Raw genomic sequence first — 57,671 nt, forward strand, 5'->3', positions numbered from 1 at the left:
GCTCTCGATCGAGAGCCGGGCGCCGCCGCCGTCGTCGTTCCCGTGTCCTGTGCCGTCGGCGTCGGCGTCGCCGTCGCCGTCGCGCGGACGGGTCAGCCCGCGCCGTTCGGGTCGAAGGCGATGCCCGAGGGCTTGGCGCGGCTCAGCTCGGTGGTGAAGCGGCCGTCCTTGAGCGGGAAGTTGGCGTCGCCCCAGGTGGCGTTCTGCAGACGGGTCTGGAGGGCCGCCGTCCACGTGTTGCTCGTGCCCGGGTAGCTGTTCCAGCTGACCAGTCCCGGGAAGTCCCAGCCGCCGTTGCCCCAGGCCTCCGCCGTCTCACCGGACTTGGCGAAGCGGAAGGCGTGGGTGAGCGCGCCGTCCTTGTGGTAGACGACCTTCAGCCGGACCCCGTCCCTCGGGACCGAGGCGAACGTGGTGGTGGAGTAGCCGCCGTGCGCGGAGACGGACACGTACTCCGGCGTGCTCGCCCCCTGCCGCACCCAGACCACCGCGGCCTCCCAGTCGTGCCGGTGCGAGGTGGCGGTGCAGTCGGCGCAGCTCATGTCCTTCTCGAAGTACAGGGAGTAGACGATGGCGCACCACCCGTTGTTGCACTTCACCCGCGAGTACGTGTTGGCCTTGCCGAGGTGGCCCGAGCGGCACTCACCGGTGACCGGCCCGCTGTCGTCGAGGCCGCCGTTGAGAGTGCCGCTCGCATTGATCGCCGCCGCCGGGAAGCAGCTGTCGGAGTCGTAGTCGAAGACCGGCTGGAACGTCTTCTGGAACGAGGTCGTGCTCTCGTTCAGCGGGGTCAGCACGCCCGCCTGCGCGCTGCCCGTGAACCCGATGGTCAGGGCGAGTGCGCTGCCCGCGACCGCCGCGGCCCTGCCGAGGCGGCTGAGGCGGCGGAGGCGCGATCGCACGGACGCCGTGGACCTCTTCGTAGCGTGGGACATCAGTGGTTTCACTCCACTCGGCTCAGCGTGGGGGGCGCCGGTGATCCGGCTCTGCGGGACCGAGGCTGACAAGCGGAGAATTGATCGGCACCTACTTCGACGCGGCCAATCAACTTGGCGACGTCGCTTCCGAGTTGTTCGGCCGGACGTACGGCCTCTGTCATCAACACCACACTTCGCGTGCTCAGGGTTACGCGTGTTTGCCTGCGTACGTATGGTGATCGCCGCCTGAACGGAAGTGGGTGATCCTGTGGGGCGTCCCGAACGACCGTTGGACCCGGGGGCCGGGCCCGTGCAGCGCCTCGCCCACGAACTGCGGGAGTTGCGCCGCACCGCGGGCAGCCCCTCCTACCGGGCGATGGCCGAGGACGCGGGCTTCTCCGCGACGACCCTCTCCCAGGCGGCGGCCGGCGAACGGCTGCCCTCCCTCGCCGTCGTCCAGGGCTACGTCCGGGCCTGCGGCGGCGACCCGGCCGAGTGGGAGCCGCGCTGGAAGGAGGCCGAGGACGAGGCCGGCGCCGCCGTCGTCGAGGACGGCGGGGACCACCCGGCGCCGTACCGGGGCCTCGCCCGCTTCGAACCCGACGACCACGAGCTGTTCTTCGGCCGCGACCGGCTGGTGAGGGAGTTGGGCGAGCTGGTCGACGCCCACCGCGTCGCGGCCGTCATCGGCGCCTCCGGCAGCGGCAAGTCGTCCCTGCTGCGTGCCGGGTTCCTGCCCCGGCTGCGCGAACGGATCGCCGGACACGAGTGCGTCTCCGTGCTGCGGGTGTTCACCCCGGGCGCCCGCCCGGCGGAGACGTACGGGCATCTGCTGACCGTGGCCGACGGCGAGCCGGACAGCTGGGTCGTGGTCGACCAGTTCGAGGAGGTGTTCACGCTCTGCCGGGACGAGACGGAGCGCGCCCGCTTCCTCGACCTGCTGCTGACCGCCCGCGACCCGGACTCCCGGCTCCGCGTCCTGATCGCCGTGCGCGCCGACTTCCACGCCCGCTGCGCCGAACACCCCGGCCTCGCGGAGGTGCTGCGTCACGCCGGGCTGGCCGTCGGCCCGATGACCGCCGACGAACTGCGCGAGGTGGTGGTACGGCCCGCACAGGCGGCCGGACTGCTGGTGGAACGTTCCCTCGCCGCGACCGTCGTCGAGGAGGTCCAGGGCCGGCCCGGCGCGCTGCCCATGCTGTCGCACGCCCTGCTGGAGACCTGGCGCCGCCGCCGGGGCCGCATGCTGACGACCGCCGCGTACGAGGCGGCCGGCGGCCTCAACGCCGCGATCGCGGCCAGCGCGGAGGCCGTGTACGGGGAACTGTCCCCGCCCCAGGCCACGGCCGCCCGGCAGTTGCTGCTGCGGCTGGTCGAACCGGGCCGGGGCACCGTCGACACCGGGCGCCCGCTGACCCGGGACGAACTCTCGGAGTGCCCCCACCCCGACATCCCCGTGGTCGCCGAACGCCTCGCCAGCGCCCGGCTGTTGACCGTCGACGAGGAGGGCGTCCGCCTCGCCCACGAGTCGCTGATCGGCTGCTGGCCCCGGCTGCACGGCTGGATCGACCAGGACCGCGAACGGCTGCGCCACCACCGACAGCTCACCGAGGCCGCCCGCGCGTGGCTGGAGCACGACCGCGACCCCGGCACCCTCTACCGGGGGACCCGGCTGGCCCGGGCGGAGGAGGTGTTCCCCGGCCATGTCGTCGACCTCGCGCTCACCGAGGTCGAACGCGCCTTCCTCACGGCCGCGTTCGACGCCCGGGAGGCCGAGCGACGGGCCGCCGCCCGCGCCACGCGCCGCGCCCGCACCCTGGTGGGCGCGCTCTCCGCGGTCCTCGCGGTGGCGCTCGTCGCGGGGCTCGCGGCCTGGCGGCAGCGCGACGACAACCTGCTCCAGCGCACCCAGAACACCGCACGCCGGGTCGCCGCCGTCGCGGACGGCCTGCGCACCACCGACCCGCGCGCCGCCCTCCTCCTCGGCGTCGCCGCCTGGCGCATCGCCCCGCTCCCCGAGACCCGCCGCGCCCTCCTCGGCTCCCTCGCCCAGCAGGAGGTGGACGCCTTCAGCGACCCCGCCTCCGGCTACCGCTCCCAGCGGTTCCTCGCCGACTCCGGCCGCACCCTCCTCAGCGTCGACGACCGCACCTGGCAGACCTGGAACCTCGGCACCCGACGCTCCACCGCCTCCGGCCGCCTCCCGTCCGGCGAGGTCCTGGCCGCGGGCCCGGACGCCCGCGTCCTCGCCATCTCGACGACGACCGGGGCTGGGGACGGGAGTGGGGACGGGAGGGGGGAGGGGACTGCGGATGGGAGCGGGGCTGGGTACGGGCGCGGAGGCGTCCGGCTGTGGGACGTGCGCGCCGACCGGTGGACCGGGGGTGCGCCCCTGCCGTCCGGCGGGGAGGCGATCGCGTTCGGGGCGAGCGGGCGGAGTTATGTGGTGGGGGTGGGTGTCGCTGCGGGGTCTGCCGGATCTGCCGGGTCTGTGGGTTCTGTGGGATCTGTGGGTGGGCGGGTGCAGGTGCGGTCCGTTGGGGACGGGGCCGTGTTGTTCGAGGCGCGGGGGGCCACTCCGCAGAACGTGGCGCCCAGTGGGGACGACCGGCGAGTGGCCGTGTGTCCGGCCGGGAAGGCGCCGCGCGTTCTGGAGGTGGACGGGCGGCGGGTGGTACGCGGCTCGTGGGAACGGGCGCTCGGGGTCTGCGGCGTCGACTCGTCGGTGGTCTTCGGCGCGGACGGCCGCTTCGCGGTCGTGGGCGACGGCGAGGTACGGGTGTGGGACGCCGCCACCGGTGACCGGGTGGCCGAACTCCATGACCCCGGCGTGCGCTACGCCGCGTTCAGCCGGGACGGCGGCTTCCTGGCGACCGCCGGTTCCGCCGACGAGATCCGGGTGTGGCGGCTGTCGTCACCGGTCGCCCCCGTCCTCCGGCACCCCCTCAACAACCAGCATCTGCGCGGCGGCCTCGCCTGGGACCCGGGAGCTCCCGTCCTGCGCTACCTGGAGGGCGGCACCGCCCACACCCTCGACCTGACGACCACCGTCACCACGGCCTGGCGCGACCGCCCCGTGGAGGGGGTGCTGCTCAGCCCGGACGGCCGCCTGTTCGCCACGGCCACACGGACGGCCCCTGGCACGCCGACCGACTCCGGCACGCCGACCGGCACCGGAAGCGGGGAAAGCCGTAGGAGTGGCAGCGCGAGCGCCGAGGGCAGTGGCGTCGGATTCCGTTTCGAACTCCGCGCCACCCGTGACGGCCGCCTGATCCGCACCCTGCCGTCGGCGCCGCCTCCCTCGCCACCGCCCTCCGGCGAGTCTCCGGTGGGCTCCTCCGACGGGCACGCCCTCGCCGACGTGGGCCCCCGGATGGCGTTCAGTCCCGACGGCGGCAGGTTCGTCTACGGGGTGACCGGACCCGCTGTGCGGGCCGCGCCGCAGTGGTTCACCGTCTGGAACGTCACCCGGGACCGCGAACAGAGCGTGCTGGACCTGGGCCGTACCCGGTCCGGCACGGAGGTGACGGCGCTGGCCCTGACCTCCGACGGCCGCACCCTCTTCACCACCCGCGCCTCGGCCGACGGCGAGCCGAGCGACGAGCAGTGGGACACGGGGACCGGCAGCCGCACCGACACCCCCGCCGGGCCGGGCCTGGCCGGCGCCCGCCTCGCGCTCAGCCCCCGCGACGAACTGGTCGTCGGGGACAACCGGGTGGCCCGCGGCGGCACCGGACGCAGTGTCGCGCTGGACCTCGTCCAGGGGGACCACATCAGCGCGCTGGCGTTCAGCCCCGACGGGAGCCGCGTGGCGGCCGGCGACCGCACCGGCCGGGTCGCCCTGTGGGACGGAGACCTGCGCCGTCGGGCCGGTGTGCTGCGCAACGTCTTCCCGGCCCCGCTCGGCGGCACCCCGGAGGCGGTCAGCGCCCTCGCCCTCAGTCCAGACGGCCACACCCTCGCCGTCGGGGGCGACGCCGGCACCGTCCAGCTCTGGGACACCACCACCCAGCAGCCCCTGGGCGGCCCGCTCCCCTCCCCCGGCGAGCGCATCGCCTCACTCGCCTTCAGCCCCGACAGCGCGACCCTCTTCGCGGGCGGCGGTCACGTCCCCCTCCACCGCCACACCGTCGCCCCGGCCCGCACCGTCGTCCAGGTCTGCGCCCGTGCCGGTGGGGAGGACCTGACGAGGGGCGAGTGGGACACGTACGTACCGGACGCGCCGTACCGACGGGTGTGCGGCTGAGGGGCGTACCGAACAGCCCTCCAGCCGCACAGACCGACGCCGGTCCCGTCCCCGTGTCAGCGACTGCTCAGCGGTCGAGGACGATCTTCGTCGTGGTGACCGGCGCGTTGTTCGGCGTCGCTGTCGCGGACTTCTTCTTGTCGGGGTTGATGGCGTACTTGAAGGTGAAGCCGACCGTGGCCTTGCCGGGCTTGCCACCGACCTGGACGTTGAAGACGCAGGTGCCGGAGAGGTTGTAGGTCTTCTTCTTCGTGTGCGGGTGGGCCTTGCTGCCCACCTTGGAGTGCCAGATGTAGCCGACCGGGATGGCGGCGTGGGTGTCGTGGTACTTGCCGTTCAGGCCGGTCGCCTTGCAGTTCATCTTGCTCGTGGCGATGGCCTTCAGCTTCTTGTTGGTGATCTGGAAGGACCAGGGCATCGGGTAGTACTTGGGGTACTTGCCCGTCAGCTTGACCTGCGCGTGCAGGATGCCGGCCTTCTGCTTCGCCTTGGGCGTGCTGTAGCTCTGCTTCTTCGGCGTGAAGACGGTCGTCTCCTGCGCCGCCGCGGCCGTCGGCGCGGCCTCCGCGGCACCGAGCGCGCCGAAGGCGAGGGCCAGGGCGGTACCGGACACGACGGCCACACGGCCGATCCTGTTCATTTCGTTCTGCAAGGTGTCCCCGTTTCAGAAATGCATGGCACCAGGTGTGTTGCCTGGTCAGCACCAGACCATCAGAGGAAGTACGGTCGGCGGTAGGTCCTTTGGGACAATGCGAGTGCGAAATTCCGGAGTTAGCCTGTGAAGCCACCGTGCGGCTTCGGCCCGTCCTTAGGGGGAGCGATCAGCAGTCATCCGGTCCATGGCACCGTCAGGTCGTGGGACGACGAGTCCGGCTGGGGAGTCCTGACCTCACCCGAAGTGCCGGGAGAGGTCTGGGCACACTTCTCGGCCGTGTCCACCCCGGAGCCGGGGGCGTTCGCGTCGCTGGAACCGGGAGAGTCCGTCCTGTTCACCTGGGAGCAGGCCGACCAGGACGACTACGCGTACCGGGCGACGAAGGTACGCCGCCCGGCGGACGCGGCAGCCGACTGGGACGGCGAGAACGACGACGACGATGATGAAGAGGATGAAGAAGAGGACGACGTGTTCGCGTTGACCGACGTGCACATCGAGTTCGACGACGAGTGACCCGGCCGGTCGAGGACGGCGGCCGGGGCGAGGGGGGACGTCCATGCGTGAGGCCGTGGTCACGGACGCCGGGGACCGGATCCGGTGGGTGGAGCTGCCGGGGGAGGAGCCCTGCCGCGCGTATGTGCACGGGCTCGGGGCGACGTCGTCCGCGTACTTCACCGAGGCCGCGGCCCACCCCCTCCTGGCGGGGCGCCGCTCGCTGCTGGTCGACATGCTGGGGCACGGCATCAGTGATCGCCCGACGGACTTCGACTACGGCCTGGAAGCCCACGCGGACGCGCTCGCCCGGGCCCTGACGGCGGCGGACGTCACCGGCGCCGAGCTGATCGCGCACAGCATGGGCGGCTCGGTGGGGATCGTGCTGGCGTCCCGGCACCCGGGGCTGGTGCGGAAGCTGGTGCTGGTCGACTCCAACCTCGATCCGCTGGTCCCCACACACGGCGTGGTCGGGAGCAACGGCATCGCGGCGTACTCCGAGGAGGAGTTCCTCGCGGGCGGACGTGAGGAGTTCGCCGTACTGGCCGGGGCCCAGTGGTGGGCGACCATGCGGCTCACCGGCCCCGAGGCCCTGTACCGCAGCGCCCGGCTGGCCCACGGCACGCGCCCGACCATGCGCGAGCTGCTGCTCGACCTGAAGATCCCCCGCACCTACCTGCACCCCGAAGCCGACGGCCCCGTGCCGGGCGCCGACACCCTCACGGAGGCCGGCGTGACCGTGGTCCCGATCCCGGACTGCGGCCACAACGTCGGGTCCCCGACCTCGCCGTCGCCCCCAAAGGCGCCTTCGATGACGAGCAGGAGTGGCACGATCCCTCCGCTGTCCTTCTCGTGGCCGAGGTCACCTCGACCAGCACCGGGGATCGTGATCGCGAGACGAAGATCCTTGGCTACGCCCGCGCCGGTATCCCTGTCTACCTCTTCATCGACCGCGAGGAAGCCGAGGTCACGGTGTTCTCGGAGCCGTCTGCGGACAGGTACGCGAAGGCGCTGAAGTGCAAGCTGGGCATGGTCGTACCTCTGCCCAGCCCCCTTGGCTTCGACGTGGACACCGCCGAGTTCTGAGCCGACGGAGGACGACCGCCCCTGTCAGTGCGGGAACGCGTTGGCCGCCGTCATCAGGGCGGTGATCGCGAGGAGCGCGGCGGCGACGGAGCGGGCGTGGCGGGTGAGCAGGTCTCGGATCACGGGGACCTCCCAGCGGCGGCGACGGCGATGACGACGACGATGACGATGACGACGGTGATGCGGCGGGGGCTACGGGGGCGACGGAGTGGCTGAGTTGCTGAGGGGCTGACTGGGTGAGTTAAGCGTGCTTAACGTGTCGCTTAACGTAAGGCTTTGGCCTGTCAACGGCAAGAGGATGTAGGGGAGTTGGGTAAAGGGGCCGGTGTAAGCGGGGTTACTGGCATGCTTACGTCATGGCAGGCATGGCCGAGCGTGACGACCCCGAGGTCATCGGGCGCAGAGTGCAGCAACTGCGGACGGAACGGGGCCTCACACAGCGGCAGTTGGCGGAACCGGCGTACACCCCGGCGTACATCTCGACCCTGGAGGCCGGCCGGGTACGGGCCTCGGAACCCGCGCTGCGGCATATCGCCGAGCGGCTCGGCATCGGCTACGACGAACTCGCCACCGGACGCCCCGCAGGCTTCGCCACCGAGCTGCGGCTCCGGCTGACCGGCGCCCAGCGCACGCTCGCCAGCGGTGCCGGGGAGGCCGCCGCCGAGGGGTTCACGGTCGTGCTCGCCGAGGCGGAGGAGTACGGCCTGGTCACCGAGCAGGCCGACGCGCTGCTCGGTCTCGGTGAATGCGCCCTGGAGACCGGTGACCTGGAGACCGCCCAGCTGCGGTTCGAGCAGGCAGAGCAGCGGCTCGGCGACGCCCCGCTGCCGGCCCGTGTCCCGGCCCTGCGCGGCCGCGCGACCGCCCACTACCTCGCCGGTGAACTCCGCTACTCCTGCTACCTGTACGAGTCCACGCTCGACGAGCTCAACCGCAACGGCATGCACGACCCCGACGCCCTGCTCCTCCTCTACACCGGCGTCATCGCCCCCTACATGGACATGGGCGCCCACGCCCGCGCCGCCCAGGCCGCCGAGCTGGCCCTCGCGCTCGCCCCGCAGTCCGGTGACCCGGCTCTCGTCGCCCGTATGCACCGCTCGGTCGCCCGGGCGATGATCACCGAGGGGCGGATCGCCGAGGCCGACGCGTCCCTCGCCAAGGCCTCCGAGCTCTACCGGCAGCTCCAGATCCGCACCGAGCTGGCCAACTGCCACTGGATGCGCGGCTACCTCCACGCCCAGAACGGCGACTACGCCCGCGCCGAGGAGGAACTGCGCGAGGCCCGCCGGATGCTCTCCGCCAAACGGGCCGCCCTCTACACCAGCCAGGTCGCCGTCGAACTCGCCGACGTGCTGCACCGCCGGGGCAAGTCCGAGGAGGCCGCCGAACTGCTCCACGAGGTCCTCAGCGACCTCAGCTCCGAACGCGGCGCCCTGCACTCCGCCGCCGCGCACCGACTGCTCGGCATCATCGCCGAGGACCGTCGGGACGCGGACGCCGCCGAGGAGCACTACGTACGGGCGCTGAGCCTGCTGGAGCGGGCCGGTGCCGCCGGTGACCTGGCCGACCTGTGCCGGTTGCTCGGGGACCTGTACCGCCGCACCGGCCGCGTCGAGGCCGCCCTCGACGCCTACCGCACGGGCCTCGGCCACCGCACGGCCCCCGGCACCACGACGCTCGGCCCGGCGCCCGCACAGCCCCCTCTGTGACGGTTCCGGTCCACCGCACGTGGGTGCGCGTACGAGAAGCGGTGACCCCGTGGGCTCAGCCGAGGTCCTGCGAGGCGACGACGCCGCCGTCCTTGTCGTACACCGTGACCTTGCGGGTGATGCCCCGCATGTGCTCGGGGTTCGAGACCCCCTCGCCGACGGTCGCGAGCAGGTACCAGCCGCCCCACTCCTTGGTGCGGGCCAACCGGACGACCGTGCCGTCGAAGATCCTGCCGTCGTACAGCTCGATCCGTACGCCGGCCGCCACGTTCGGGCCGCCGTGGTACACGCCGGTGAGGAAGACCTTCTCGGCGCCCCGCGGGGTCTCCTGCACCGAGACACCGGGTCGGCTCATGTCGATGTTGCCGTCGACCACGCTGCGGAACTCGGGCACCTCGGAGACGCCGGGCGTGTCCCCGTACTTGCCCTCCTCCGTCAGCCAGATCCGTGTGCCGTCGCCGATGCGCACCTTCTCGCCCGGCTCGACGACCCGGACCAGCCCGGCAACGGGGGTGGAGAGACGCGTGGGCGGCGGCGAGGCGGAGGTGCTCGGCTTCGGGTTCGGCGGGGCCATGGGCCGCACCGTGGCCGAGGGGTCGTCGGGGCGAAGGGCCAGCACCGCGACCAGCGGGAGCAGCAGCAGCCCGCAGCCCGTGCTCAGCGCGGCGGCCCGGCGCCGCCGCCGACGGCTGCGGCCCTCCCGCTCGATGGCCTCCAGCGGTACGGGCGGAGGCGTGAGCTGGTACGCGGCCTCGGCGAACGCCGCACGCAGCCGCCGCCCGGTGTCACCGGTGTCGCCGATTCCTGCTTCTGCCCCTACCCCTATCCCTGCCTCCGTTTCTGTTCCTGTGCCTGTCTTCGCTGCGGTGTCCGGGCCGGTCCCGGAGGTCGGGTGGTTCATGGGCGGGCTCCGGGGACGGGTGAGGGTGGCGCCGGGACGAACGGGAGGGAGGGGACGGAGCCGTGGCCGCGGCGGTCCGCGTGGGCCGCGCCGGCGAACTCGGGGTGGGCGCGCAGCGCTTGCAGCCCCCGGCGCACATGGGTCTTGACCGTGCCGAGCGAGCAGCCCAGCAGCTGGGCGATCTCGCTCTCGCTGAGGTCCTCCCAGTAGCGCAGCACCAGCACGGACCGCTGCCGAGCCGACAGCGCGGACAACGCCTGGGTGACGGCGGCCCGTTGGGCGATCGACTCGGCGTGCCCGGCGTGCCGCTCGTGCACCCGCTCGGGCAGGAACGGGGTCAGCAGATGCGCCACGCGTCTCTTCCGTACGCGACTGATGTTGTTGTTCACCAGCGAGCGCCGTACGTAGAAGTCGACGTCGTCGCGGGGTATGCGCCGCCAGCGGGCGTACACCTTCGCCAGGGTGGTCTGCACGAGGTCCTCGGCCTCGTGGAAGTCGCCGGTCAGCATGTGCGCGGTGCGCACCAGACGGGGCCAGGCGGCGGTGGCGTACGCGGCGAAGTCGCCGGCCTCCGGTGCTCCGGGTTTCTCCTGCGGCACGGGCGACGGTCCTCGGGATCGGGAACAGGAACAGGAACGACAACGGGACAGGAACGGGGAAGCGTGCGGTGCGGGAGCGGGACGGTCACGCCCGCTCCCGCACCGCACGGCGGGTCAGCGCAGGCGCAGCTGGGAGTAGACGCCGCCCTTGGTGTCGAGGACGGTCACACGGCGCAGGAACTCCTGCCCGTCGTCCACCACGGGCAGGTCGGCGACGGCGTACCAGACGCCCCAGCCCGGCTTGCCCGGCAGCTCGATCAGCTTGCCGTGGACCGTACCCGTGCTCGTCCGCACCGCCACGCGGGAGGCGGTGCCCTTGCCCCCGTAGTAGACGCCGGACAGGTAGTAGCGCCCTTCGAAGGCGGACGCCTGGAGCGACACTCCCGGCCGGCTCCGGTCGATGTTGCCGTCGACGACGCTCCGGAACTGCGGGAAGTCGGGCAGGTCGGGCTCCAGCCAGTGCTTGCCCTCCTCCGTCATCCAGAACTCGAATCCCGGCGCGGCGACGACGTGTTCACCGGGCTGGACGATGCGCGGAGTCGGCGCCTTCCTGGCCTCCGCCGCAGCGGCCTCCGCCACCGCCACCGTCGTGCCGGCGCCGTGCGCCGCCTCCCCCCGCGAGGCGGCGTACGACGTCGACGACGCCCCCACCAGCAGCGTGGTCAGCGCTGCGGCGGCGACGAGTGTGTGCATCCGTGCCATGGTCATGAACGGACGACCCCCAAAGGTGTGTTGGTCCACAAGGTGTGTTGGTCAAGGTGCTTGGTCTGACACTCCTGAAACCCGGGAGGCATAGGGGGCGGATGACACCGGCGGGACACTTTTTCCGGCTGCCTCTCAGCGGCCCTCTCTCGGTGGCTTCGCTCAGGCACCTCGGCCCAGTGCGCTGCCCTCCTGCCACCGCTCCCAGCTCAGGTTCCAGTCGCCGTAGCCGTTCCCGACGGCCACGGTCTCCTTCGAGCCGGTCACCCTCACCACGTCCCCCGGGATGACCTGGTCGTAGAACCGTTTCGCCGTGCCGTCGTCCGCGAGGCCCACGCAGCCGTGGGTGACGTTCTGCCGGCCCGCGTACGTCGTGGCCTTCGGGTTCTCGTGGAGGTAGGTGCCGGAGGCGGTGAGGTGGACGGCGTAGGAGTACCAGTCGGCGTACTCCTCGCCGTAGCCGACCGTGCGGGAGTCCATGAAGACCCGGCGCTGCTTGTCGGAGACGACCATCGTGCCGTTCCAGGTCTCCATGCCGGGCGCGCCCGCGGTGATCGGGACGCGCTGGGTGCGGCCGTCCTTCTCGACGGTCATGGTGTGGCGGCGGACGTCGACCGTGGCGATCAGCGAGCGGCCGATGGTGAAGTGCCGGGTGAGGCCGGCCCCGACCTTGACGGTGACCTTCGTGCCGGGCCGCCAGTAGGTGCGCGGGCGGAAGTCGACGCGCTGCCCGTCCGCGAGGGCCCGGTCCTTGACCCAGCCCCACGAGCCTTCGGCGTCGACGTCCATGGTGACCTTCAACTGCCTTTCCACCGCAGCGCGTTCGGCTGGGGGGACCGGTCGGGCGAAGGTGACGGATATCGGCATGCCGACGCCCACGGTCTGTCCCTCGGCGATGTTCACCCGCACGCCGTCGAAGGCCGGCAGCGGCGCGGGACGGGACCGCGCGTTCAGGTTCTTCCCCTTCGCGTCCCCCCTCGCGTCTCCCTGCGCGCCCCCAGCCGTGTCCCCTTGCGCGTCCGCCTGGGCCTGCGATCTCGGTATCTCGCTCGGACCCTCGACCCGCACTCCCTCCCCGCTCCCCGCGCAGCCCGTGAGCGCGAACGCGACCGCGCACGCGGCCGTCGTGGCGATCACGTGCAGGAGACGCCGACGCGGCCTCGCCCCGGCGCCCCGGCTCGCTCCGGCCCCGCTCCCGCCGGGCCGACTCCCCCCGGCCTCGCTCCTCCTGCCGCTGTTCCCCGTGGTCCTGCTCCCCTTGGCCATGGTCTCCCCCCACTTGCTGACGACGATGTGTTTCGATGGGCTGCGGCGTACGTTCGGGACCTGTACGCACGACGGGGGCGACCGGGTTGCATGGCGATGCACGGGACTTCGGACAACGGCGGGGGCATGACCGAGGAAGAGTTCGACGCGTTCTACGCCACCGCGTTCCCTCGTCTGACCGGCCAGCTCTACGCCTTCACCGGAGACCACGGCGAGGCGCAGGACGTGGTGCAGGAGGCCTTCGTACGGGCCTGGGACCGGCGGCGGGACTTCCTCGCGGAAGGGGCGCCCGAGGCGTGGATCAGGACCGTGGCGATGCGGCTCGCGGTGAGCCGGTGGCGCCGGGCGCGCCGCTGGCTGGAGCTGGTGCGCCGCGATCCGCCCCCGGAGCACGCGCCGGGACCCGATCCCGAGCGAGCGGTGCTGGTCGAGGCGTTGCGCAGGATTCCGGAGGCCCAGCGGATGGCAGTGGTTCTGCACCATCTGTGCGACTTGAGTGTCGAGGAGGTAGCCTCCGAGACCGGTGCCCCCGTGGGCACGGTCAAGGCCCGGCTGTCCCGAGGCCGGGCGGCGCTGGCGCGCGAACTCGGCCCCGGCAAGGGTGCGAAGGAGGACGGGCGTGTCCGATGAACTCACCGTCCGGCTGCACGAGTTGGCCGAAACGGCCGAGTCCCCGCCGCCCGGGTCCGGCGCCGAGGTCCGCGCCACCGCCGGACGCCGGCGTCGTCGGCGGCGTACGACCGCCGCGGTCGCGGGCGGCTGCGCGGCGGCGGGCCTGGCCGCGGTCCTCACCCTGAACGCCGTCTCGCACGGCACCGAGCAGGGCCCGGCCACGGCCGCGAGCGTCCAGCCCAGTGCGACGGCCGACGCTCCCGACGCCACGGTGGACCTCTCGCGCCGCGTCCTCGCCGTCGCCGGCCGCGAACTGCCCATCTCGGCGGGCACGTTGGAGACGCCGACCCCGACGGGCCGGATGACCGTCACCGCGAAGGCCGACGCCAAGGTCGTCCGTGACGCGACGGTCGGCTTCGACGACGAGTACGACGTGAAGCTGACGTGGGTCCTGGAACTGGCCCCGGTCACGACGGGCGCCACGGCCACGACGGCCCCCGCGGGTGCGGCGGGTGCCGCGGGCGAGCCGGACCGGACCGAGGCGACCGACGGGACCGACCCGACCGGCACGCCCGACCCGACCGATCCGGCCGGCCCGGCCGACGGGACCGGCGAGGACGGGCGGACGAGCGAAGCTCCGACCCGGATCCCGGGCTCCACCGCGGTCTGGATCGCCGCCCTCTCCTACAACGAGAAGGCCCCCGGCAACTACGACACCACCTCCGGCTGGATCGGCCTGCGCACCACGGACGCCCGCTGGCTGTACGACCGCCTCGCCAAGGGCGCGACCGTGGAGATCCGGGGCACGACCCCCACCCCGCCCTCGATGGCCCCCACTCCCTCCCCCGCCCCCACGCCCCCGGGCTGACCGCGGACACGTACCCGAGAAGCCCTGCCGCCGTCCGGGGGACCACCTCACCCGTACGCCCCTGTCCCGCTGGTGGGCGGGGCCCAGCGGTGTTGGCGTGGGAGCGGCAACGTCGTGCTCTCGGGAGGCTCCGCCATGCGTCGTCCGTACCGTGTTCTCGCCCGGGTCGTGGCCCTAGGGATGCTCGCGGGGGCGGCGGCCTGCGTCGTGGACGACCCCGGACACCCCCGCGGCTTCCCCGAGGCCGCCTCCGTCGACGAGACCACGGCCTCCGCCTCCCCCACCGCCCCGGCGACCCCCGCGCTCACCGACGCCCGGGCCCGGAGCGCCCTGCTCCGCCAGGACGACCTCGGCGACGCCTGGTCCGGCACCCAGGGTGCGGCGACCTGGCGGGACGGCCTCCTCAAGGGCCGCACCGACCGCCCCGAGTGCCAGGCACTCCTCGACGCGGTCTACGCCGAGGACGTCCTCGGCGAGCCCAAGGGCGGCACGGCCGTCACCGGCTTCGACGACTACGAGTACGGCGCCCAGTTGCGCTACCAGGTCGGCGCGTACGACAAGGCCGACGTCGACGCCCGTCTCCGACGCCTCGGCCAACTCATCGGCACCTGTGAGGAGTTCACCATCACCGGGGTCCAGGGGCGGGAGTACGGCGCCGAGGTCACCCCCGTCGAACTGCCCGGCGACCTCGGTGACGCCCGCCAGGGCCTGCGGCTGATCGTCAGCGGTGACGTGGAGGGCGAGGACAGCGCCCTCACCCTCGACCTGGCCACCGTACGCGTCGGCGACACCGCGGCCCTCCTCACCCACGGCGGCCTCTACGGCATCGACGACACGGCCACCACCGAGGCCGCCCAGGCCGGCATCAAACGCCTCCAGGCCCTCCTGAAGGAACAGGCGGAGAAGAAGAAGTCGAATCAGAAGAAGGAGCCGAAGCAGAGGCAGCAGAAGCAGCAGCAGGAGAAGAAGGACACGAAGGGTACGAAGGCACCGTCCGACGGGAGCTCCGCAGAGGAGGGCTCCTCGGACGAGGCCCGGGGGCGCCCCACCACCCGCACCGAAGCCCTCGCCGCCGCCTCCTCTACTCCTCCAGCATCGGCGTGACCACGCTCCGCACGTCCTCCTCCGACACCGTGCTCTGCACGGCCCCGGCGATCCGGCCCGCGCGGTCGACGAAGAGGGTGAAGGGGAGGATCGCCGGGTTCACGAGCCCGTTCGGCAGCTTCAGGAACTGCTTGCCGCCGGGATCGTGCAGGCTCGGGTAGGACAGGTCGAGGTCCCGCTCGAAGGCGAGGGCGTTCGGCCGGGACGCGTCGGTGCTGACGCCCAGGACCCGCACGTCACGCGCTTTCAACTTGCGCTGCGTACGGTCGAGATCGGGCGACTCGACGCGACAGGGACCGCATGTGGAGGCCCAGGCGTTCACGACGACGACCTGACCCCGGTAGTCGGAGAGCCGGACGGATCCCCCGTCGACGGTGCTGCCGGCGAAGTCGGGCGCCGGGGGCCGTTCGCCGACGGGGATGCTCTTGAACAGCCCGCCCCCATCGGCCAGTCGAGCTTCCCCTGACGGCCCTGACCTGCCGGCCCGTTCGGCTTGTTCGGCCTGTTCGACGTCGGTCGGCAGCGGCTTCGGTGTGGCGCAGCCCGTCATCGCGAGCCCGGCCAGCACCACGCACAGGGCCGCACGGGGGTTCGTCTTCATCGCCGTACAGCTTAGGCAACTGCCCCGGGCAGCCTGCCGATCGGCCCCGTGGAGGCGGCTGGGACACTGCTGTGGTCACCGGTTGACCGCCGGTGACGTACGGGGATGCGAGGAGCGCAGATGATCACGCCTTGGCGCAGAGCGGTCGAGTACGCGGCAGTGGTGACCCTTCCCTCATGGCTGTGGGGGGTGGCCGTGCTGAACGTGGGGGCCGGAGGGGAATCGCCGGCGGGACTGCTCTTCCCGCTGGTGGCGGTGGCCGTGCTGACAGTGGTCCGCAAGGCGCTTCCGGCGCTGTCGCGCTGGCGCACCGCGACCATCGACACGTCGGTGTACGCGGTCGTGTATCTGCTGTCCCTGGTGGCGAGCGGGTTGTGGGCGGGCGACGGGCCGGCCGACGCGGTGGACTGGGCCTTCGTGATGATGACCGTCGCCCTGCTCGACCTGCAGTTCCTGATGGCCCTGGGGCTGTGCGCCTGGCGCTACGACCGCCTCGTCCCGACGGCCCCCTCGGGTCGCCTGAGCGGTGGTCCCCGCGTGGTCTGACGCGGGTTCGACACCGTGCCGGCCGCGCCGAAGTCCGTCAGCGCCGAGGCGCCGAAGTCCCGTCAGCGCCGAAGGCCGTCAGCGCGGGGTGGCGTCGGAAGAGGCCACGCACACGTCGCCCGGCGTCCGCTCGATCGGTCTCACCACGTCGCTGAGGTCCACCAGGACGCCGTCGATCGCCGTGATCCGGTCGTCGACGAAGGCCTGCACGGCGGGGTTGCGGCCGTAGGTGATGAGGATGCGGTAACCGGAGCCGGCGGAGCGGTCCTCCCGGAACACCCAGTCGACGCCGTCGACCTCGACGCACGGGTCGGCGGTCTCGGCGGGCGGTTCCAGGCCGCAGCGCAGCACCACGCCACCGTTGCCCCAGGAGGTCACGCCGGTGACGGCGACCGGGTCGCGGGACTCGCCCGCGATCCGGTCCGGGTAGCGGTCGGCGATCCGGGCGCAGGCCGGGTCCTCGGCGCGGGCAGCCGGCGTCAGGTCCAGGGCGGGTGAGGAGACCTCCCGGGCCACCAGCGGTACGGCGACCACCGCCGCGCCCATGGCCGCCCCGATCGCGATCCGGGCCCGCCTCGAAGGGCGTCTCATCCGTCAACTCCTGCGTATGTGGTGGGGGGACGGCGAAGGAGGGGCCCGCGGGCGGGCCCCTCCGCTCAGACCGACATGGTCGCATTCACCCCGTAGGTCGTCCGAGTCGTCCGGGTTGTCCGTGTGATCGAAGTGGCGCGGAAGTGGTGCGTGGAAGTGGTGCGCGGGTGATGTCGAGGGATCGGCGGGCGGATGGATGGGCCGCGCTTCAGCGAATGGTCAAAGTTTCCACAAGTGAACGCCAAAACGCGGCCGCGGATCAGACTGCGGACGCCCCGACGAGCCGGGACAGGGGAGTGGCGGAACCGCACGCGCACCGTGGATCGGCGCACAGCAGCTCGTGGGCGAGGACGGAGAGCACCGCGGCCTGCAGCCGTGTCTGCTGCTCCAGTTTCTCCACTATGCGCGCGACATGCGCCTTCACCGTCCGCTCGGCGATGCCCAGTTCCCTGGCCAACTGCCGGTTGCCCAGGCCCGTTCCCAGCAGAAGAAGGACTTCCTTCTCCCGTTGCGTCAGGGTCTTGAGCCTGCTGATGTCCCGAACGGGATCGGCCCCCGTGCGCCGGTAGGCGCAGGCCGTGTCGTCTCCTACGTCAGACCTCTTGGTCATTGGTCGGCCCTTCCCGATGCCGCTTTCCCGACAGAGCCCCGTGCCCCGGGTGCGGCGGCGATCTCCCCCCAACTTAGCGTCTGCTACTGACAAGAAGCACCCCCGAAATGACACGGCCACGTCACAGCAGGCCATCCCCGGAGTTCACTGCACCAAGAGACAATGTCCGCCGAGCAGGCCGCTCCCTAGGCTCGTTGACGCGCACCGCCGGACACCTCGACCGCAGGGAGATCACTGTGCACAGCGTCACCACACGCCGCCTCACCACCGTCGCCGTAGCGGGGGCGACAGCCCTGGCGGTACTGGCCCCGGCCGCGTCCGCGTCGACGTCCGCGGACGCCGCCGCCGCGAAGCTTCCGGCGAAGCTGACGGTCAAGAGCTACACGGCCTACCTCAAGGCGCAGAAGACGCCCGAGGCGAAGCGGACCCTCAAGAGCTTCTCGGCGCTGCCGGCGGCCAAGCAGTCGAGGTTCGTCGGGCATCTGCAGAACGGCAAGATCTACGCGTCCCTGTTCCGCCAGCTCAAGGGCAACCTCAACCATCCGCTGAAGACGGTGACCCCGTACAACGAGGACGTGAAGTTCGTCCACGAGGTCTCACCCAGGAAGAGCAAGGGTGCCGTCTCCGTCGCCTACACGGCGACCGAGACCATCTTCGGCATCCCGGTCACCAGCGAGAAGCTGACCCTGCACTACAAGATCGCGGGCGGCAAGGTGCAGCGCGGCGCCCGTGCCGTCGCCGCGGTGACCAACCTCAACGCCGCCGTCGCCATCAAGGGCGGCGGAGTCAAGGTCGCCGTCAAGGGCATCGCCCGCGCCGACGTCACCTGGAAGGCCACTCCGAGGGTCCGGTCCGTGGGCAAGCCTGTCCTCAAGGACCAGGCGACCGTGGGCCACGTCAACGCCTGGACCGCCTCGATCATCCACGGCTGACCGCCTCGATCATCCACGGCTGACCGGCGGGCTCATCGAGCGCCAGGTGCCCGGCTTGGCGCCCCAGATGTACACCGCGTCGCCCTCGTGCATGACGCGCCACAGGCGTTCGGCATCGGCGTAGCGGAGGTTCACACAGCCGTGGGAGCCGCCGCGGAAGAGGTCGTCGAGGACACCGTGGAAGGCCTGGCCGTCGTTGAAGAACTGGGCGAAGGGCATCGGCGCGTTGTCGTACAGGTCGGAGAAGTGGTCGCGGTTCTTCCAGTAGACCGTGTGCCAGCCGGTACGGGTCTCCTCACCGTCCCTGCCGGTGCGCGCGGGAACCGGCGCGTAGATCACCTGCTTCCCGCGCTGCACCCACACCAGCTGCCGGTCGAGGTCCACGCACGTCACCTGGTACGTCCGCACCGGACACTTCCCGGCCGCGTTCGGGTTGGCGCGGGCCTGCACCACCAGCAGCGTGCGGTAGGTGGCGAGGCCCGCGTAGCCGTCGGCCGGCTTCACCCCCGCACGCTGCTGGAAGGCGCGGATCGCCACGCAGTCGGCGGTGGACTGCCGGCCGTCCGCAGGGAGCTTGAGGTGGCGCTCCAGGTCCCACTGGTAGGGGCCGGTCCGCGCCGTGCACTCCGCGGCGGGCGCCGACGCGGCGGGCGTCGACGTGGCAGGCGCCGATGCGGCGGCGGGTGCCGCCGTCCAGCCCAGCAGGGCGGACGACAGCACCGCGACCACACGTATCCGGCTCTTCTGTGTCCTGCCGGCCTTCCGTGTCCTTCGTCGTGTCAACGCGGCCTCCGGTACTCGCTCACTCGCCGAACCCCCTCCCAGAGATACGGCATCCGGCCCGCCCCGGAGACGTCCTGCTGGGCCGAACGGGCACCGGCGTCAGCACTTCTTGCCCTTGCAGGTCTCGCCCCGCGCGTTGAGGAGCTTCACCAACAGCCCGTTGCCCCGGGAGGCGTTCCTCGGGGTGAGGACGTACGGCCCGGTGACCGGACGCCTCGGCTTGAGGTAGCCCTCGGGGACGTCCGTCTCCACCAGGTGGTAGGTGCCGGGCAGGAGCGAGCCGAAGGAGCAGCGGCCGGTGCGGGAGGTGGCGCAGTCGTTGACGAACCGGTCCTTCCTCAGGCCGTGGCGCTGCAGGCCGCGGACCCCGTTGGTGTCCTGCCACAGCTCGAACACCGCGCCGGCCAGGGGCTTGGCGCTCTTCTTGTCGAGCTTCAGCAGTGTCAGCCGCACCGGCTGGGTGAGACCGGCGTCGACCGTGTGGTTCACATGGCCGGGGTCGCCGACCCGGACCGTGGTCCGGCCGTGGGCGTCGACGTCGGAGTCGATCGCACGGTTGGAACCGGCGCCCTTGACCGTCCACTTGAGTGAGGCGCGGCTCGGACGGCCCGGCAGCGCGTTCGTGTCGACGCCGCTGTGGTCGAAGGAGACCCGGTAGGTGGTGTTCGGCCGCAGCCTGCCCCGGTTCTGGCTGCCGACGTAGTACTCGCCGTTCGCGTCGGTGTACGTCACCAGGTCGGGGCCGGACGACGACGTCGGGTCGAGCGTCACCTTCACGCCCTCGACCGGCGGCTCGGACGGGTCCTGGATGCCGTCGCCGTCGGTGTCGAACCAGACGCGGTTGCCGACCTGGACGGGTGCCCGGTCGCAGATCAGCTCCAGGTCGGCGAGGCCGTTGCCCTCTCCGAACAGCATGGCGCGCTGCGCGGCGTCGGCACTCCAGGTCCGCTGGACCAGGAGGTTGCCCTCGGTCTTGCCCTTGGTGGCGTTCCAGCGGCGGACGCCCTGCTCCCAGGGGTGCTCGTCGAACGGGGCGTGGACCGTGCTCCACAGCTTGTTCCGGTACGGCTGGAGGGCCGTGCCGCCCTGGGTGACCTGGTCCTCGTGGGTGTCCGCGAGCCTGGTCGAGTCGGCGTAGAACTCGCCGTGGCCCGGCCCCTCGTCGTTGTGGGGGAGCGCGCCGTAGAGCCCGTCGCACCGGGCGTTGTTCTCCAGCGTGTACGTCGTACCGGACGCGCACACCCGCAGCACGTCACCGGCGGCGACGGCCCTGACCTTGGGGGTGGTCCGGTGGGCGTTGAAGGGGTAGGTCGCCGTGCCCTGCATGTCGGCGAACCGGTCACGGAAGCCGAGGATCAGGTCGCCGTTGTCGGCGATCTCGATGTTGGACAGGATCGGCTGCGGCGCGGAGACGAAGGAGAGGCGGCCGGGTGTGGGGACGCGCTGGTTCCACGCCTCCCACATGGCGCTCAGCGGGCTGCCGACGGTGGAGGGCTTGCCGCAGCGGGGGGCGGTCGCGGGAGGTCCGGTGAACCGGTACGCGCAGCCGCGCGGGTAGTTCATCGCCGTCTGGAACAGCGGGCGGAACGAACCCCGGGTGAACTCGTAGACGTGCGAGGTGACCTGGGAGGGGTCGCCCCACGGGGCGCTCCTGGTGACGGTGTTCTCCGCACCGCACACCCCGCCGACGAGCACTCGGCCGCCGCGCACGCCGATGCCGTACGGGTGCCAGTGGCCGGCGCACTCCTCCGGCCGGGGGATGACGTGCGAGCGGTAGGTGCCCGGGTAGACCCCGTCGCCGGTGCCGCGGATCGGCACGGCGTAGAGCCGGGAGTCGTTCAGGCTGACCGCGTAGAGGGTGTGGCCGTCACCGGAGACGTCGACGTCGCCGATGCCCTCCCGGCCGACCCTGCTGTAGACCGGGTTGTCGCGCAGCCAGTTCTCGGCCTCGTCGTGCTCGGTCAGCAGGCCCGGCAGGGTGACGAAGGTGCTCACCCCGGAGGCGCTGTTGCGGCGGTAGATGGTGTTGGTCGCGCCCGCCGGGCCGTACGCGGCGTGCCGCTTGACCAGCGTGCCCATGTACGTGTTGCCGGTCCGGTCGTTGCCGATGCCGAACACGGACCCCTGCTGCTGGTTGTTGGTCAGCCGGGTGACCGTGCCGCCGGGGTGGGTGTCGGAGAAGTTCCCCGCGAACCGCACCAGGCCCTTGTGGGTGTCGGGCGCGTCACCCTTCGTCAGGTTGCAGGTCACCAGGTCCGGGTTCTCCTGGCAGTAGACCCCCGGCTCCCAGAAGCCGGTCGTGTACGTCGTGCTGCGGCCCCCGGAGACATCCACGAAGCCGACGCTGCTGCGCATGACGCCCGATCCCGTGCCGAGGCCCGCGACGGCAGGCTGAAGGGTGCGGGGGTCGGGGTTGTACGCCTGGACGCGGTACTTGCCGCCGCGCAGCGCGGAGGCCGCCGGTTGGAACCAGGCGACGCCGTACGCGTTGGTGGTCCGGGTCTCCACGGTGCCGTGGTCGTCGGTGAGCGTGACCCGCACACCGGGCCGGCCCTTCTCCAGACCGTGGTCGTACGCCCCGTCGGCGTCCACCTCGTTGACGACCCGGACGGTCACGTTGCCGTCGCCGGGTGCCCTGCCGTCCGCGGTGCCACTCGTGCCGGGTGCGGCGCCTGCCGCCTCACCGGCCAGTCCGACCACCAGCGTCGCCGTGACGGCCAGGGCCAGACCCACACCCCCCGGTGTTCTTCGCTTCACCACGTCCTCTTCTCCCTGATGTCCTGCCGTGGCGACGGAGCCCGGTGCCCGAAGCCGACCCCTGCATTCATATGAAGTGCCAACCGCCACTAATCAGGCTGAACGGGGCACGGGAGGGGGCGAGCGCGCCAGGCGCGATGTCGGAAATGTGGAGATTCGGGGGAGGGGAGGGGTGAGGGAGGGGTTGGTGGAGTCGTGGGGCGCCCGGAGCCCGCCCGGCGGGTTCACCCGGACGGCTCACCGGAGGGCGCCTCGGTTGGCGTACCCGCCGGATTGCGGCTAGACCGGACCGGCTGGGGCACCGCCGCCCGACCGGGTCGCCGCGACCCGCACAGTGCGCCGCCGCCGCGCCGCCCGGCCCTGCGCCGACCGACGGGTCCGGCCCGCTGGCGGCCGCGCTGGCGGCTCCCTGCGTCGCCGATCCGTCGGCCTATCGCTTCGCCGAAGCTTCTGGCCTTGTCGTTCCGCTGTTCCGCTGCCCCGTCGCGTGTCGCCTGGCTCGTGCTGGCGATCCGTCGATCCGCTGGTCTGCCGCTCGTGCCGCTGGTCTGTCGCTTCGTCGGGCCGCCGATCGGGCACGCTGTCGCCTTGCCGAGCCGCTGCCCCGCCAGTCTGCGGCCTCGCTGGCGCCGCTGGCCTGCCGATCCGCCGATCTATCGCTTCGCCGCGCTTCTTGCCTGTTCTTCCGCCATCCACTGTCCCGTCAGCCTGCTGATCGGCGGACCTGCTGCGCCTGGCTCGCGCTGCCGACCCGCCGGCCCGGCGAGCCGCCCATCTGCCGACCTGCCGCACGCAGCCGACCAGTTGGCCTCCCGATCGGCTGACCGACCGCCCCCTCGTCCCCCTCGCCCCGCCGTCCCACCCCCGCGGCCTCTTCTCCCACCGATCGTTCCGCGGCCGACTCTCCGGGCGCGGACGGATCGACTACGGATGGACGGCCTCCCGAGGGGTGGGCGAGACAGGGACGGGCCGTCGATCGTGCTGCGGCCGCCTGTTATCCGGCTGGTTCCCCAGCTGCCGACCGTTCCGCGGGCGACTCTCCGGGCGCCGACGGACCCGCCGCCGACGGACCGACCGCCGCTGGCGCCCCCGGCGAGGGCTCCCCCGCCCGGCGGATGGGCGGCCGACGGATCAGCCGTCGGTCGTTCGTTGCTCCGTCGTCGTCAGCTGTTGCCCGGTCGGGCCGGCTGTCGTCGGATCCGGGGTCGACTGGTCCGCCAGGGACTGTTCCGCCCAGATGACCTTGCCCTCGGGCAGGAAGCGGGTGCCCCAGCGCTGGGTGAACTGGGAGATCAGGAACAGGCCGCGGCCGCCCTCGTCGGTCGTGCGCGGGTGGCGAAGGTGGGGCGCGGTGGCGCCGCCGTCGAAGACCTCGCAGATCAGGGTGCGTTCGAGGACGAGCCGGAGCCTGATGGGTCCGGCCGCGTGCCGGATCGCGTTGGTGACCAGTTCGCTGACGATCAGTTCGGTGGTGAACGCCAGCTCGTCCAGCCCCCAGGTCCCGAGCTGCCGCGAGGTGGTCTTGCGGGCCTCCGCGACCAGCGCCGGATCGGCCGGCAGCTCCCACGACGCGACCCGGTGCGCGGGCAGCCGCCGGGTGCGGGCCAGCAGGAGGGCGACGTCGTCGGTGGGGCGGGCCGGGGCGAGGGAGTCCAGGACGCGCTGGGCGTGCCGTTCGAGGGAGGGCTCGGGTCGGGCCAGGGCGCGGCACAGCGCCTCCCGGGAGGCCTGGGCGAGCAGCCCGTCGGTGTGCAGGGCGATGACGGTGCCCTCGGGGAGGTCCAGTTCCAGCGCCTCGAAGGGCTGCTGGTCCACGCCCAGCGCAGGCCCCTCGGGAAGCTCGGGGAAGGTGACCGTGCCGTCCGGGGCGACCAGGGCCGGGGCGAACGGCCCGGCGGTGGCCATGGCGCACCTGCCGGACACCGGGTCGTGGACGACGTACAGACAGCGCGCCCCGACCGTCTGGCCGCTGCCCCCGCCCGGCTCGGCGCCCTCCTGCCGCGCCGACTTCGCCACCATGTCGTCGAGGTGGGCGAGCACCTCGTCCGGCGGCAGGTCGAGGTCGGCGAGGGTGCGTACGGCCGTACGGAGGCGGCCCATGGCGGCGGCGCCGTCGATGCCGTGGCCGGCCACCTCGCCGACGACGAGGGCGACACGGGCGCCCGAGAGCGGGATGACGTCGTACCAGTCGCCGCCGAGGCCGGTCAGTTCGTCGGCGGGCCGGTAGCGGACAGCGACCTCGGCCGCGTCCTGCTCGGGCAGCCGGCGCGGCAGCAGGCTGCGCTGGAGCACCAGGGCGGCGTCGCGCTCGCGCGTGTACCGGCGGGCGTTGTCGACGCAGACCGCGGCCCGGCCGACGAGTTCCTCGGCGAGGCCCAGGTCGACCGCGTCGAACGGGTCCAGCCGGTCGCGCCGGAAGAACGTGGTGATGCCGAGCGTGATGCCGCGCGCCCGCACCGGCACGATCATCACACTGTGCAGTCCGAGCGCCTCCGCGGGCACCGCCCGGCCCGGGTCCGTCCTCGCCCACTCCGCCGACAGGGGGTCCAGCCGCGGCTCGGACCACGAACGGCCGTCGACCAGCGCCCGCACCGGGGGCGATCCGGCCGCGTAGGAGGCGACCGCGCCGACCTCCAGGTCGGCCTCCGGCACCCCGTCGTGCACGGACTGCTGGGCGACCCGCCGCAGGGGGACGGAACCGTCGCCGAGCGCGCCCGGCTCGGCGCCGCGCAGCACCGAGTCCAGCAGGTCCACGGTCACGAAGTCGGCGAGCGCCGGCACCACCACGTCCGCCAGCTCCTGCGCGGTCCGCCGTACGTCGAGGGTGCGGCCGATGTGCTCACCGGCGCGGTCCAGCAGGGCGAGCCGGGTACGGGCGCGGTGCCGCTCCGACACGTCGACCACCGTGTAGTACACGCCGATGGGCCGCCCGTGGTCGTCCTCCAGACGGGTGAACGACATCGCGTGCGCGGTCTCGCGGTACGGCGCGGACCGCACCCGGCCCACGTGCTCGTAGTCCAGCACCGGGACGCCCGACTCCAGCACCCGCCGCATCTGCGCCTCGATGCGCTCGGCGTCCAGCCCCGGCTGCACCTCCGCGAGCCGCAGCCCCACCCTCTCGTGCGCCCGGCCGCCGCCGAACCGCTCCAACGCCGCGTTCGACCACACGAACCGCAGTTCCGTGTCCACGATCGCTATTCCGACCGGCGACCACGCTGTCATCCGCTCCAGCACGGACCGGCTCATGTCCCAGCCGGGGGCTCGCGTGGCATCGGACACCAGAGCGACCCAGTGGGCGGGCTTGAGGGGATCGGGGGCGAGGGAGGGGGAGGCCGGGGCGGACGGCGAAGGAGAGGGGCGTACGGGGGCGGACGGGGACGGGGAGGGGGAGAAGGGCAGGCGGGCGGACGGGGAGGCGGTCGGGGGCGGGGAGTCGGGCACGGGGGTGGTCTGCCGGGCCGTGGGGCCACTGGAGTGCCGGGCGGCAGGCCAGGCGCGGCCGGTGGGGGATGCGGGCGGCTGGGGGGCGCCCTGCGTCGCCGGTGGTGCGGTTCGGGGGGATGTGGGCCGGGCGGGTGCGGTCCGGGGCGGGGCGGGCTTGGGCGGGCTCCCCGTGTGTCCGGGGGCCGTCCCCGTCCGGGTACCGGCACTGGCCTCCCGAACGGCGGCGCGCTCGGCCGCGGACGAGGTCGCGGACCGGCTCGGGGGCTCGGACGGCGCGTCGTTCCGGGGCGCGTCGGGATATCCGGGACGCGGTGCGGGCCAGACGCCGGGGACCACCGCCGAGGCCGGGGCACCGACGTCACGACCGATGACCCGCGAACCGGCCGAACCGGAACCGGCCGAACCGGCTGAACCAGAACCGGTTGAACCGGAACCGGCCGAACCGGAACCGCCTGCCGAAGGCGCCGCACTCGCCGAAGACGCCCCTGCCTCCGTAAGCGCCCCACCCTCCGCAGGCGCCCCCTCCCCCGCCTGACCCGGCGCGAGTGTCGACGCCTCGTGCGTGGGGACGACGCGGACCATCACCTTGATGGGGTGGCCGTCGCGGTGGCGGGCGGTGAGGATGCCGGACCAGCCGCCGAGGGCGCGATGGGTTTCGGCCAGCGAACCGATGCGTTCGCCATCCTCGTCGAACAGGAGCGCCCGGACGCTGCGGCCCAGGATCTCGGCCGCGGGATACCCGAAGAGCCGCTCGGCGTCCCGGGTCCAGCTCGTCACGAACCCGTCCGCGTCGATCAGCAACGGCGCGGCGTCGGCCACGTCGAAGCGCTGACGGGAAACGGCACTGTCCCTGTCGGTCCCCACGGCGACCCTCTCTGTCGCTGAGACGCCCTCAGGCCCCATTATTCACCTTGTGTGATCGCAGGCAGGCCATCTTGTGACGGCGCATATCGCATGGCCGCACGCCAGGGCGTACGAACCGGCACGCGCCGGGCCCGGCAAGGTCCCGCCGAGCCCCCATCAGGCACCCGACCGCCCTCACCGAGCCCGCCCGGACCGGTCACGCTCGGGCGGGCTCGGGGAGAGATCGGGCGCAATGGGGAGGAAGTCACGCCCGTGCCCAGCCCGAAGCCGCCCCCGCGGCCGCCCCCGTTCCCGCCCCCGATGCAGCTGTACGCCGCTAATGCGCCCCTGTGCGCCCCCTGAGCTCCCCCATGCGGAATCGACCGCCCCCTCCGCGAGAGGGATGCGGAGGGGGCGGTCGATGGCTGATTCGTGCCTGTCACCCGGCGGCAGGCCGACCGCCCGGCAGTCCGAGCCCGGCCGGCCGTCCCGGAGGTCAGCAGTCGCGGAACTCCGGCGACTGGTTGAGAATCTGCGACCGCAGCGAGGTGAAGCGGGCGTACGTCTCGCCGCCGCGCGCCTCGGTCGGGAAGACCGCCACCCGGTGGCAGTTCTGGAAGGCGAGCGCCACCCCGAAGTGCCGCTCCAGGCTCCCCCGGATCGCGTCGCTGGACAGCGCCCGCAGCAGCTGGCCCCGCTCCTTCTCCGACGGCGGCGGAGTCTGGTTGTCGGCGAACGGCGCGGTACCCGCCCGCAGTTCACCGACGAGCGAGGCGATGAGCTCGTAGGCGTACGGCAGCGACGTACGCACCGTTTCCACGAACTCCTCCTCCCGCACCTCGCCCTTCTCGGCATCGGCGAGCAGCTGCGGAGAGACGTCGAGCGACATGGATGTTCCTGTTCTGATCAGAAGGAGACTGCGGAGGGGGTGGTGGCCCCGGTGGCGGCCAGCGCCTCCGGTCCGTGGCGGAACTCGGGGTCCACCTGGGCGGCCAGGTCGTGCCCGGTGGCGTCGTTGGCCCAGGCGGCGGCGTTGCGGAGGTGGAACTCGACGGCGTGGCGCTGGAACGTGGCCCAGTCCTTCGTGCGGGCGTCGACGGCGTCCTTCAACCGGGTCAGGGCGTGCAGGTTGTGGGCCTCCAACTCGCCCTGCTCCCGGCCCTGTTCCTGCGCGCGGACGTACGACGACTGCACGCAGTGCGCCACCAGGTCGTCGCCCACGTGCTCCTTGAGGAAGAGCAGGTCGTCCTCGCCGGTGACCTTGTTGCCGACGACCGCGATCGGGATGCCGAACTCGGCGGCGTGCTCCCGGTACTGCCGGTACACGGAGACGCTCTTCCGTGTCGGCTCCACGACCAGGAAGGTCATGTCGAACCGGGTGAAGAGCCCGGAGGCGAAGGCGTCGGCGCCGGCGGTCATGTCGACGACGACGTACTCACCGGGCCCGTCGACGAGATGGTTGAGGTACAGCTCCACCGCGCCGAGCTTGGAGTGGTAGCAGGCCACCCCGAGGTCGCTCTCGTCGAAGGCGCCGGTGACCATGAGCGGCACGTCGCCCACGCGCTCGACGTGCCGGGCGTGCAGGTCGTCGTCGCCGAGGAGCCGCAGCAGGCGTGACCCCCGGCCGGGCGGGGTCGTCTTGACCATCGCCTCCCGGGAGACGATGCGCGGGTTGGTGCCGCGCAGCAGGTCCTTGATCTCGCCGGTGCGGGAACTCAGCGGCGGGGCGCCGAAGTTCGCCTCCTCGTCCAGCCCGAGCGCGTGCGCGAGGTGCTGGTTGATGTCACCGTCGATCGCCACGAGCGGCGCGCCCGACCGGGCGAGGTGCCGGGCGAAGAGTGCGGAGAGCGTCGTCTTGCCGCTGCCGCCCTTGCCTACGAAGGCCACACGCACGGACCGTCACCCCGCTCGCTCTCGGCGGCACCCTCGACGCCGATAATGAAAATGGATGTCATGAACGTAGAGTCGGGAGCGGCGGGCGGCTTGTCAAATCCGTCCCCTGTCAACTCCCTTGGGCGAAGACGTGAGTTGGTGAGCCCTTTGCGGAGGGGCGACCTGGCCTTGGGGCGCGCGTGAGGCCCTGATGGTTTCCCGGAGGAACTGATTCCCCTTGTGCCCCATATGTGCACCATATGTGCACCGTGCGTGCCCCACGCGTGGTGCGGAGGTGCCTGACGGGCCGTCGAGGACCCGAGCCCGACCGGCCTTTCCCGAGGTTGACAGCCCTTACCCCTTGGTAAACGATGTCCACACCCTGCGGCTCAAGTGACCACTGAGCCCGGTGTTTTCTACGACCACTCACCCCCGGCGCGGCCTCCGGCAGCCTCGTGCTGCCGTGCTGCCGCCGCGCCCAGGGGCCTCGTACGTACCGACGTTCCGAGTTCGAGAATGGGATCTGCATGTCCATAGCGAGACGTGTCATCGTGAGCCGCCTGGTGGGGACGGGCATCGCCGCTCTTGCGCTGACCGCGGCGGTCTCCGGTCCGGCCTTCGCCACCGGCACCCCCGGCGGCGACGGCTGGGGCAAGAAGAGCTACGCCCCCGGCGAGGGCGCGGGCACGGCCACCGAGACCGACCGCTGCGAGTTCTCGCTGGACGGCGTGACGTTCGCCGACTGGGTCAAGCTCGACGACCAGAACCTCAAGCCCAGCGACGACGGCAAGGTCCACATCAAGGTCCGCGCCGCCTCCGACGCCACGACCTGCACGGTCTCCCTCGCGTCCTACCTCGCCCACGGCCCGACCTTCGCCACCTCCGGCGAGCAGGTCTTCGTCGACTTCGACACGGTCACGGTCAAGCGGGGTGCGACGGACTCCCTCGACATCGCCGTCCCCGACGCGGGCTGCTACGCCCAGATCGACCTGTACCGGGGCGCCGTGAAGTTCGACGGCAAGCTCGACGCGAAGGACGGCTTCGAGCACGGCGACGTCCCCAAGGGCCCCGATCGCCCGGTCATCAAGGACAAGCTGATCGCGGCCTGGAACGGCGGCACGAAGGACTGCACGACGGAGCAGCCCCCGGCCGAGGAGAACCCGCCGGCGGAGGAGAAGCCGCCGACGGAGGAGAAGCCGCCGACGGAGGAGAAGCCGCCCGCCGAGGAGAACCCGCCCGCCGACGAGCAGCCGCCGGCCGACGAGAACCCCCCGGCGGACGAGAACCCGCCCGCCGACGACACCCCGAAGACCGAGTCGTCCCCCTCCCCGTCCCCCTCGGACTCCACCCCGGTCGCCCCCTCCCCCAACGGCGGCGACCCCGGCGACCTCGCCGAGACGGGCGGCGGCAACGCCATCCCGATCGCCATCGGCGCGGCCGGCCTGGTGGCAGCGGGCGGCGCGATCTTCATGGTGACCCGCCGCAGGGGCGCGGGCGGCACGGGCGCGTGACCGCCCCGTAGCCCTTGTCCCACCTGCCCACTGACGCGGCGCCCGGCCTCCTACGAGGCCCGGGCGCCGCTTCGCGCACGTGGACACGGGTCGGCGGACGCCGGCGTAGCGCCGGGTGGACTTGGCGGTGGAGGTGTCCACGCAAGGGTTTCTCTCCTGCTGACGTGGTCAGGAGACGGGGTCGCGCGCGGCACGGTACCCAGCTGCTGTGGTCGCCGTACTGTGGCAGTAGGCGTGCCGGCTTGAGAGGGCCGACGCCTCAGGCCGCCATCAGCGCCGCCAAGGCGCGGCCCATTGCGGCGTTGAACTCTTCCGGCGCCAGCGGCAGACGGGACTTGACGTCCCGGCTCCACTGGTCGGCGAGGACCTCGGCGGAGCCCGCCTCGACACCGTCGAGCGCCGCGTCCGCCAGATCCGACGGAGCGATCTTGTCCACGGGCCAGCCCGCCGCCATGTCGGTGTCGGCCAGGCCGAGGTGTACCGCTGTGACGAGCGTGCCCTGCTCGGCGAGTTCCAGGCGGACGCCGTTGGTCATGGCCCAGGCGGCGGCCTTGGTCAGGTGGTAGGCATTGGCCCCCTTCCCCCCGAACCACGACATGGCGGAGAGGACGTTGACGATCGCGCCCCCGCCGTTCCTGGCGAGCGTCGGCGCGAACTCCCGGATCATTCCCAGGTGGCCGAACATGTTGGTCTCCAGCTCGTGCCGCACCGCGTCCAGCGAACCGGTCACCAGGTCGGTCCCCGTACTGATTCCCGCGTTGTTGACGAGGAGCGAGACGTCCGGGGCGGCCTCGGCGGCGGCCCTCACGGATGCGGGATCGGTGATGTCGAGGGGCAGCACCTCGACCCCGGGCAGGTCCACGGTCTCCGGACGGCGGGCCGTCGCGTAGACCTTGCGGGCGCCCCGTTCGAGGAGGCGCTGGGCGAAGGCGCGGCCCAGGCCGCGGTTGGCTCCGGTGACAAGGGCGACGGAGTTGTTGATGTCCATGACCGGTACGCTAAAACCTGACGCTGGCGTCAGAGGCAACTGCTGGCGCGAGGGCCAGGGGTGAGGGGAATCACCATGACTGTCACAGGGGCCGCGGCCGAGCGGTTGATCCGCATCGGCGAGGTGGCACGAGGTGCCGGCGTCTCAGTGCGAGCCGTGCGCTACTACGAGCAGCAAGGGCTGCTCATCGCGGAGCGCAGCCCGTCCGGCCAGCGCCTGTACCGACAGGACGCCATCCCCCTGGTCCACTTCTTCCAGCAGATGTTCGCCGCCGGCCTCACCAGCCGAAGGATCAGCGAACTCCTGCCGTGCTGGGACTCCGGGCACACCGACGCCGAGCAACGAGCCATGCTGCGAGCCGAGCGCGAGCGCATCCAGGCCAAGATGGACGACCTGCAGGCCACCCTGGACCACCTCGACAAGGTCATCGCGATCACGGACACACACCCGTAGGCGCGCTCGGCCAGACGCCTCATCGGCGATCTGACCTCGCTGGCTTGGGTTCAGAGCCAGCCCTTCGGTGTCCGCAAGACTGTAGGCACCGTATTGCAGGACCTTTATCCGGCGGACCTGTTGGTGGGTGGGGGGAGCGCGAACCACCAAGGCTCCCCGACCAGGGAAGACGCCGCGCTTGTTCGATCCGGGACCATTCTTTCCCAAGGTGTTGGCGGTCATGGAAGAGGTAGGTGCATGGCCGTCAACGCTGCCGCATTCAAGGGTGGTTGACGATGAGGTCACTTCGCCGTGCCCCGCGAATGAGCAGTCGGCTGCGTTTCTGCGTATCCCTTGTCGAGGGCTCTCGGTGCGGAGAAGGCGAACGGAGATCAGGACGTGGTGAGGAAGCTGTCGCGGGGGGTCGCGTTGGCTGTCGGCCTGGGTGTCCTGCCCCTGGTGGCGGCGTGCGGTGGGGGCGGTGGTGACAAGGGCTCGGGCAAGGCGAGCACGGAGTCCAGCCCGGTCGCCGCGGTCGTCGCGCCGGCCAAGGTCGAGGTGATCGCCGAGCTCACGGGGTGCGAGGTGAAGATCCGAACCGAGGCGGAGGAGCTGCGGGAGGGTGTGTGCCAGACCTCTGCGGGCGACTACCTGATCACCACCTTCCCCAAGGACGAGCTGAAGGAGGTCTGGCTGGAGTCGGCCGCCATCTACGGCGGAAAGTACCTCGTCGGGCCGCGCTGGGCCGTCTCCGCCAAGCCCGATGTGCTCAAGCAGCTCAAGGCCAAGGTGGGCGGCACGATCCGGGACCTGAGTCAGCCGAGTTCCTCGTAGTCGCTGAGGGCGTACGCCGCCTCGTCGTCGATCGCGTCCTCGTCCCAGTCCATGGCGAGGGTGAGGGGACGGCCGTCCGCCGCGTACGAGACGTCCACCTTGTCGGCGCCGTCCTCGCGTGCCGCCTCCGCCTCCTTCAGCAGGTCCGCGATGGTGGGTATGTGGCTCGGCGTCCGGTCCACCACGCGTCGCCCGCTGTCGTCGAGCCCGACGGCCTTCACGACCTTTCCGTCCCGGACCGTCACCCTGAACGTCCCGATCAGCGGCCGCTCGCCCTCGGTCGACCTCAGCGTGTAGGTGTAGGCCGCCGGTTCCTTCCAGGCGAGTGCCGATGGCTTCGTCGTCGCCGGCGACTCCTCCGCGCACCCGGAGATCGCTGAGATGGCGGAGATCGCGCACATCAGTGCCCCCGCCGTCGCGACGGTGGACAGAGCGCGGGGACGGAGTCGTACGGCAGTGGTCGTCGGCATGGTGGTGGCCCCCTTCGAGGACGGTCACCACTGGGACGCCGGACGGGGCGGCAACGTTCGGGGGATGGGTCGGGTCTCCTGCGCCGAGCTCGGGCGGACCGACACGTTTCCGGCCGTCCTCCGCGGAAGGCTCTGTCCGGGAGTCGGCCACGGGCAGGATGGCCTTATGACGAAGTCGTCCGTGCTGTCCGTCCGCCGTTTCTCCTCCCAGCCCACCTCCAACTCCACCTCCTCGTCCACCCCGTCCACCTCCGCCTCTTCGTCGTCCTCCGGGTCGCTGCTGTCTCTGTGGTCGCAGGACTCCGTGCTGTCGATCGGGTCGGTCGGGTCGGTGCTCTCCGTGGGGTCCGTCGGGTCGGCCCTGTCGATCGGTTCGATCGGGAGCGCCTTGTCCGTCGGCTCGATCGGGTCCTCGCTGTCACTGATCTCGACAGGGTCGTGGCTGAGTACGGGGTCCCTGTTCTCCGCGCAGTCCCGGTGGTCGGTGCTCTCGTGGCGCTCCAACGGGGGCTTCATGGCTGCCGGAGCGGTGGGGGCAGCGGTGGTGGGGGTCGGGGGAGTCCTCCTGCTGGGCCGGCAGCGGCAGAAGGCGTGATCCCCGGTGCAACGCGATGAGCCCCGCTTCACGTGTCGTGAAGCGGGGCTCATTCTGTGGAGCGCCGGGCAGGCCTTGCACCTGCATTTCCCCGCAGGAAGCGGGGCGTCTTTCCTTGGACCACCAACGCATTGAGTACTACCGGGAGTTCGTTTTCCGGTGAGCGGCTCGAGATCAACTATAGCGGATCTTCGGGGTCGTTGCATCTCCCGCTCGGGCGGGTCACTGCAAGTACGCCTGGGCGGCGTACTCGACGCGCAGGTACTTGGCGTTTCGTTCGCCGTACGCCTTGCGGAGGATGGGCTCGGCGGTGTCGGGGTCGTCCACGCCGATCACGACGTTGCCGGTGCCGTCCAGGCCGGCCTCGCGCAGGGCGAAGGTGCCGTCCCAGCGGCTCATGTCCTCGGTGACACGGTCGAGGAGGGCGGTGAGGTCCTGCTCGTTGATGTCGCGGTCGTGGAGGCGTACGGTCACGCCCTTCTCGGCGGCTTCGCAGACGGCCTCGTCGAAGGGCGGCGAGGGGATGCGGTAGACGTCCAGGGAGGTCGAGTCCTCGTCCAGGACCATGCCCGTGAAGATCGAGGCGTGGCGGCCGGTGGCCAGGTCGTCCACGTGGCCCACGGTGCGGTCGAGCGGGGTGTCCGCGGGGACGCCGTCCTCCGCGCGGCCCACGAGGCTGCCCTTCGGCTGGGTGCCGTGGCAGATCCTCGTCGGATCCGACACGGCCTCCACGGTCTGGACGTCGGCCGCGGACCCCTGGACGCCGCCGAGTACGACGACGGCTCCCAGGACGGCCGCGACGGCTCCGGTACGGGTGCGGGCACCTGAGCCTGCCCTGCTCCCCGCCCGCGATCGGGGCCCGGTCTCCGTCCCCGTCCGGGTCCAGGTCCATCGCCAGGTCCATCGCCAGGTCCACCCGCGTTTGTCCGGCTCGCCCATGAGACCCCTCCGCGTTTGTCCTCGTCCGACCGCACGATCGGTACTGAGACGCGGGGGACGGCTCAATCGTTCGACCTGTCCTGTTGAGCCGCCCCGTTGGGTCCGCCCCGCGCCGCGCCGGTCCGGAGCCGCTGGGGCTCCGGACCGGCGCGAGGCGGGTTCAGGCGGCGGAGTCGGATCCCGGCTCCGCCCCGGGTGTCAGTAGCCCACCCGGAACGTCGCGTCCGCCCGCTCCGTCGCCGTCGAGATGGGGTCGATGCGGAGCAGGTAGCCGCTGTGGCGGATGTAGCGGGTCGGGTTGTTGTACGAGCGGAACGAGGACCACGTGGAGTCGGCGAGGCCGGCGACGCGGGTGAACGTGGCGTCCGCGGCGAACGTCGACGTGCCGTCGTTCTCGTCCAGACGGAGGGCGTAGCTGGAGTGCCGGAGGTAGCGGGTCGGGTAGTTCACCGACTGGAAGGAGACCGCCGAGGAGTCCGCCAGGCCCGGGACCAGCTTCCACTGGGAGTCCGGGAACGGGTCGAAGGGGTACTCGTCGATACGGCCCACGAAGCCGCTGTGGCGGACGTAGCGGGACGGGTAGTTGTACGACTTGAGGCGGTTCCACGTGGGGGCGCCCCACTTGGCCAGCAGGTTGGTGTACTCCGTCGACGTGATCGGGTGGATGCCGCAGTGCTTGGAGTTGAGCGGCTGGGTGTAGAGCTTCTGGTCGAGGGCCGTCCAGGTGCCGGAGGCGAGGTCGTTGGACTGCCAGACGTAGAAGACGCCGTTCGGGGTGTACGTGTCCCCCCAGAGGTACCAGGTGGAGGACGTCAGGGACTTCACCACCGTGGGGGCCTCGGTGCCGCCGTGCGCGACGCCCGTGCTGAACGGGGTGAAGCTGCCGGGGTTGAGGGTGGTGGAGCGGGCGCCCACCAGGGTCTGGTTCCTCTTGTAGTAGAGGTAGTTGACGCCGTTGACGCCGATCGTGAGGTTGCCGTCGATGATGTCGTAGCCGGGGTCGAAGAAGACCTGGGGGTTCGTCGAGGTGACGAAGTCGGTGGTGTAGCTGACCATGATCACGTTGTGGCCGCTGCTGTTCACCGAGGAGTAGAGGATGCCGTACCGGCCGCGTGAGGCGTCCCAGTAGGCCTCCGGCGCCCAGCTGTGGGTGTTGGTCATGTCGTGGAGCTTCAGCCGCCGGTAGCCGGTGAAGGTCCGCAGGTCGGCGGAGTCCCAGACGTGGATGTACGTGCTGTTGTAGTTCCAGTCGGTGCCCTTGAGGTCCGTCGCCAGGACGACGAAGGTGCCGTCCTGCTTGCGCATCAGGAACGGGTCGCGCAGGCCGCCGGCGCCCTGGGTCGGGGTGACCAGGGGGGCGTTCTGGTTCAGCGGGGTCCAGTTCAGGCCGTCCTGGCTGACGGCGAGGTGGAGGCCGTAGTCGGCCTCCAGCATGGTGTTGGACTCGGTGAAGTAGACCATCGCGTAAGCGGAGTCGGCGGCGTGGGCGGTGCCGGCGCCGAGGGTGAGCACGCCGGTCGCGGCCAGCGGCACGGTCGCCGCCGTGCCGAGGAACATGCGGCGGGAGAGGCCAGGTCCGCTGCTCATGTCGCTCGTCTCGCTCATGTCAGGCTCCACTTCTGGTTGTTCTGGCCGTTGCAGGACCACAGGACGAGCTTCGTGCCGTTGGCGGTCGCGGCGTTGTAGGCGTCCAGGCAGAGACCGGAGTTGACGTTGACGATCGTGCCGTCGGCGTTCACGTTCCACTGCTGGTTGGTGCCGCCGTGGCAGTCCCAGAGGACGACGCGGGTGCCGTTGGAGGTGCCGCGGTCCCACGCGTCCAGGCACTTGTTGCCGTACACGACGAGTTCCTTGCGGGAGGTGTACTGCCAGACCTGGTTCTGGCCGCCGGAGCAGTCCCACAGCTGGGCGTCGGTGCCGTTGGTGATCGTGTTGTCGTTGATGTCGGCGCAGCGGCCGGAGCCCGTGCCGGTGATCAGCGTGCCGTTGGTGCCCGGCAGCGGCCGTACGACGATGCCTTCGAGGGTCGGGGCGCCGGAGAAGGTGATCGTGTTGGTGCTGCCCTTGGTGAGCGACATGGCCACGGAGATGTTGCCGGGGGAGGAGCCGGTCGGCGGGAAGGACACCTTCGTCGAGGTCTGGCCGTTGACGGTCAGGGTGCCGACGCGGGCCGTGGAGGTGTTGTTGGTGTAGGAGACGTCGACCGTCTTCAGGCCGGTGTTCCCGGCGACCACGCCGGAGAAGCTCGACGTGCCGTTGTAGGTGCTCGCCGACTGCTCGGTGCCGCCCTTGACGGTGAGCATGACCGAGGTGCCCGCCGGGACGCTGGTGGTGTAACTCGTGCCGGGCGTACCGACGTTCGTACGCGTCCACAGGTTACGGACCGTCGCCGCCGCGTTCGTCAGGCCGAGGTCGGACCAGCGGACGGTCATGTTCTGGGTGGTGGAGGTGCGGTTGAGCAGGACGACCGCGCGGTTGCCGGTGCCGGAGAGGACCTTGCCGTACACCTGGAGGCCGGTGGTGTCCTCGGCGACCTTGACGCCCTGGAGGCCGCGGGGGTCCTGGTCGACGGCGATGACCTCGGAGTTCTTGAGGATGTTCGCGGTCTCGGTGGTCATGGTGGAGAGGTCGTTGCCGGCGAGCAGCGGGGCGCCGGAGATCGCCCACAGGTTCATGTGGGTGCGGTCCTGGGCGGCGGTGAGACCCATGCCGACCATCAGCATGTCGGGGTCGTTGTAGTAACCCGTGTGCTGGGCCGTGGGGTGCACGTTCCGGTCGTAGTTCGTCAGCATGTTGCCGTACGTGAAGGTCTGGCCGTGGTAGAAGATGTCCGTGTTCGTCCGCCACATCGGGCCCATGCCCGGGGCCCAGTTCCAGGTGTTGGAGTAGCCCCAGTTGCACAGGGAGAGGGCGAGGGGGCGGCCGGTGGTGGCGGTCGCGGTGGCGACGGCGTCGCTGATCGCCTGGTAGGTCGTCTTCGGGTCGAGGCCCTCGGCGTCGCCGCCGCACCAGTCGACCTTCACGAAGTCGAAGCCCCACCGGGAGAACTGCGTCATGTCCTGGACGTAGTGGCCCTCGCTGCCGCTGCCGGGCGCGGCCGGGCGGCCGGTGGGGAAGTAGTAGCCGCAGCCGTCCTTGCCGGCGTCGGTGTAGATGCCCGCCTTCAGGCCCTTGCTGTGGATGTAGTCGGCGATGGCCTTCATGCCGCCGGGCCACTCGGCCTCGTCGATGGTGATGTTGCCCGCGCTGTCACGGGTGCCCTGCCACCAGCCCTCGTCGATGTTGATGTACTCGTAGCCGGCCTCGGGCAGCCCGGCCGCGACGAACGCGTCGACCTGCTGCTTGATCACGTTGTAGTCGACCTTCGCGGCGAAGGCGTTCCAGGAGGCCCAGCCCATCGGGGCTTCGGGGACAGGTATTTGACGGTCCGTCACCGCGACGGGGGCGGCGTCGAGTCGGGTGACGGGTGCGGCGGCCGAGGTGTCGGCCGACGGCTGGGCGAGGAGCAGCGCGGCCGTCGCGGCCGTCGCCAGGGTGAGGGCGCGTACGGCGGCGTTTCTGCAACGGCGTCTGAAACCGGGGGAGTCGGTGCGGGGAGGGGGGTACATGCGGCTCCTTCGATGGATATCCGGGGGTCGATATCTCGAACAAGGATCGGCTCGCCGAACATTTTCGGCTGGCCGAAAGTAGAGCCGGAGGGGGCGGAAGTCAACGGGTGTGACACGGGTGGTTTTTGAACCGGTCACAAAGCGGTGGTAGGAGCCGGGAACACGTCGACGCCCGGCCCGGGAACACGTCGACGCCGAGCCCGGGAAGGGCTCGGCGTCACGCTTCGGCGGTCGGGTTTCCTGACGGGTTCATCGGCCTCAGCGTCTCGGACAGGTCGCCGTCGAGCCGTGCGCTCGCGCTGCCCTCGTGGCGGAGGCTGTAGAGCGTGAAGTGGCGGGCCTGGTGGCGCCCTTGCCGAAGAGGTTGTTCTCGCCCGGCGACAGGTCGAACGCGTCGAAGGCCAGGGTGTCCGAGGCGGTGGCACCGGAGGACCCCGAGGACCCCGATGAACCTGAGGACCCCGAGGAACCTGAGGGTCCCGAGGACTTCGCGGAGCCGCCGTCCGACGCCTGCGCGCTGATGGGGAAACCGCCGGCGTCCGCCACGCCCGCCGCCGCGCCGACCCCCGCGATCACGCTCCTGCGCCCGACCGCCCTGTGCCGCACGACGTCACTCCTTCGCTCGCGTCCTCACCGCGTCGACCGCTCCCGGCCCCAGGCGGCCAGCGGTTCGAGCGCGTCGTTGAGGCGCGTCCCGTCCTCGGTCAGTGAGTACTCGACGCGGGGCGGCACCTCGTCGTAGGAGACACGGCGTACGACCCCGTCCGCCTCCATCTCGCGCAGATGGGAGGCCAACACCTTCTCGCTGACGCCCGGCAGCAGCCGGCGCAGCTCACCGAAGCGGCGACAAGGCTGCTCGTGGAGCGCCCACAGGATCAGGACCTTCCATCTGCCGCCGATCACCTCCATCGCGGTGTCGATCCCGCAGATGTGTCCCTCCGGTGCCGCCGGCCGGTTCAGCGTCGTCATGCCCCACCCCTTTGACGTGCTCGCTCACTTCAGAGTAACCACCCACTCCGAAGTACGTACTTGATCACCTTCTCGCCCGGGACCAGCCTGTTCGGCATGACTCAGAACCCTTCCGAGAAGACCTCCGTCACCCTGCTGGGGCTCGGCGCGATGGGCACCGCACTGGCCCGTACCTGGCTGGCCGCCGGCCATCCGCTCACCGTCTGGAACCGCACCCCGGCCCGAGCCGCGGTGCTCGCCGCCGAGGGCGCGAAGGTCGCGGACAGCGCCGCCGAGGCGGTCGCGGCGAACACCCTGGTCGTCGTCTGCCTGCTGGACGACGCCTCCGTGGACGAGGCACTGGCCGACGCCGACCTCACCGGCCGCGACCTGGTGAACCTGACCACCGGCACCCCCGCCCAGGCACGCGACCGCGCCGAGTGGGCCCATGGCCGGGGCGCCCGCTACCTCGACGGCGGCATCATGGCCGTCCCTCCGATGGTCGGCGTCCCCGAGGCCGGTGGTTACGTCTTCTACAGCGGCTCGCGGCAGCTGTTCGAGCAGCACCGGGAGACCCTGGGCGCCCCGCTCGGCACCACCTATGTCGGCGAGGACGCGGGGTTCGCGGCCCTGCACGACGTGGCCCTGCTCAGCGCCATGTACGGCATGTTCGCCGGGGCCGCGCACGCCTTCGCCCTGATCCGCGAGGAGGACATCGACCCCACGTCGTTCGCGCCGCTGCTCGCGGACTGGCTCGTCGCGATGGCCCCGGCAGTGCACCAGACCGCCGAGCGACTGCGCGGCGGTGACCACAGTCAGGCCGTCGACTCCAGCCTGGCCATGCAGGTGGCCGGCATCCCGACCTTCCTGACCACCGCCGAACAGCAGGGCGTCAGCCCCGAGTTGCTCAGCCCCTACTTCGCGCTGATGCGCCGCGGCCTGGCCGAGGGCGACGGCGAGGAGGACCCGACGGGGATGATCGACCTGCTGGTGCGCTGACCGGTGCCCGGTGACAGGCACCGAACGACAGGCCGCCCTGCCGGGTGGGCCCGGTCGAGCGTCCTGTCGTCGGTGTCGGCTCCGGCGGGGGACTATTCGGTCGCCGTCGGCCTCCTCGACAGCCTGGTGGCGAGGTCCACGTCCGTCAGGGGTCGCAGCCGGTACGTGTACGCGTAGTCGCGGTCGGCGAAGAGTTTGTACTCGTCGTGGGTGTGGGCGCCCCAGCTGTTGTCGCCGCCGACGCCCATCTGCCGGTGGTTGACGCGCAGGACGACGGTGTCGCGGGGGGTGAGGTGGTAGTCGTGCCGGAGGCCGGTCGAGAGGTCCTCCGGGGTGAAGAAGGAGGCGTTGACCTCGATCAGGGAGTCGCCCGAGACCAGGAGGCCCTCGCCGTCGCGGTCGGTCAGGGCGGCCCAGCGGATGTCGGTCTTGTTGCCGTTCTCCTGGGGGCGGATGTACCCGGACCACTGCTCGGCGACGCTGCCCGAGTAGAGGCCCACGTCGGTGCCGTTGTTGCGGTCCCAGTGGTTCTCCTCGGGGCCGCGGCCGTAGTAGTGCAGGCGGTCGAGGCGGCGGGGGAGGTGCAGGAGGGTGCCCACCTCCGGGATGTACGGGAGGGAGGCCGCGCCCGGGCGCAGGGTGTTGTCGACCTTGATCTCGCCGTTGCCGAAGACCGTGTAGGTGGTGGTGTACGACGACTCGGTGGTCGTCGGCAGGGTGCCGGTGACCTTGATCTCCACCGCCCGGCCGTCGCCCAGGGCCCGCACGGTCACGTCCGTCACCTTGCGGTTCGCGCCCGCGTCCCGCCAGGTCTGGTTGCGGGTGTGCTGCCCGTTGCCGTGGTCGTTGTCGGTGGGGGCCCGCCAGAAGTTGGGCGCCGGGCCCGAGGTGATCAGGCGCGTGCCGGCCGCCTTGTAGGAGGTGAGGACGCCGCTCTTCCTGTCGACGGTGACGGAGAAGCCGCGTCCCTTCACGCCCTTGCCGGTGACCGTGATCTCGTTCGACCCGTCCGTGTACGTCAGCTTCGGGACGGTCGCCAGCGGCGCGGGTGTCACCGCCGGGCTGCCCGCTTCCACCGGCAGCTGCTGCCGGGCCACCTCGAAGCCGGCCTTGGCCCAAGGGGTGCGCTCCTTGGTGGTGAAGGAGAGTTCGAGGAAGTACTCGGTGCCGGGCGCGGGGGAGGAGGGGAGGCGGAAGGGGACGGTGATGTCCTTGGTGGAGAGGGGGGCGACGTCCAGCTGGGCGCGGGTGAGGCGGCCGTGCTGGATCTTCCTGCCGTCGGCCACGAGGGTCCAACTGCCGTCGAACTCACGGAGGTCGGTGAAGAGGTACTCGTTGGTGAGGGTGATCTTCTTCGAGGTCAGGGCGTCGGTCGCGGCGCCGGTGGCCGGGGTGGCGTGGATCGCCTGGTAGATGCGTTTGACCTCGGCCGCCTTGCCGGTGTGGCCCCGGTCGGCCTTGACGATGCCGTCCGCGACGAAGGCCCCGTCGTTGGGGTTGTCGCCCCAGTCACCGCCGTACGCGAAAAACGAACGTTCCTTCGCGAAGCCCTCGCGCTTCCGCTCCCCCACCTCAACCGTCGCCGCGTCGAACCAGAACCGCACCCCGTCGTCCCCGGGCCCACGCCCCCCGGACGCCAGCTCGGCCCCGCTCAGGGCGCGCGCGTACACGCCGGCCCGTCGGATCGTGCCGCTGAACTCGCGCGTCGGGTTGTCCGTGTCGGTGCCGAGGGCGAGCGGCGCGGTGTTGACGCTCGGCCGGCGGGTGGTGGTGCGGGTGGCCTTCACCTCGCCGTCGACGTAGAGGGTGAGGGAGCCGGCCTCGGCGTCGAACACCCCGGCGACATGGTGTTCGCGGCCGGTCCAGCCGTCGGCCGGGACGCCCCAGCTGACGCTGACCCACTGGCCGCCGCCGTGGATGAAGAACTCGACGCTCCGGTTGGTCTGCTTCAGCGCGTACTGGGTGTCGCCCTTGGCGACGATCGGCTGGTGGCCGCCGGTGACGTGCGGGGTGATCCACGCCTCCAGGGTCAGCGAGCCGGTGAGGTCGAGGGCCGGGTCGCGGGTGAAGCCGGTGGCGCCGGAGAGCCCCTTGTCGCGGCTGAACGTTCCCGCCGCGGTGAGGAGTTGGCCCTTCAGCCCGCTCGGTCCCGCGTCGGTGAACACCTTCAGCCCCGGGACCGGCCAGGTCAGCGACTGGTCGGCGAAGTCCCAGATCCAGCCGCCCTGGAGGACCGGGTAGCGCCGGATGAGGTCCCAGTACTTCTTGAAGTTGCCGGTCGAGTTCCCCATGGAGTGCGAGTACTCGATCATCACGTACGGCCGGGTGTCCGAGGTGTCCTTGGCCCGCTGCTCGACCCGCTGCGGGCTGTCGTACATCTCCGAGCGGATCTGGCTGATCGTCGGCCGGTCGTCGCCCTCGTACTGGATGACGCGGGTCTTGTCGTACGACTCGATCCAGTCGCGCATGGCGACGAAGGTGGAGCCGCCGCCCGCCTCGTTGCCGAGGGACCAGATGACGACGGAGGCGTGGTTCTTGTCGCGGTGGACCATGGCGCGGGCGCGGGCCACGCAGGCCGTCGTCCACTCGGCGTCGTTCCCGGGGTAGCGGTCCCGGATGCCGTGGGTCTCCAGGTTCGTCTCGTCGACGAGGTAGAGGCCGTACTCGTCCGCCAGCTCGTACCAGAGCGGGTTGTTGGGGTAGTGCGAGGTGCGGACGGTGTTCATGTTGAGCCGCTTGATGACACGCATGTCCTCGACCAGGTCGGCGCGGGTCAGCGCCATGCCCCGGTCGGGGTGGATCTCGTGGCGGTTGGTGCCCCGGAAGGAGACCGGCTGCCCGTTGATCCGCATCAGCCCGTCCTTGAGCGCGAACTCGCGCAGGCCGACGCGGTGGGAGAGGGTCTCGACGACCCTGCCGCGCGGGTCGCGGAGCCGGAGCACGGCCGTGTAGAGGGTGGGGTGTTCGGCGGACCACAGCTCGGGTGAGGGGACGGACTTCTTCGCCTGGACGGTCACGTCCTCCCCGACGGCCGAGGCGCCCCCGCCCACGGCGACGGACTGCACGAGGGGCCGCGACCAGACGGCGTGCCCGCGGGCGTCGTAGAGCTGCGTCTCGACGGAGTACGACCCCTCGTGCCCGGCGGCGTACGCGCGCACGCTCGCGGTGACCGACAGGTCGGCGGCCGTGTAGCCGTCGCTGAGCGGGGTGTCCAGCTTGAAGTCGCGCAGGTGCACGGCGGGCGTGGAGTACAGGTAGACCGAGCGGAAGATACCGCTCAGCCGGATCATGTCCTGGTCCTCCAGCCAGTCGCCGTCCGAGTAGCGGTAGACCTCGACGGCTATCCGGTTGGTGCCCGGCTTGAGGTGCTCGGTGATGTCGTACTCGGCCGGGTCGTACGAGTCCTCGTGGTAGCCGACGAGTTCGCCGTTGATCCACACGTAGTGGGCCGACTTCACGCCCTCGAAGTGCAGGAAGGTGCGGCGGTCGCCGGCCGTCCAGTCCTTGGGGAGGTGGAAGGTGCGCCGGTACTGGCCGACGGGGTTGTAGCGGGTCGGCGCGGTCGGCGGCTGGGCCTCCTCACCGAGGCCGTTGGGCCCCCACCACGGGTACGTGATGTTGATGTAGATGGGGAAGTCGTAGCCGTGCAGCTGCCAGTTGGAGGGGACCGGGATGGTGTCCCAGTCGCTGTCGTCGAGGTCGGTCCGGTAGAAGTCCTCGTCCCGGTCGCCCGGCCGGTCCACGTACGCGAACTTCCACTTCCCGTCGAGGCTCAGCCGGTACGGGGAGCGGGTGCGGTCGCCGGCGAGGGCCTGTCTGACGTCCGCGTACGGCATGAGGGTGGTGTGCGGCGGTTCCGCGCCGACCTGGAAGAGCGCCATGTTGCCGGACCACTCGGGGGTGCCGGCGGCCGCCGTCCCGGCGCGGGGCGCGGCGTACGCGTCGCCGCGGGGGAGGGCGAGGGCGCCGAGGAGGGCGGCACCGCCCTCCAGCAGTCGACGGCGGCTCACGACGGGACGGACGGCGGGGGATCCGGGGTGCGGCTGCGGAGGCGGTTGCGGGTGCGGGTGCTGCATTGCCGGGGCCTTCCTCGCGATGACAGGGGGGTGCACGTACGGAGAGACGTGTGGGACGAGGAGCGTCGGTTGCTGTCCGATGTTGTTGAAAAACCGCGCCCACCCTAGGACTTCGCACAGAAGGGGATCAATGACTCTGTCGGACTTTGTGCGGTCGTGGGGGTGAGTGGGGGCGGTTGCGGCCGCCTGGTGACCGCCACGCGGGTGTGTGGCGCGGGTGCCCTCCCTGGTGTCGCCCGGACCCCGCCCGTGCCGCCGCCTACGGTGCCCCCATGGTGGCGGGTGTGGTGTGGGCGTTGTGCGCGGCGGTGTGCATGGGAACGGCGACCGTGTTCCAGGCGCTGGGCGCGCGGCGGGTGGCGGTGGCGCGGGGCGACGGGGGTGCGCGGGGCTCCACGGGGGCGCGCGACCGGGGGCGGACCGTGGTGGAGGTGCTGCGCGGCTGGCCCTTCCTCGCCGGTGCGGGACTGGACACGCTCGGCTTCGCGGCGCAGGTGGTGGCGTTGCGGCTGGCGCCGGTGTTCCTGGTGGAGGCGGCGGTGGCCGCGTCGTTGGCGGTCACGGCGGTGGCCGGCACGCTCGTCCTGGGGCTGCGGCCGCGGCGGGCCGAGTGGGCTGCCGTGGCCGTCGTCTGTCTGGGGCTGGCGACGCTGGCGATGTCCGCCGGGCGCGCGGGCGAGGGGGACGGTGACACCTCGCTGCGGGTGGCGGTGCTGGTCGCGTCGGTGCTGGTGGTGGCGGGCGGTTGGGTCGTGGGCGGCCGGCTGCGGCGGGGCCGGACCGTCGTCCTCGGCGCGGCGGCGGGCCTGAGCTTCGGCCTCACCGCGATCGCCGTACGCCTGCTGCCGGACACCACCGTCCTCGGGGTACCGGCCCAGCCGTCCGCGTACGCCGTCGTCGTCTCCGGCCTCGGCGGCTACCTCCTGCTCGTGCAGGCCCTGCAGTCCGGCTCGGTGACGGCGGCCACGGCGGCGATGGTCATCTGCGAGACGGTCTGGCCGGGTGTCTTCGGGGTGGTGTGGCTCGGCGACTCCACCCGCGACGGGTACGCGTGGTCGGCCGTGATCGGCTTCGTGTGCTGTGTGGCGGGCGGGGTGGCGCTGGCGCGGTTCGGGGAGGCGGGGGAGAGCGAGGAGACCGGGGGTGCCCGGGGTGCCGGGGAGGCAACCTCGCGGGCGGTCGGTGGCGACCCAGAGGTGAAGTGAAGGCACGTGAAATCCCGCCCCCACCAAGGGAGTTTCACCATGCGCACCAAACGCACCCGCATCGCAAGACTGCTCACCGTGCTCGCCGCCGTCCTGGCCGTGCTGCTCGCACCCGGTCTGACCACTCCGTCCGTCGCCCAGGCGGCGAACGACCGAGCGGCTCGGGCTCAGACCCAGGAACGGGCACAGGACCGGGCGGTGGCAGCCGCGGTCGCCGCCGCCGGCCCCGCCGCCCCCGCCGCCTGGAACCCGCCCTCGAATCTGGTCCAGCCCCTCAACGAGGTGTGGAGTCACGTCGAGTCCACGTACGGCGACCTCTACGGCTTCCGCAACTACGGCTGGGACCAGATCATGGCCAACCGGGGAAGCGTCAACTACTGCGTCCGCTGGGAGTCGGACCAGCCGGTCAGCGTCGCCCTGCGCGACCAGATCCACGCCGCGCTGAAGAAGCAGTTCGGCAAGTGGATGGCGGCCATGGTCGACAACGGCGCCGGGCACAACGCCTGGCCGTACACCAACGTGCCCGTCAACATCGTGGGCTGGGCGGTGAAGAACCGCTCCACCCTCCAGTGGAGCGACAACTCCGTCGACGTCTACACCAACATGCTGGACGGCGGCGGCGCCCCGCAGTGCAACCCCGACTGCGGCCGCTTCTTCCACCAGGACGGCAACTACTCCCGCTGCCCCGGCGGCGCGGCCCGCCACTACGACCAGTCCCTCTGGCTCACCGAGGGCTTCGGCGGCGGCGCGGGCGGTGACTGGGGGCAGCGCATGGGCCGCTCCTACTTCACCGGAGCCCTGGGCCAGGAGAACATCCACATCTACCTGCACGAGGTCGGCCACACCTTCGGCCTCGACGACTTCTACGACTGGACCCCGACCGGCCAGTGCTGCTTCCTCATGAAGGCGGGCAGCGCCACCCAGATCACCGAGTTCGACAAGTGGATGTTCCGGGACTTCTGGCGCCACCTGAAGTACCGCTACGGTCTCTGACACCTTCGTCCGCCGAACTCCGCGGGGCCATGACAGATGTCATGGCCCCGCTGTGAGAGTGATCGTCCACGGGAAGGATGTAGCGCACACCGGTTGTTCGTGACAATCGCCTGACAGGGCCCGGGAGTTGACCGTCCGGGGCATCGGAACGTCAGGATCGAGGGGGACACGCCGTGCGCATTCAACGTCTCGTCGGGACCGCGCTGGGGACCACACTTCTGTTCGTCGCGGCGGTGCCCGGAGCAGCCGCCGCCCCGGCCCCGCCGGCCGCGCTGGAGAAGGCCGGGCTCGACAGCGCCGGTCTGGACAGCGCCGGTCTGGACAGGGCCGGGCTGCGCGAGACGCTCGACGCGGTCCACGAGGCGGGGATGTACGGCACGTACGCCTCGGTGCGGGACGGCCGGGAGCGCTGGACCGGCGCGTCCGGGCTGGCCGACGTGGACACGGGCCGCGAGGTCACCCCGAACATGCGGCACCGGGTCGGCAGCATCAGCAAGACGTTCACGGCCGTGGCGATCATGCAGCAGGTGGAGCGGGGCCGGATCAGCCTCGACGCCCCCGTCACGGACTACGTCCCCGAACTGTTCGAGGGCAGCGGCACGGACGGGGACGCCCGGGAGCGCGGGGACGCCGTCACCGTGCGCATGCTCCTCAACCACACCAGCCACATAGGTGACTACATCCTCGGCGCCTTCCCCTCCCTCGCCCAGAACTCCACCGCCAGCCTCGACGAGCACCGCTTCCGCTCGATCAGCCCGCGGGAACTCATACGGCTGGGCCTCATGGCCCCCGCCACCGGCCGCCCCGGATCGCAGCCGGGCAGGTACTCCAACACCAACTACGTCGTGGCCGGCCTGATCCTGGAGAAGGTCACCGGCCAGAAGGCGTCGACGTACATCACCCGCAACGTCATCGACCGCGCCGGGCTGCGCCACACCTCCTATCCGCGCACCGCGTACATCAAGGGACCGCACTCCAGGATGTACGAGTCGTTCTACGGGCTCATCGACCCGCCCCGCGACTACAGCGTCTACGACATGTCCTGGGCCTACACGGCCGGCGCGATCGTCTCCACCACGGACGACCTCAACCGCTTCTACCGTCAGTTGCTCACCGGAGACCTGGTCCGCCGGTCGTCCCTCGCCGAGATGCGCAGCACGGTTCCGGTGGAGATCGCCCCGGGCGCCGCGATCGACTACGGCCTCGGCGTCTACACCCTCGACCTGCCCGGCTGCGGGCGGTTCTGGGGCCACGACGGTGGGGTCTTCGGCGCGGGCACCCTCAGCCTCACCAGCGCGGACGGCGAGCGCCAGCTGTCCATGGGCTGGAACCTGATGAAGTACCAGCGTCTCAACGCGGACGGTACGGCGCTGGAGCCGAGCCCGATCGACGACGCGCTCAACAGCCATGTCGTCGAGGCGCTGTGCCCGGCCCTGGAGGAGCCGGGGACGGGTTCGGGGGCGGAAGCCGGTGACAGGTCGGGTTCGGGTTCGGGTTCGGGAGCCGGGACGAAGTCGCGATTCGCGGCGGGGGACGCGTGGCGGATCCTTCCGGACGGTCTGCTGGGTAGGACGCTTCCGTAACCGTCCTCGCACCGCAGGGAGCACCCGTCTTGCCCACCTTCGTCATCTTCGACCTGGAGTTCACGACCTGGCCCGGGGCCATGGAGCAGGACTGGTCGGCCCCCGGCCAGCTGCGGGAGATCGTGCAGATCGGCGCGGTGCGGGTGGATGAGGGGTACTCCGTCGTCGAGGAGTACGAGACGCTGGTCCGCCCGGTGGTGAACCCTCGGCTCTCGCCGTTCTTCACCACCCTCACCGGCATCGACCAGCGGAGCGTGGACCGGGACGGCCTTGCGCCGGCCCGGGCCGTCACCGACTTCCTCGCCTTCTGCCGGGGCGGGTCGGTCCTCTCCTACGGCAACGACATGCTCGTCCTGGGCGAGAACATCGGCTGGGCCCGGGCCCGGGGCGAGGAGATCAAGCACAGCGCCTTCACCCCGGGCTTCCTCAACATCCGCCCGTGGCTGAACGCCGTCGCCCCGGCGACGACGGCCACCAACTCCGGCCGCCTCTGGCAGGCCCTCTCGCTCCCCCGCCCCGCCCCCGGCCACGAACACTCCGCCCTCTTCGACTGCCACTCCATCGCGGCTGCGCTGCGCCATCTGGCGGGGACGGGGGTCACCCTGCCGGCGGGCCTTCTCCAGATCAGTGGGGTCCGCGGGACGAGTTGAGGAGTTCGGCGCCGAGCGGGGTGAGCGAGTGCCGCACGGTGTTGCCCTGTCTGCGGGTGGAGATCAGTCCGGCCTGGCGCAGCACGGTGGCGTGCTGGCTCGCCGACGCCGCGGAGATGTCCGCGCGACAGGCCAGCTCACCGGTGGTGCCGGCGTGCACGAGCAACTGCATGACCGTCGCCCTGGTGCGGCCGAGCAGTGCCGTCAGCGAGCGGGGGCCCGGCCCGGGCCGGGCGGTGTCGCCCGCCGCCCAGCCCGGGCTGCGTACGACCGGATAGACCAGTACGGGTGGCGTGTCGGGGTTCTTGAGCGTGATCGGGATGCCGAAGCAGAAGAAGGACGGCAGGAGCACCAGTCCCCTGCCGTTGAGGAAGAGGTCCTGGTCCACGGGGTAGGGGAGTTCGAGCACGGGCGGCTGCCAGCGGGCCTGCGGGTGCAGGTGGGTCAGCAGCCGTGCGACGCCGCCCGTGGCGAGGGCGTGCAGGCGAAGGGCCCGGTCGGCCTCCACCTGGGCGCGGATGGGGCGCCAGTAGGGGGCCAGGGCGGTCCGGTGGTAGCGCCGGACGGCTTCTCCCAGTGTGCTGAGGACCGTCGTGTCACCGGAGGCCAGCGCGCCCAGCCAGGTGGCCGGGGAACGCCGGGGGGCGAGGTCGCCGAGGTCCGCGCGCAGCCGGGTCCGCGGGGTGGCGAGCAGGATGTCGAGGGCTTCGTCCAGGCAGGAGAGGCCCGCTGTCGGGGTGAGGAAGTCCGCCGAGTAGCCGACGGGCGGCGCCAGTTCGCACAGCATGCGCGACAGGTCCGCCGTACCGCCGAGGAGCCGGCCGCGGGCCCGGTCGCGCCACAGGCCGAACTCCTTGGTGCCGGGCCGCTTCTGCAACGCGTGCAGGCTCAGCAGCACCTCCCACAGCACGTCCGGCTCGGCGGCCAGGCGCGTGTGGGCCATGTCCTCGGTGGTGAAGTGGATGCGCAGCACGGTGTCCCCCTGTGTCTGGTCGACGCCTGCCCCGGGGCGAGTGTCCGGCCGGGGCTCATGACGTCCGGTATGAGCGCTTTGTGCGTCCGAAGTGCCGGCGTCCGGTCGTGACGTGCCTCTTTCGAACAGCACTGAAAGTCTTGGCCCGTTGGCTCATCGATGAATCACGCTGACGGCATGAGCCCGGTCGCCTCGGAGCCGGCCCGCCCGCTCGACCGCTTCCCCCGCTCACGCCCACCTCCTGCACGCCCACACGAGAGGACGTCATGCGCAAGTCCATGATCGGTTTGCTCCTCGTGTCCGCCGTCATCAGCGGCTGTGACGGTGCCCCACGCTCCCCGGCGACCACGGAGCGCCAGGAGACCGGTGCGGCCCGGCAGTTGACCGACGCCGAGCAACTGCGGATCTCGGATGCGCAGCAACGCCTGATCGGCGGTTGCATGCGACGGCAGGGCTTCGAGTTCTGGGAGGCCGAGCGGCTCAGCCTGGCGGAGAGCCGCACCCTCGGCTATGTGCTGGACGACGTCGACTGGGCCCGCGCGTACGGCTACGGCAGTCGCCTCCAGGTCGAGGAGGCCGAGGCCCGTGCCGCCAACCCCAACCTCGCCTACCGCGAGCGCCTCCCCGAGCAGCGCCGCACGGCCTACGACGAGGCGCTCGACGGCGGGATCGACGGGCCGGTGATCAGCACCGAGATCCCCGGGGGCGGCACGGTGCGCAAGCGCCTGGGCGGCTGTGTGGCCGAGTCCGAGAAGAAGCTGTACGGGGACCCCCGGGAGTGGTTCCGCGCGGAGAAGGTCTCCGGCCACCTCCGGTCGCTCTACGTACCCGACGTGCTGGCCGACCGGCGTTTCTCGGCGGCGCTGGAGGTCTGGTCGCGCTGTATGAAGCGGGCGGGCTACGACTACGAGGATCCGGGCGCCTCCCGTCAGGCGGCCGTCGCGCGGTCCGACAGGGTGGCCGAGCCCGGGGTCTTCGAGGCGGAGAAGAAGCTCGCCGTGGCCGACGCGACCTGCGCCAGGGACGCCGACCTCCGCTCCATCGGCGAGGAGCGCGAGAGCCACTACCTCGACCGGTTGCGCGACCGCTACGGCGAAGCGCTCGACACGTACACCCGGCTCCAGCACCGGGCGCTGGACCTCGCCCGGAAGATCGTCGGCCCACGGGTCTGACCCCACCAAGGAGTACACATGCGCAGATCAGCCATAGCCGCCGTCGTCATCGCCCTGGCCTCCCTCGGACTCGGGGCACCGACCGCGTCCGCCACGACGGCGGACGACAGCGTCTGCGGGGAGGAGTGGCCGAACAGCCGGGACGGCAATCTGAGGGTCTGGCAGGACTGGGGCTGCCAGGGCATCCTCCTCGGCACGACGCCGGGGAACGACCGCTTCTGGGGCGACAGCGGGAACGAGGGAGTGTTCAACTCACCGGACCATCTCGCGCCGTCCTCGGTGATGAACAGCGGGTTCATCGGAGGCAAGGACGTCGTCGCCTTCTACGCCGAGAAGGACTACCAGTACCAGTACGGCTACGTCTGTCTCGCTCCGGGAGAGCTGTGGGCCGACAACCTCACGGACAACTACTACCAGTCCGGGGCGGTCGTGAACGACCACATCAGGTCCCACCAGTGGGTCACCGCCTCCGCCTGTGGGGCGGGCACCTGGCTGACCTGACCGAGATCCGACACCGCCCGGCCGGTTGCGAGAGACAGGCGCTGTCGTCCTGATGTCGTAGGGAGGTCCGTCGGTCTGCCGACGGACCTCCGTCTCCGTCCGATCCGATCCGCACAGGAGCTGTCATGTCCGACGAAGCCACCCCGGTCCGTGAACTCCGTCTGGTCGTCACCGCCGCCGACTACGACGCCGCGCTGCACTTCTACCGCGATGTGCTGGGGCTGCCCGAGCGGGCGGCGTTCTCGTCCGAGGGCGGGCGGGTGTCGATCCTCGAGGCGGGGCGGGCCACGCTGGAGATCACCGACCCGAAGCACGCGGAGTTCATCGACGAGGTGGAGGTCGGCCGCCGCGTGGCCGGCCACATCCGGGTCGCCTTCGAGGTGGACGACTCGACCGCGACCACGGCGAAGCTGGCGGCGGCCGGCGCGGAGGTGATCGCCGAACCGACCCGCACTCCCTGGAACTCCCTGAACTCCCGCCTCGAAGCACCCGGAGCCCTGCAGTTGACCCTCTTCACCGAACTGGGGACGTGAGGCCGCAGACGTCGGGACCGCCAGACGTGAAGGTTTTCGGGACGTGAGGCCCGTCACCGGGAGTAGCTTTGCATGATCATGCATTGGCATGCATAATAATTTCCATGTCCAAGGTCCTCACCTCTCTTCCGGCCGGCGAGCGCGTCGGCATCGCCTTCTCGGGCGGGCTCGACACCTCGGTCGCCGTCGCGTGGATGCGTGACAAGGGTGCTGTCCCCTGCACCTACACGGCTGACATCGGCCAGTACGACGAGCCCGACATCGCCTCGGTGCCCGGCCGCGCGAAGACCTACGGTGCCGAGATCGCGCGCCTGGTCGACTGCCGTGGCGCGCTGGTCGAGGAGGGCCTGGCCGCGCTGACCTGCGGCGCGTTCCACATCCGTTCCGGCGGGCGGGCGTACTTCAACACGACCCCCCTCGGCCGGGCCGTCACCGGCACGCTGCTGGTGCGGGCGATGCTGGAGGACGACGTCCAGATCTGGGGCGACGGCTCGACCTTCAAGGGCAACGACATCGAGCGGTTCTACCGCTACGGCCTGCTCGCCAACCCGCACCTCAGGATCTACAAGCCCTGGCTGGACGCCGACTTCGTCACCGAGCTCGGTGGCCGCAAGGAGATGTCCGAGTGGCTGGTCGCGCACCAGCTGCCGTACCGGGACTCGACGGAGAAGGCGTACTCCACCGACGCCAACATCTGGGGCGCCACCCACGAGGCCAAGACGCTGGAGCACCTGGACACCGGCGTCGAGACCGTCCAGCCGATCATGGGCGTCCGGTTCTGGGACCCCGAGGTCGAGATCGCCACCGAGGACGTGACGATCGGCTTCGACCAGGGCCGCCCGGTCACCATCAACGGCAAGGAGTTCGCCTCCGCCGTCGACCTGGTGATGGAGGCCAACGCCATCGGCGGCCGCCACGGTCTCGGCATGTCCGACCAGATCGAGAACCGCATCATCGAGGCCAAGAGCCGCGGCATCTACGAGGCCCCGGGCATGGCCCTCCTGCACGCCGCGTACGAGCGCCTGGTCAACGCCATCCACAACGAGGACACCCTCGCCCAGTACCACTCCGAGGGCCGCCGCCTCGGCCGCCTCATGTACGAGGGCCGCTGGCTGGACCCGCAGGCGCTGATGATCCGGGAGTCGCTGCAGCGCTGGGTCGGCGCGGCGGTCACGGGCGAGGTCACCCTCCGCCTGCGGCGCGGCGAGGACTACTCGATCCTCGACACCACCGGCCCCGCCTTCAGCTACCACCCGGACAAGCTGTCCATGGAGCGCACCGAGGACTCGGCCTTCGGCCCGGTGGACCGGATCGGCCAGCTCACCATGCGCAACCTCGACATCGCCGACTCGCGCGCCAAGCTGGAGCAGTACGTCGGTCTCGGCCTGATCGGCACCGGCAGCCCCACCGTCGGCGCCTCCCAGGCCGCCGCGACCGGGCTGATCGGCACCATGCCGGAGCTGCCGCAGGGCGGCGCCGAGGCCATCGCCTCGCGCGGCGAGGTCTCCGAGGAGGACGCGCTGCTGGACCGTGCCGCGATGGAGTCCGGCACGGACTGACCGCCGACGGGCGGCGACGACGACGTAGGAAGAGGCCGGCTCGACGAGGGACGTCGAGCCGGCCTCACGTCTGCGCCGTCGAGCCGGCCTCAGCTCAGCGCCGTCGAGCCGGCCTCAGGTCAGCGCTTCGAGGACGCGGTTCGCGGCATGGCGGAGGCGACGGGGGGAGGGCGGCTGCGCGAGCGCGTTGATCACACTGAGCGGATCGGGCCGGTGGGGTGCCTGAGGCACCTCACGCGCTTCGGGGAGTTTCCCGTACGCGTCGACGTAACGGTTGATCCCCCACAGGGCCTGGTAGCGGACGGACTCGGACGGGTCGTGGAGGTGGGCGAGGAAGAGGGCGACATCGGCGTCGTCGTCCTCGTCCAGGAACGTCAGGACGGTCGCCCTGACCTCGCCGGACGGGTGGTCGATCAGGCGCCGTACGGCGGGGAGGGTCTCGGGGTACTCGGCGAGCGCGTTGCGGGTGTGCCAGAGGTTCGGCTCGTCGGTGGTGAGGAGGCCGAGCAGGGCTTCGCCCGCCGTGTGCCGCTCCCGGCTCGGCAGTCCGCGTCGGCCCAGCTGCCCCAGTCCGTCCACTGCCCCGGCCCGTACCCCCTGGTCCGGGTCACGCAGCAGCGGCAGCAGCGACTCGGTGGCGTCCGGGGGTGCCAGTGTGCCGTACGCGGTGGCGGCGGCCGCCCGGACGGTCGGATGCCCGAGCCCCGGACCCAGGTCGGGGCCGGGGGCGGAGACGAACGCGGCCCTGATCCACCGGACGGCCGCCGGGGTCCCCAGGCCGGCGAGCGCACGGACGGCACTGGGGCCGGCCTCCGGGTGGTCGAGCCACCGTACGGCCGCGGGCACGGCACGGACGTCCCCCCACCCCCCGAGCGCGGTGAGGAGCCGGGCGGCGACGGTCGCGTCGGTCTCGGCCTCCAGTGCCGCGAGGAGCGCGTCGGCCGTCGCGGACGGTCGTAGGGCCGGAAGGAGCGACTCGGCCACCCCGGAGCGCCGCACGGCGGAGAAGAACGCGTCGACCGCGCCGGACAGCCCCAGCGGCGACAGCAGCGCCTCGGCAGGGCCGGCCAGATGCTTGGCCAGGAGCCCGGCCACCACCCTCCGCACCTCGGGGCACTCGTCGCGCAGGCCGTCGAGGAGCGAGTCGCGCAGGTCGCGGGTGTGCCGCTCGGGCAGCATCTCCAACGCCCGTGCGCGGGCGAGCCCATGACCGTGCCGGGCGGTGTGCTTCACCTCGTCCAGTACGGGCTTCCGGCCCAGGGAAGAGAAGAGAGCGAGCCGCGCGGGACCCCAGACGTACGACTGGGTGTCCCCCAACAGCCGTACGAGCACGGCTGGTTCGACGCTGCCGCCCCTGCCGCTCACCCCGAGCAGCCCGTTCAGCCGCAGATGCCAGTCGGCGTCGTCCAGCAGACGCCGGAACGCCTCCGTGACGTCCGGCCCGGTCAGTGCCAGCCGTTCGGCCGCGAGTGACGCCCGCCGCCGCACGCGTGTGTCCGCGTCCGCCATCAGCTCCACGACCACGGTGCCGGCGTCGTCACCGCCCAGCGGCCCCAGCCACCCGAGCGCGTCCGCCACCGCGGCCCGCACCAGGGCATCGGAATCCCCGGCCATGCGGACGACGGCCGAACCCACCCCGGCGACGACGTCCCCGTGCTCGGCGGAAGCCCACCGGCCGACCCGCCCGAGCCCCTTGACGGCGGCGGCCCGCCGCCCGGGCTCCCCCGCCGACAACTCCGTCATGAAGTGGGCAATTTGATGCGCCGCACCACTCGCCCCGCCACCCCGGACACCCCGGGCACCCCGGGCACCCCGATGATCACCCACGCGCTCCCCCTCCGCATCCCTGGACGCGTACTACGAGCGGACCGCGGTACCTCAGTCGTTGTCCGTGTCGTTCTGGGATTTGGAAGACTTGTTCGCGTGGAGCAGTACGTCGCTCGCGACGTCGGTCGTCCTCGCCACACCGCGCGCCCAGCGGGGGGCGTCGCCTCGCGCCGTCCAGTAGATGCAGACGATGCCGCCGAGGGCGAGGAGGAGGACGACGGACAGGATGAGTATGAGCACGGTCTTTGCTCGCTCTCTTGGGTGGGAGCCGAGGACGGCGATTTCTGCGCGACGCGCCGTGACGAGCCGCGACGAGCCGCGACGGAGGGGACGCCTGTGCGCGGGGATTGGTTGCGTCGAGCAGCGCGTCCGGGGGCCATCCCGCAGGCCGGGGCCGAGGGGACGCGACGACGATGTGCTCGCCCGCCGGAGACGTCCCCACCCACCGCCGGTCAGGCGCGCTGTCGCTGTCCCCGGCCGCGCAGCAGGCTGACACCCGCGCCGAGCGAGACGACACCCATGCCGATCGCCGTGGCCACGCCCTGGGAGCCGTCGACGACGAAGGGGGCGACCGCGGCGACGGCGAGGTTGAACAGGAACAGGAACCACAGGACGGGCTTGGAGGCGAGCAGGGCCTTCATGGGGGCTTCCTTCCGGGAGGGGAGGTGAGGTGTCGGAACGAGGTGGTGAGGCCGATGTGACCTCGTGTCTCAACGATCTCGTTCGTCGGGCTTCGCCACGAGGGAGTGCTCTCCCGTATCGGAGGTGTAGCCCGCTACACCTCTGCCGTGTCAGTGGTGCGCGCTACGTTCCGGCCATGGGCATCTATCTGGTGAGCGTCGGCGCGGAGGAATGGTTCGGTGAGGGGGAGGGCGACGGTGAGGACGACGAGGAGGGCCGGGGGCGTGTCGCCTCGGCGCTGAACGAGGAACTGAGGCGGCGAGGGCTGCCGGCCTACGAGTCGGTGCCCGCGGCGACGCCCGCGCACGCTCCCCTCGTCCGTGGCGCGGGGCTGGCCTTCGAGGAGAAACTCGTCCCGCCGATGGACGGGTTCGTCAGGCTGTGCGAGACCCACCTCACGCGCGAGGAGCTGGAGACCCTGTGCGGCTGGACGGTGCTGGTGCCGCTGTCGCTGGAGGAGGACATCCGGCTGGAGGGCGTCGGGTCGGCCTATACGGAGGAGACCATGGTCGCCGGCGCTCCCCAGGTGCTGGCGCTCGCGGAGCGGCTCGCGGCGGCTGTCGCGCTGCCGACGGCCGAGGTCCCGGCGACGTGCGACAACCTCGACCTGACCCTGTGGTTCCTGGAGGGAGCGGCGAAGACACTGGCCGCGACCCGGCCGGGGCCGTGGGCCGAGGACCTCGACATGGCCTTCTACGTGGCCCTGTACCTGCGCGCCGCCCAGCATTCGATACGCCGCGGCTGCCCGATCGTCTACGTCTGAGACTCCTGCCCGGGGCCGGCTGGGCCCGGGTCGGGGCCGGGGCCGGGGAGGCCCGGGGCGGCGGCGTCTCAGCCTCCGGGGCTCCGTCCGCCACGTCGGCTCCGGTCGCCTCGGCCACCGGCGGGAGCCGGGTGGCTCCCGCCGGGCCCTCTCGGGGGACTGAACCGAGGCCGGGCTTCACCCCAAGGCCGTCCTCACGTCCCAAGGGATCGCCACCCGACGGCCTCGCCACCGCGCCAACTCGCCCTACGGACAAGGGATGAGCGTCCACGGCGAGCCGGTCCGGAGGTCACCGGGCCCCGGTGCTCCCCGCCACCCTCCGCAGGAACTCCGCCAGCGTGCGCGTGGCCGTGTTGTGGGCCGTGGCGGCGAAGAGCGGGTCGAGGTGGTTCATGCCGTCGTCGGACTCGTAGGCGGCGTACGGGACGCGGGACTCGGCGACGACGCGGCGGGCGCTCTCCACGACGGTGCCCTTGGAGTAGCTGGTCTGGAAGGCGTAGAGGGGTATGTCGAGGCCGGCGGCGTGGCGCAGGCGCAGTCCGAGGGTGCGGGCGAGATCGGTGTCGGCGTAGGCGTCGCTCACGTCCAGGTCGACGGAGAGACGGGCCGGCCAGTACCACTCCCACACCCCGGGCACGGGCCCCGCGTACGCCTGCGCGACCCGCCCGATCGGCGTGATCCCGTCGTCGACCCACCCCCGTACGCCCTCGCCGTCCCCTGCGGGGGCGAGGCGCCCGGAGTGGACGCTGATGTCGTTCGGCCAGCCGAAGCCGGCGTCGACGAAGCTGCCGAGCAGCGCGGCGTTGGTCACCGGGAACGGCACCCGCAGCGCGGCCGGCACCCGGTCCTGGAGGACGGACCGGCCATCGGGGTCGTGATGGGCGTACCACCCGGCGAGCTGGTACCAGATCTGTGTGCTCTCGGCCCGGTCGCCCAGCCCGACGCCGCTGAGGGTCATGTCGAGGACCCGCCCGCCGGCGATCGCCGCGAGCCGCTCCCGCACCTCCTCCGGCGAGTCCTGCACGGGCGTTCCGGTCCCCTCGAACGCGCCGCGCACGCCCCCGTCGAGGACCGCGAGCCCCGCGAGATCCCGGTACCCGGGCCGCCCGTCGAAGTCCCAGGCCGCGTACGCCAGCGCACTGGTCGCCCCCCAGGAATGCCCGCCGAGCACGACCCGCCGCCGCCCACCCGCACGAGCGGCGAGCACGACACACCGCAGGTCGTCGAGGGCCCGCTCCAGCCCCCATCGCCCGACGTACCCGGCGGAGGCGGGCTCCAGGGACCGGTACCGCCCGTCGAGGTAGTAGCCCACGGGGTCGGCCGCGCCGCTCCCGAACCCGGTCCGGTCGGCGAGGTTCTCCTCCCGCCGGTCGAGGGCCCACACCTGCACCCCGGGCACCGAGGCCACCAGATCCCGGGCCATCAGCCGAAAGCCGTTGGCCGCCCCGAACATGCCGGGCACCAGCACCACGACGGTCTCCGCGTCCCGCGGCCCCACCTTCAGCACATGCACCCGATCACTACCGACGGGCCCGCCCCCGGCCCCGGCCACGACCGGCACATACACCTCGCCACCCACCCCGCCGGCCCGCCGCGACTCCCCGCCCCCGGCGGCCCGGGCACTCCCGCCCCCGAGCCCGGCAAGGGCCAGCCCGCCCGCCATCCCGCCACCCAGGACCGCTCGCCGCGCCAGTC

Annotated in this window: 50 protein-coding genes and 1 pseudogene (1 of these 51 running past the window's edge); 24 read left to right on the forward strand and 27 right to left on the reverse strand. The window is 71.7% G+C overall.

Annotated features, from left to right (window positions below):
- Positions 1-92: 92 nt before the first annotated feature.
- Complete coding sequence (locus tag RM704_RS39995) at positions 93-902, reverse strand: NPP1 family protein (RefSeq protein ID WP_033530795.1); 810 nt, start codon at positions 900-902, stop codon at positions 93-95.
- A 325-nt stretch (positions 903-1,227) separates the two neighbouring features.
- Between RM704_RS39995 and RM704_RS40000 the strand changes: the two genes are divergently transcribed.
- A complete protein-coding gene (locus RM704_RS40000; RefSeq protein WP_438828984.1) occupies positions 1,228-5,163 on the forward strand; it encodes an nSTAND1 domain-containing NTPase in 3,936 nt (1,311 codons plus the stop codon).
- A 67-nt stretch (positions 5,164-5,230) separates the two neighbouring features.
- On the opposite strand, the gene RM704_RS40005 is transcribed toward RM704_RS40000, so the two are convergent.
- Complete coding sequence (locus tag RM704_RS40005) at positions 5,231-5,785, reverse strand: hypothetical protein (RefSeq protein ID WP_157856773.1); 555 nt, start codon at positions 5,783-5,785, stop codon at positions 5,231-5,233.
- Positions 5,786-5,941: 156 nt separating this feature from the next.
- Here RM704_RS40005 and RM704_RS40010 point away from each other — a divergent pair, with 156 nt between their 5' ends.
- The 4 genes and pseudogenes from RM704_RS40010 to RM704_RS40025 all read left to right on the forward strand — a co-directional run bounded on the left by RM704_RS40010 (position 5,942) and on the right by RM704_RS40025 (position 9,105).
- Positions 5,942-6,331 (forward strand): cold-shock protein, encoded by a 390-nt coding sequence (locus RM704_RS40010; protein ID WP_311592780.1) that lies wholly within the window; start codon positions 5,942-5,944, stop codon positions 6,329-6,331.
- Positions 6,332-6,374: 43 nt separating this feature from the next.
- Positions 6,375-7,082: pseudogene (locus RM704_RS40015) on the forward strand (alpha/beta fold hydrolase); the annotation flags it as partial.
- A complete protein-coding gene (locus RM704_RS40020) occupies positions 7,067-7,396 on the forward strand; it encodes a Uma2 family endonuclease (RefSeq protein WP_311592827.1) in 330 nt (109 codons plus the stop codon). The pseudogene RM704_RS40015 and the gene RM704_RS40020, both read left to right, overlap by 16 nt.
- A gap of 365 nt (positions 7,397-7,761) precedes the next feature.
- Positions 7,762-9,105, forward strand: a complete 1,344-nt coding sequence (locus RM704_RS40025) for a helix-turn-helix domain-containing protein (protein WP_033530792.1) — start codon at positions 7,762-7,764, stop codon at positions 9,103-9,105.
- Positions 9,106-9,160: 55 nt separating this feature from the next.
- Here the strand turns inward: RM704_RS40025 and RM704_RS40030 are convergent, their stop codons facing one another.
- The 4 genes from RM704_RS40030 to RM704_RS40045 form a co-directional block, all read right to left on the reverse strand.
- On the reverse strand, positions 9,161-10,006 hold the full coding sequence (locus RM704_RS40030; RefSeq protein ID WP_033530505.1) for a hypothetical protein: 846 nt from the start codon (positions 10,004-10,006) through the stop codon (positions 9,161-9,163).
- On the reverse strand, positions 10,003-10,605 hold the full coding sequence (locus RM704_RS40035; RefSeq protein ID WP_033530504.1) for a SigE family RNA polymerase sigma factor: 603 nt from the start codon (positions 10,603-10,605) through the stop codon (positions 10,003-10,005). Before RM704_RS40035 ends, RM704_RS40030 begins: the two co-directional genes overlap by 4 nt.
- A 114-nt stretch (positions 10,606-10,719) precedes the next feature.
- On the reverse strand, positions 10,720-11,298 hold the full coding sequence (locus tag RM704_RS40040; protein WP_311592784.1) for a hypothetical protein: 579 nt from the start codon (positions 11,296-11,298) through the stop codon (positions 10,720-10,722).
- Positions 11,299-11,469: 171 nt separating this feature from the next.
- On the reverse strand, positions 11,470-12,444 hold the full coding sequence (locus RM704_RS40045; RefSeq protein ID WP_311592786.1) for a L,D-transpeptidase: 975 nt from the start codon (positions 12,442-12,444) through the stop codon (positions 11,470-11,472).
- 255 nt (positions 12,445-12,699) lie between these two features.
- Here RM704_RS40045 and RM704_RS40050 point away from each other — a divergent pair, with 255 nt between their 5' ends.
- From RM704_RS40050 to RM704_RS40060, 3 genes are all read left to right on the forward strand, one after another.
- Complete coding sequence (locus RM704_RS40050; RefSeq protein WP_033530790.1) at positions 12,700-13,203, forward strand: SigE family RNA polymerase sigma factor; 504 nt, start codon at positions 12,700-12,702, stop codon at positions 13,201-13,203.
- Entirely contained in the window at positions 13,193-14,053 is an 861-nt protein-coding gene (locus RM704_RS40055; protein ID WP_033530502.1) for a L,D-transpeptidase family protein, read from the forward strand. Before RM704_RS40050 ends, RM704_RS40055 begins: the two co-directional genes overlap by 11 nt.
- A 135-nt stretch (positions 14,054-14,188) precedes the next feature.
- Positions 14,189-15,157 carry a hypothetical protein gene (locus RM704_RS40060; protein WP_311592790.1) on the forward strand — a complete coding sequence of 323 codons (969 nt, stop codon included), beginning with the start codon at positions 14,189-14,191 and terminating at the stop codon, positions 15,155-15,157.
- Here RM704_RS40060 and RM704_RS40065 read toward each other — a convergent pair.
- Positions 15,135-15,758: a TlpA family protein disulfide reductase gene (locus RM704_RS40065; RefSeq protein ID WP_033530501.1), complete on the reverse strand. Its 624-nt coding sequence runs from the start codon at positions 15,756-15,758 to the stop codon at positions 15,135-15,137. The two genes, RM704_RS40060 and RM704_RS40065, sit on opposite strands and share 23 nt — an antisense overlap.
- 120 nt (positions 15,759-15,878) lie before the next feature.
- Here RM704_RS40065 and RM704_RS40070 point away from each other — a divergent pair, with 120 nt between their 5' ends.
- Positions 15,879-16,304 (forward strand): hypothetical protein, encoded by a 426-nt coding sequence (locus RM704_RS40070; RefSeq protein ID WP_033530500.1) that lies wholly within the window; start codon positions 15,879-15,881, stop codon positions 16,302-16,304.
- 78 nt (positions 16,305-16,382) lie between these two features.
- Here RM704_RS40070 and RM704_RS40075 read toward each other — a convergent pair whose 3' ends face one another.
- Entirely contained in the window at positions 16,383-16,895 is a 513-nt protein-coding gene (locus tag RM704_RS40075; protein WP_033530499.1) for a DUF3515 family protein, read from the reverse strand.
- Positions 16,896-17,154: 259 nt separating this feature from the next.
- Positions 17,155-17,505, reverse strand: coding sequence for a LuxR C-terminal-related transcriptional regulator (locus tag RM704_RS40080; RefSeq protein WP_033530498.1), 351 nt, complete (start codon positions 17,503-17,505; stop codon positions 17,155-17,157).
- Between the two features lie 194 nt (positions 17,506-17,699).
- Between RM704_RS40080 and RM704_RS40085 the strand changes: the two genes are divergently transcribed.
- Complete coding sequence (locus RM704_RS40085) at positions 17,700-18,437, forward strand: hypothetical protein (protein ID WP_157856771.1); 738 nt, start codon at positions 17,700-17,702, stop codon at positions 18,435-18,437.
- A 9-nt stretch (positions 18,438-18,446) separates the two neighbouring features.
- Here RM704_RS40085 and RM704_RS40090 read toward each other — a convergent pair whose 3' ends face one another.
- From RM704_RS40090 to RM704_RS40110, 5 genes are all read right to left on the reverse strand, one after another.
- A complete protein-coding gene (locus tag RM704_RS40090) occupies positions 18,447-19,166 on the reverse strand; it encodes a L,D-transpeptidase family protein (protein ID WP_033530496.1) in 720 nt (239 codons plus the stop codon).
- 153 nt (positions 19,167-19,319) lie between these two features.
- The gene (locus RM704_RS40095) at positions 19,320-21,980 is read right to left on the reverse strand and encodes an SdrD B-like domain-containing protein (protein ID WP_311592798.1); all 2,661 of its coding nucleotides are present in this window, start codon (positions 21,978-21,980) and stop codon (positions 19,320-19,322) included.
- 1,128 nt (positions 21,981-23,108) lie between these two features.
- Complete coding sequence (locus RM704_RS40100) at positions 23,109-26,285, reverse strand: SpoIIE family protein phosphatase (protein ID WP_311592800.1); 3,177 nt, start codon at positions 26,283-26,285, stop codon at positions 23,109-23,111.
- Between the two features lie 475 nt (positions 26,286-26,760).
- Complete coding sequence (locus RM704_RS40105; RefSeq protein ID WP_033530495.1) at positions 26,761-27,153, reverse strand: SCO5389 family protein; 393 nt, start codon at positions 27,151-27,153, stop codon at positions 26,761-26,763.
- A gap of 17 nt (positions 27,154-27,170) precedes the next feature.
- Positions 27,171-28,157 (reverse strand): ATP-binding protein, encoded by a 987-nt coding sequence (locus tag RM704_RS40110; protein ID WP_033530494.1) that lies wholly within the window; start codon positions 28,155-28,157, stop codon positions 27,171-27,173.
- 506 nt (positions 28,158-28,663) lie between these two features.
- Between RM704_RS40110 and RM704_RS40115 the strand changes: the two genes are divergently transcribed.
- On the forward strand, positions 28,664-29,647 hold the full coding sequence (locus RM704_RS40115; protein WP_033530493.1) for an LAETG motif-containing sortase-dependent surface protein: 984 nt from the start codon (positions 28,664-28,666) through the stop codon (positions 29,645-29,647).
- 259 nt (positions 29,648-29,906) lie between these two features.
- Here the strand turns inward: RM704_RS40115 and RM704_RS40120 are convergent, their stop codons facing one another.
- Positions 29,907-30,635, reverse strand: a complete 729-nt coding sequence (locus RM704_RS40120) for an SDR family oxidoreductase (protein ID WP_311592804.1) — start codon at positions 30,633-30,635, stop codon at positions 29,907-29,909.
- 75 nt (positions 30,636-30,710) lie between these two features.
- Between RM704_RS40120 and RM704_RS40125 the strand changes: the two genes are divergently transcribed.
- Both RM704_RS40125 and RM704_RS40130 read left to right on the forward strand, forming a co-directional pair.
- Positions 30,711-31,088, forward strand: coding sequence for a MerR family DNA-binding transcriptional regulator (locus RM704_RS40125; protein ID WP_033530492.1), 378 nt, complete (start codon positions 30,711-30,713; stop codon positions 31,086-31,088).
- A gap of 378 nt (positions 31,089-31,466) precedes the next feature.
- Positions 31,467-31,901, forward strand: a complete 435-nt coding sequence (locus RM704_RS40130) for a hypothetical protein (protein ID WP_033530491.1) — start codon at positions 31,467-31,469, stop codon at positions 31,899-31,901.
- Here the strand turns inward: RM704_RS40130 and RM704_RS40135 are convergent.
- Positions 31,883-32,371 carry a DUF6174 domain-containing protein gene (locus tag RM704_RS40135; RefSeq protein ID WP_033530490.1) on the reverse strand — a complete coding sequence of 163 codons (489 nt, stop codon included), beginning with the start codon at positions 32,369-32,371 and terminating at the stop codon, positions 31,883-31,885. The genes RM704_RS40130 and RM704_RS40135 overlap by 19 nt on opposite strands.
- 166 nt (positions 32,372-32,537) lie before the next feature.
- On the opposite strand from RM704_RS40135, the gene RM704_RS40140 reads away from it, so the two are divergent.
- Entirely contained in the window at positions 32,538-32,966 is a 429-nt protein-coding gene (locus RM704_RS40140) for a hypothetical protein (RefSeq protein WP_311592808.1), read from the forward strand.
- Positions 32,967-33,188: 222 nt separating this feature from the next.
- On the opposite strand, the gene RM704_RS40145 is transcribed toward RM704_RS40140, so the two are convergent.
- From RM704_RS40145 to RM704_RS40165, 5 genes are all read right to left on the reverse strand, one after another.
- Entirely contained in the window at positions 33,189-33,905 is a 717-nt protein-coding gene (locus tag RM704_RS40145) for a hypothetical protein (RefSeq protein WP_311592810.1), read from the reverse strand.
- 198 nt (positions 33,906-34,103) lie between these two features.
- Positions 34,104-35,492, reverse strand: a complete 1,389-nt coding sequence (locus tag RM704_RS40150) for a glycoside hydrolase family 43 protein (RefSeq protein WP_033530785.1) — start codon at positions 35,490-35,492, stop codon at positions 34,104-34,106.
- A 14-nt stretch (positions 35,493-35,506) separates the two neighbouring features.
- Positions 35,507-37,513, reverse strand: coding sequence for an RICIN domain-containing protein (locus RM704_RS40155; RefSeq protein ID WP_052146349.1), 2,007 nt, complete (start codon positions 37,511-37,513; stop codon positions 35,507-35,509).
- 258 nt (positions 37,514-37,771) lie between these two features.
- Positions 37,772-38,119 (reverse strand): hypothetical protein, encoded by a 348-nt coding sequence (locus RM704_RS40160; protein WP_311592812.1) that lies wholly within the window; start codon positions 38,117-38,119, stop codon positions 37,772-37,774.
- Between the two features lie 24 nt (positions 38,120-38,143).
- Positions 38,144-38,482, reverse strand: a complete 339-nt coding sequence (locus RM704_RS40165; protein ID WP_033530488.1) for a winged helix-turn-helix transcriptional regulator — start codon at positions 38,480-38,482, stop codon at positions 38,144-38,146.
- Positions 38,483-38,578: 96 nt separating this feature from the next.
- Here RM704_RS40165 and RM704_RS40170 point away from each other — a divergent pair, with 96 nt between their 5' ends.
- Positions 38,579-39,460 (forward strand): NAD(P)-dependent oxidoreductase, encoded by an 882-nt coding sequence (locus RM704_RS40170; protein WP_033530783.1) that lies wholly within the window; start codon positions 38,579-38,581, stop codon positions 39,458-39,460.
- A 92-nt stretch (positions 39,461-39,552) separates the two neighbouring features.
- Here RM704_RS40170 and RM704_RS40175 read toward each other — a convergent pair whose 3' ends face one another.
- Positions 39,553-43,536, reverse strand: coding sequence for a glycoside hydrolase family 2 TIM barrel-domain containing protein (locus tag RM704_RS40175; RefSeq protein WP_033530487.1), 3,984 nt, complete (start codon positions 43,534-43,536; stop codon positions 39,553-39,555).
- 272 nt (positions 43,537-43,808) lie between these two features.
- On the opposite strand from RM704_RS40175, the gene RM704_RS40180 reads away from it, so the two are divergent.
- From RM704_RS40180 to RM704_RS40195, 4 genes are all read left to right on the forward strand, one after another.
- On the forward strand, positions 43,809-44,741 hold the full coding sequence (locus RM704_RS40180) for a DMT family transporter (protein ID WP_052146348.1): 933 nt from the start codon (positions 43,809-43,811) through the stop codon (positions 44,739-44,741).
- 39 nt (positions 44,742-44,780) lie between these two features.
- Positions 44,781-45,734, forward strand: a complete 954-nt coding sequence (locus RM704_RS40185) for a hypothetical protein (protein WP_033530486.1) — start codon at positions 44,781-44,783, stop codon at positions 45,732-45,734.
- A gap of 173 nt (positions 45,735-45,907) precedes the next feature.
- Positions 45,908-47,317 (forward strand): serine hydrolase domain-containing protein, encoded by a 1,410-nt coding sequence (locus tag RM704_RS40190; RefSeq protein ID WP_033530485.1) that lies wholly within the window; start codon positions 45,908-45,910, stop codon positions 47,315-47,317.
- A 29-nt stretch (positions 47,318-47,346) separates the two neighbouring features.
- Complete coding sequence (locus RM704_RS40195) at positions 47,347-47,967, forward strand: 3'-5' exonuclease (RefSeq protein ID WP_033530484.1); 621 nt, start codon at positions 47,347-47,349, stop codon at positions 47,965-47,967.
- Here the strand turns inward: RM704_RS40195 and RM704_RS40200 are convergent.
- Positions 47,942-48,940 carry an ArsR/SmtB family transcription factor gene (locus tag RM704_RS40200; RefSeq protein ID WP_033530483.1) on the reverse strand — a complete coding sequence of 333 codons (999 nt, stop codon included), beginning with the start codon at positions 48,938-48,940 and terminating at the stop codon, positions 47,942-47,944. The genes RM704_RS40195 and RM704_RS40200 overlap by 26 nt on opposite strands.
- Before the next feature lie 266 nt (positions 48,941-49,206).
- Between RM704_RS40200 and RM704_RS40205 the strand changes: the two genes are divergently transcribed.
- The 4 genes from RM704_RS40205 to argG all read left to right on the forward strand — a co-directional run bounded on the left by RM704_RS40205 (position 49,207) and on the right by argG (position 52,705).
- A complete protein-coding gene (locus RM704_RS40205) occupies positions 49,207-50,112 on the forward strand; it encodes a hypothetical protein (protein ID WP_033530482.1) in 906 nt (301 codons plus the stop codon).
- A gap of 18 nt (positions 50,113-50,130) precedes the next feature.
- Positions 50,131-50,613: a hypothetical protein gene (locus RM704_RS40210; RefSeq protein ID WP_033530481.1), complete on the forward strand. Its 483-nt coding sequence runs from the start codon at positions 50,131-50,133 to the stop codon at positions 50,611-50,613.
- Positions 50,614-50,738: 125 nt separating this feature from the next.
- Positions 50,739-51,146 carry a VOC family protein gene (locus tag RM704_RS40215; RefSeq protein WP_033530480.1) on the forward strand — a complete coding sequence of 136 codons (408 nt, stop codon included), beginning with the start codon at positions 50,739-50,741 and terminating at the stop codon, positions 51,144-51,146.
- A 104-nt stretch (positions 51,147-51,250) separates the two neighbouring features.
- The gene (argG, locus tag RM704_RS40220) at positions 51,251-52,705 is read left to right on the forward strand and encodes an argininosuccinate synthase (protein WP_033530479.1); all 1,455 of its coding nucleotides are present in this window, start codon (positions 51,251-51,253) and stop codon (positions 52,703-52,705) included.
- Positions 52,706-52,819: 114 nt separating this feature from the next.
- Here argG and RM704_RS40225 read toward each other — a convergent pair whose 3' ends face one another.
- From RM704_RS40225 to RM704_RS40235, 3 genes are all read right to left on the reverse strand, one after another.
- On the reverse strand, positions 52,820-54,448 hold the full coding sequence (locus RM704_RS40225; RefSeq protein WP_078937359.1) for a HEAT repeat domain-containing protein: 1,629 nt from the start codon (positions 54,446-54,448) through the stop codon (positions 52,820-52,822).
- A 135-nt stretch (positions 54,449-54,583) separates the two neighbouring features.
- Positions 54,584-54,772, reverse strand: coding sequence for a hypothetical protein (locus tag RM704_RS40230; RefSeq protein WP_033530478.1), 189 nt, complete (start codon positions 54,770-54,772; stop codon positions 54,584-54,586).
- A gap of 212 nt (positions 54,773-54,984) precedes the next feature.
- On the reverse strand, positions 54,985-55,173 hold the full coding sequence (locus RM704_RS40235) for a hypothetical protein (protein WP_033530477.1): 189 nt from the start codon (positions 55,171-55,173) through the stop codon (positions 54,985-54,987).
- A gap of 176 nt (positions 55,174-55,349) precedes the next feature.
- Between RM704_RS40235 and RM704_RS40240 the strand changes: the two genes are divergently transcribed.
- Positions 55,350-55,976 carry a hypothetical protein gene (locus RM704_RS40240; RefSeq protein WP_033530476.1) on the forward strand — a complete coding sequence of 209 codons (627 nt, stop codon included), beginning with the start codon at positions 55,350-55,352 and terminating at the stop codon, positions 55,974-55,976.
- Between the two features lie 289 nt (positions 55,977-56,265).
- Here the strand turns inward: RM704_RS40240 and RM704_RS40245 are convergent, their stop codons facing one another.
- A protein-coding gene (locus RM704_RS40245; protein WP_033530475.1) for an alpha/beta hydrolase crosses the window boundary here: on the reverse strand, positions 56,266-57,671 show its 3' portion. 10 nt of this gene lie beyond the right edge of the window; the window shows 1,406 of its 1,416 coding nt (coding positions 11-1,416); its start codon lies off the right edge, out of view; it ends in the stop codon at positions 56,266-56,268.

It is taken from the genome of Streptomyces gottesmaniae, from assembly GCF_031845845.1.
Lineage (GTDB): Bacteria > Actinomycetota > Actinomycetes > Streptomycetales > Streptomycetaceae > Streptomyces > Streptomyces akebiae.

Coding starts and splice junctions, on each gene's coding strand:
- RM704_RS40065 (WP_033530501.1), bottom strand. CDS start 15,758: ATGAAGACGAACCCCCGTGCGGCCCTGTGCGTGGTGCTGGCCGGGCTC.
- RM704_RS40165 (WP_033530488.1), bottom strand. CDS start 38,482: ATGACGACGCTGAACCGGCCGGCGGCACCGGAGGGACACATCTGCGGG.
- RM704_RS40180 (WP_052146348.1), top strand. CDS start 43,809: ATGGTGGCGGGTGTGGTGTGGGCGTTGTGCGCGGCGGTGTGCATGGGA.
- RM704_RS40075 (WP_033530499.1), bottom strand. CDS start 16,895: ATGAGACGCCCTTCGAGGCGGGCCCGGATCGCGATCGGGGCGGCCATG.
- RM704_RS40235 (WP_033530477.1), bottom strand. CDS start 55,173: ATGAAGGCCCTGCTCGCCTCCAAGCCCGTCCTGTGGTTCCTGTTCCTG.
- RM704_RS40080 (WP_033530498.1), bottom strand. CDS start 17,505: ATGACCAAGAGGTCTGACGTAGGAGACGACACGGCCTGCGCCTACCGG.
- RM704_RS40115 (WP_033530493.1), top strand. CDS start 28,664: ATGTCCATAGCGAGACGTGTCATCGTGAGCCGCCTGGTGGGGACGGGC.
- RM704_RS40125 (WP_033530492.1), top strand. CDS start 30,711: ATGACTGTCACAGGGGCCGCGGCCGAGCGGTTGATCCGCATCGGCGAG.
- RM704_RS40140 (WP_311592808.1), top strand. CDS start 32,538: ATGACGAAGTCGTCCGTGCTGTCCGTCCGCCGTTTCTCCTCCCAGCCC.
- RM704_RS40145 (WP_311592810.1), bottom strand. CDS start 33,905: ATGGGCGAGCCGGACAAACGCGGGTGGACCTGGCGATGGACCTGGCGA.
- RM704_RS40105 (WP_033530495.1), bottom strand. CDS start 27,153: ATGTCGCTCGACGTCTCTCCGCAGCTGCTCGCCGATGCCGAGAAGGGC.
- RM704_RS40215 (WP_033530480.1), top strand. CDS start 50,739: ATGTCCGACGAAGCCACCCCGGTCCGTGAACTCCGTCTGGTCGTCACC.
- RM704_RS40225 (WP_078937359.1), bottom strand. CDS start 54,448: ATGACGGAGTTGTCGGCGGGGGAGCCCGGGCGGCGGGCCGCCGCCGTC.
- argG (WP_033530479.1), top strand. CDS start 51,251: ATGTCCAAGGTCCTCACCTCTCTTCCGGCCGGCGAGCGCGTCGGCATC.
- RM704_RS40050 (WP_033530790.1), top strand. CDS start 12,700: ATGACCGAGGAAGAGTTCGACGCGTTCTACGCCACCGCGTTCCCTCGT.
- RM704_RS40170 (WP_033530783.1), top strand. CDS start 38,579: ATGACTCAGAACCCTTCCGAGAAGACCTCCGTCACCCTGCTGGGGCTC.
- RM704_RS40135 (WP_033530490.1), bottom strand. CDS start 32,371: ATGCCGACGACCACTGCCGTACGACTCCGTCCCCGCGCTCTGTCCACC.
- RM704_RS40150 (WP_033530785.1), bottom strand. CDS start 35,492: ATGAGCAGCGGACCTGGCCTCTCCCGCCGCATGTTCCTCGGCACGGCG.
- RM704_RS40175 (WP_033530487.1), bottom strand. CDS start 43,536: ATGCAGCACCCGCACCCGCAACCGCCTCCGCAGCCGCACCCCGGATCC.
- RM704_RS40070 (WP_033530500.1), top strand. CDS start 15,879: ATGATCACGCCTTGGCGCAGAGCGGTCGAGTACGCGGCAGTGGTGACC.
- RM704_RS40120 (WP_311592804.1), bottom strand. CDS start 30,635: ATGGACATCAACAACTCCGTCGCCCTTGTCACCGGAGCCAACCGCGGC.
- RM704_RS40060 (WP_311592790.1), top strand. CDS start 14,189: ATGCGTCGTCCGTACCGTGTTCTCGCCCGGGTCGTGGCCCTAGGGATG.
- RM704_RS40025 (WP_033530792.1), top strand. CDS start 7,762: ATGGCCGAGCGTGACGACCCCGAGGTCATCGGGCGCAGAGTGCAGCAA.
- RM704_RS40155 (WP_052146349.1), bottom strand. CDS start 37,513: ATGTACCCCCCTCCCCGCACCGACTCCCCCGGTTTCAGACGCCGTTGC.
- RM704_RS40185 (WP_033530486.1), top strand. CDS start 44,781: ATGCGCACCAAACGCACCCGCATCGCAAGACTGCTCACCGTGCTCGCC.
- RM704_RS40210 (WP_033530481.1), top strand. CDS start 50,131: ATGCGCAGATCAGCCATAGCCGCCGTCGTCATCGCCCTGGCCTCCCTC.
- RM704_RS40030 (WP_033530505.1), bottom strand. CDS start 10,006: ATGAACCACCCGACCTCCGGGACCGGCCCGGACACCGCAGCGAAGACA.
- RM704_RS40040 (WP_311592784.1), bottom strand. CDS start 11,298: ATGCACACACTCGTCGCCGCCGCAGCGCTGACCACGCTGCTGGTGGGG.
- RM704_RS40240 (WP_033530476.1), top strand. CDS start 55,350: ATGGGCATCTATCTGGTGAGCGTCGGCGCGGAGGAATGGTTCGGTGAG.
- RM704_RS40205 (WP_033530482.1), top strand. CDS start 49,207: ATGCGCAAGTCCATGATCGGTTTGCTCCTCGTGTCCGCCGTCATCAGC.